Raw genomic sequence first — 56,185 nt, forward strand, 5'->3', positions numbered from 1 at the left:
CCGCTGTATAACATCCGGACGGCGGGAGGAGATAAACGCGTCGTCTCGTTCGTGCGCCCTGTGCGCAGCTTGAGCGGATACCGCCCGATCGGCCAGCTTGTCGTTAGCCTTGACGAGTCGGTCGTAGCCAGCATGCTGCACAGCTCCGGTTTGCCGGTTGACGGCTATGTGCTGCTGCTTGACAACGACAATAGCGTATTGTCGGGCTCGATTGACCCGCTTCCGCGCACGCTAAGCGAAGCACTGCCTACACTTGCCCAGATGACAGGTAAGTCAGGCTCGCTGCAAGGGAGTAACGGCAAGGATCAGATGTCCGTCTTATACTTAACGATGCCGAAGGTTGGGTGGAAGCTGCTCGAAGCGATTCCGTCCGTCACCTACAAAGCCCAGAATCGATACGTGCTGGCATTGACGGGGATTGCGGTTGGCGTCGCGCTGCTGCTCATCGTTGCGCTTGTTATTTTCTTTGTCCAACGATTAACGCGGCCGCTGCGCATGCTGACCGATTTCTTGAAAACCTCGGACCCGGAGCAGCCGATGAAAACCTATCCGGTGGAATCCATGGATGAGGTCGGCCAGCTTGTTCGCAGCTATAACCGGTTAGGCGGCCGCATTGAGCGGCTCACCGAGCAGGTGAAGCATGCGGAAGCAGAACGGACGCACACCGATATGATTGCGCTGCAGGCGCAAATTAATCCTCATTTTCTGTATAACACGCTGTCGTCCGTCCACTGGATGGCGCTGATGAATCAAGACCATAACACGGCCGAGATGGTTGGAAGCTTGACGGAGTTTCTTCGTTTCAGCTTGAACAAGGGGGCGCAGTATTGCACGGTGGAACAGGAGTTTGCGCATGCGCGGCATTATGCGAACATTCAGGCGATCCGATACCCGGACCAGTTCGAGATGATGTTTATGATGGACCCCGAGCTGCGCGGCACGATGATGGTCAAGCTGCTGCTTCAGCCTCTAATCGAGAATGCGCTGATCCATGGGATACAGAAGAAGAGCGGCAAAGGCGTGATTAGCGTGCTGGCAAGCCAGCAGGGAGCCGAGATGACGTTCGCTATCGAGGATTCAGGCATCGGGATTGAGCCGGAGCGGCTGGCTCGACTCGTGTCGCTGCTCAATGCGCCTGACGAGCCTCATCGCGATCGTTCTCCCGAAGAAAGCTACGGCCTTCGCAATGTGCATCGGCGGCTGCTGCTGCATTATGGCGCAGATGCGGGATTGAAAATCGAAAGTACGCCAGGCGTTGGTACGCGTATCAGCTTTACCTTGCCAATGACGGAGGAATGATAAGCATGAGGCTGTTAATTGTAGATGACGAGGTCATTATCCGGAACGGGCTGAGCACGGTTATTAACTGGAAAGAGCTTGGGTTCGAGCTGCTGTCTCCGGCCGCTTCTCGTTCTGGAAGCGCTGTCCCGCTTCCAGAACGAGAAGCCGCATATCGTGCTGACGGACATCCATATGACCGGCATGGACGGCATATCGCTGGCATCGGAGCTGAAGAAGCTGAAGCCCGATACGGAAGTCATTATTTTGACGGGGTATGACACGTTTACCTATGCCCAGCAAGCGATTCGCGAAGGGGTAAGCGACTATTTGCTGAAAATGAGCCGGCCGGAGGAAATCATTATGGCCGCGATGAAGGCGAAGCAGCGGATCGTCGATAAGCAGCAATCCAAGAAGCAGGACATTCGCTCGCGCATCGCGCTGCGCGATCAGCTGCTGGAGCGTTTGCTGACAGAAGGCGACGGGAACGGGCAGTATGAGGATGCCATTAGCGAGCTGCTGCCGCTGCTGTCGGAAGCCGACCAATCGTATCAGGTTCTTCTCTTGTCAGCCTCGGGGTGGGGAGACGACGCTTACCATGAGTCACTGGCGCAATTCGCCGTTTCGAATATGGTGCAGGAGCTGATCGAAAGCGAGACGCTGCTGCGCAAGGATCATCTCGTGCTGGTCATCCGGCAGGAGGCTTCGCGGACATTGCGCCTTGAGCTGGAACGCATTAGCCGCAAGCTCAAGTGTAAGATTTATTCGGCCGCTGGCACTGTCGGGGCCGGTCGGCAGCATTTGAAGCAATCCTATTCGGAGGCTGCATATGCGTTCACCTTTCAGTGGATTGCCGGCGATGAAGCGCAGCTTGCCTATGAGGACGTCCGCGCCCGCAAAGGCGGCAGAACGATGTGCTCGCAGGACGAGGAGGCGCTGCTTGTCGCTGCGCTCAAAAGCGTCAGCGCGATCGAGCTGCGGCGCTGGGTCGACGCGACGGTTGCCGAGCAGCTTGCCGATGACCAGCTGACGCCGGATTCGCTGCACGCTTATCTTCACTCTATCGTCATCTCCGGTCATCGCTGGCTGGAGCGAGCGCTGCAGGCAGTGGGGGAGAATGCCCCGCCAAGCGAGACGCGCGGGCAGCAAGAGCTTGCGGCTCGCTCGAAGCCGCCGCAGGAGGCGCTGTTTAATCAGCTTGCTGCTGTGATGGACATCTATAGAGAAAGCGTTTCGGGCGAACGCGTGCCGTATGTGAAGCGCGCCGTTGCTTTTATAGCCGACAATCTGGATAAAAACCTGACGCTGCAGCAGGTTGCCAAGCATGTCCATTTGAACCCGAATCACTTCAGTGAAGTGTTCAAGCGCGAGACGGGCTTGACGTATATTGAATTCGTCACGAAGGAGCGCATGCGGCGCGCCATGGAGCTGCTCACGCAATCGCCTGCCAAGATAAGCGAGATTGCGGGTAGGGTCGGCTACGAGGACGTCAAGTATTTTAGCCAATTGTTTAAGAAAACGACGGGGAAAACGCCTTCGGAATATCGCCTCAACACCTGATGGATGTCTACCCTCATGCTGAAGACTGTCCCCTGCCCATGGTCCTTGATCCCCTCTATACTGAGATTATTCCCACCGAGCACAAGCAGCGAAGACGAAGCAACAAGCAGCTCGGTAGGATGGAATAACTCAACTACAAGCATGAAATGGGAGGGTTTTACTTTGATGAACAAAAAGACAACCGTAATCCTGTCCGTCGTACTCGCAGCCTCGTTGGCGCTTACCGCATGCGGAAGCTCCGATGACAAATCCGATAAAACAACAACTGAGGGCGGTAAAGAGAAAGTAAAGCTGACCCTCTGGCATAACTACTCCGGTGACGATCAACGCGCGAAGACGATGCGTTCGCTCATCGAGCAATTCGAGAAGGATCATCCTGACATTACGCTCGACGTGCAGGCGATTCCGCCAGACGGCTATCGTACACGCCTGAAGACGGTAGCGGCAGCCAATGAGATGCCTGATCTGTTCGTCATGTGGCCGGGCGTTATGACCAAGGAGTTCCAAGCGGGCAATCTGATTCAACCGATCAACGGCTTGCTGGACAGCAAGAAGGAATGGAAGGACGGCTTCCTGCCGGGCTCCTTCGACGGTTTCACGATTGGCACGGACATCTACAGCGCGCCGATTGCTTTGTCGCCAACTTCGATTTTGTTCTATAACAAATCGCTGTTCGAGCAAAACAATCTGGAAGTGCCTAAAACATGGGACGACATGATGCATGCAGTCGAAGTGTTCAAAAGCAAAAAAATTACGCCGATTTCGCTCGGCAACAAAGCGGCTTGGCCGGCACAATCGAGCATCTTGAGCTCGCTTGCTGACCGCGTGACAGGTACGGAATGGTTCTTGAACGCTGCCACGCAGGGCGGTGCGAAATTCACAGATCCAGCGTTCATCCAATCGCTGCAATATTTGAAGGACCTCGGTGACGCTGGGGCGTTCCAATCCGGCTTCAACTCGCTGGACAACACGCAGGCAGAGCAATACTTTGCCCAAGGCAAAGCGGCGATGATGATTGACGGCGGCTGGGCGCTGACGAACATTGCGTCGACGGCTTCGACGGAAGCGATGGCTCAAATGGGCGCAACGGTGCTTCCATCCACGCCAGGCGGCAAAGGCGATCCGAACACGCTTGCCGGCGTAGTCGGCACTGGCCTTGGCATGAGCGCGAAAGTAACGGGCGCGAAGAAAGATGCAGCCTATGAAGTCATGTACGCACTGGCAGGACCAGACGCGCAGAAGCGAGTTCTGGAAAGCAATCAGCTCGTAAGCTACAAGGTCGACCTGGATAAATCCAAAGTAACGCCAATCTTCGCTGAAGTGTATGAGCTTGTGAACAACGTGAAGCGCACGCCTGTATACGATGGCGTATTGTCCTCCGCAGCAGCTGATGAAGTGAACAACGGCCTGCAGGAGCTGTTGATGGGCGGTAGCCCGGAGTCGATCGCGAAGAAAATCCAAAGCGCAGTGGAAAAGAAGTAACTATAAGGCATAAGACGCAACGACACAACTAGATTATGCGGCTTCGGTTCTCCTGGGGAAGGAGAGCCGGGCCGTTACTACCAACACGATTTGAAATAGAAAGGGAGGGGACATTATGACATCTGCCAGCCGCACGAAAGCGTTTATAGCGGTCGGGCTTCTCCCCGCGCTGCTCTTATTTGTACTCTTCGTTATTCTTCCGATTATCTGGTCCGCCTATTACGGCTTCTTCGATTGGAAAGGCATTGGAGCTGCCACGTTCATCGGATTCGACAACTATACGGAGGTCGTGAAGGATCCCATCTTCTGGACTTCGTTAAAAAATAATATGCTCATCGTCATCGCATCCGTCTTCGGACAAGTGCCAATCGCGTTAGTGCTTGCCTTGCTGCTCGTCAAAAATTCGCGCCTGCATACGTTTATCCGCAGCGCCGTGTTTATGCCGATGGTTCTCTCATCCGTCGTTGTCGGCATCATTTGGGGCTACATCTATCATCCTGAGATCGGTATCTTGAACTTCTTGCTCGATGGGATCGGCCTTGGCTCGTGGAAGAAGGAATGGCTGTCCGATCCGGATGTGTCCATGTATTCGCTAATGGTGCCGATCATCTGGAACTATATCGGCCCTTATCTGATCATGTTCATCGCGGCGCTCAACAACATTCCGAGCGAGATGGACGATGCCGCGAAGATCGATGGCGCCGAAGGCTCCCGCAAGCTGTTCTCGGTTACGCTTCCGCTCGTATGGGATACGATCAAGGTAGCCGTCGTGCTCTGCATTTCCGGCAGTTTGAAAGCATTCGACCTGATTTACGTCATGACAGGCGGCGGCCCGGCGCACTCGACGGAGCTGCTCGCATCCTACATGTACAACAATACATTCTCGATTTACAGATATGGTTACGGCAGCGCGGTATCGACGGTCATCATTATCATTAGCTTACTTCTTGTCGCTGGCAGCCAATATTTGATGAAACGGGGGGATCGTCTATGATGCAGCTTATTCAGCGCAAATGGAAGAGCGGCTTGGTTAAAACGCTCATGGTCCTCTATGCACTCATTACGCTTTATCCGCTGATCTGGCTATTCATGAGCTCGGTGAAATCGAACGAAGAATTTTACTCGCGGCCGTTTCTGCTGCCGACGAAGTGGCATTGGGATAGCTTCTCCCGCGCCTGGAACGTCTCGGATATGGGGACGGGGATGATCAATTCCATCATCGTAACGGGCATCTCGCTCGTGCTGACGCTGGTCATTGCCGCATTGGCCGCATACGTGCTGTCGCGGTTCCAATTCCGCTTCAAGCTGCTCGTGATGGGATTGTTCCTGCTCGGCATGCTCATTCCGATTCACAGCACGCTGGTGCCATTGTTTATTATGATGAACCAGACGCATCTGCTTAACACGTACGGCGCGCTCATTTTCCCGTATGTGGCATTCGAATTGCCGATTGCGATCTTCATTCTGCAAGCTTATATGAATACGTTCCCTCGCGAGATTGAGGAAGCTGCGTTCCTCGATGGCATGGGCTACTGGGGCATTTTCCGTAAAATGATGCTGCCGCTCTCGGCGCCTGCTTTATCGACCGTCGCCATTCTGGCGGTGCTTCGCTACTGGAACGACTTCTCGTTCGCGCTCGTCTTCATCAGCAAGCCGGCACTCAAAACGCTGCCGCTCAGCTTGTCGATGTTCGCAACTGGCTATATGACGGACTACCAGCTGACGATGGCGGCGCTAGCTATGGCTGTTATCCCGACGATCATTGTCTATCTCGTGTTCCAACGCTCGATTATGCAAGGGATGGTTGCAGGAGCGGTCAAAGGCTAAGAGGTTACGCGATTTCATTAGGTTAGACAAAGGTACAGCATGGCTCGCGGCGACAACATGGACCCGTGGGCCTTCCTGCTTTTATAAATCGATCACACTGGAGGGCTCTTACGATGAATATTCGATTTAACGGCGAACTGGAAACGCTGCTGCCAGGCATCGAGCGGTTGGCGCCTGCGCTTGGCTTGACGTTATCGGAGAGAGAGGATGCGATCGAGGTACAGGTTTCGCGATCGGCACGGGGCTTGAGCGCAAGCTGGGATGGCGCGGCGGGACGGATCGGCTATGCGGAGAAGCATCAGTTTTTCCGGTCGCTGAGCTTATTCGTGCAGCACTACAAGCAGGGCGAGCCGTTCCATGTGGAAGAAGAGCAGCATTTTCGCCAAGTCGGCCCGATGTTCGACCTGTCCCGCAACGCGGTGCTGACGATCGATAGCTTCAAGCAAATGCTCGATATGCTCGCTTTGATGGGCATGAATACGGTCATGCTGTATATGGAGGATACGTATACGATCGATGGCGAGCCATATTTCGGCTATATGAGAGGCCGGTATACCTTCTATGAGCTGAAGGAAATCGACGATTATGCCGATCAGTACGGCATCGAGGCGTTCCCGAGCATTCAGACGCTGGCGCATATGGAGGAGTTTCTGAAGTGGGAGCCGGTGTCTCATTACAAGGATACCAAAGGCGCGCTGCTCGTCGGCGACGAGCGGACGAATCAGCTGGTGGAGCGGATGATCAAGGCGGTCAGCGCGCCGTTCCGCAGCAAGAAAATTCATATCGGGATGGATGAAGCGGAAGAGCTCGGACGCGGTCGGTATCTCGATCGCAACGGCTTCGCGGAACGGTTCGACATCATGACCGCGCATCTGGACCGCGTGCTGGCTGTCGTGCGCAGCCAAGGCTTGAAGCCGATGATGTGGAGCGATATGTTCTTGAAGATCGCATCGGGAGCTGAAAGCCGGGATTACGATACGGAGACGACGATTCCGGAGGAAATGGCGAGCCGGATTCCAAGCGATGTGGACATGGTGTATTGGGACTATGTGCATACGGAGCGGGAGGATTACGAGAAGCTGATCGCGGCTCATCGCCCGATCGGCAGCCGACTTATTTTCGCAGGCGCCGTCTGGATTTTCAACACGTTCGGCGTCAATTACGGCTTGTCGCTGCATGCGTCGGATACAGCATTGCAGGTGTGCAAGGAGCAGGGGATCGACGAGGTGTACGCGACGATGTGGGGCGATGACGGCAATGAGGGCAACCCGTTCGCTGCGCTGCTAGGCCTGCAGCTGTATGCGGAGCATGCTTATACGGCGGGGCAGCCGACAGCTGCGCAGATTGCGGAGCGGGTGAGGCTGTGCACGGGCATGGACGCAGAGTCTTTCCTTCAGCTGAAGGATTTGGACGAGACGCCGGGTGCGGAGCCGAATAACAGCAAGCAGAGCAATCCGTCGAAGTTTTTGCTGTATCAGGACGTGCTGCTTGGCTTGTTCGATCATCAAATCGCAGGCTTGGAGCTGAACAGCCATTATGCGCAGCTGGAAGCGCGTATTCGGAGCAAGCGCACGCAAGGGAACAAGCTGGACCATGTACTGGATGTGCCGGAGAAGCTATGTGCAGTATTGAAGCTGAAGAGCGAACAAGGCATTGCGTTGAAAGCGGCCTATGATGCGGGCGACCATGAGGCGCTTCGCCATGCGGCTATGGTTGAGCTGCCTGCGATTGCCGAGGCGGTTCGCGCGCTTCGGATTGCGCATCGCACCGTATGGCTGCGCACCTTCAAGCCGTTCGGCTGGGAAGTGATCGATATTCGTTATGGCGGCGTGCTGAGCCGGTTGGATACGGCGATGTATCGTTTGCTGGAGTATGTCCACGGCAGAATAGAGCGGATCGAGGAGCTGGAGCAGGATCGGCTGGTTTACAGCACGGCTAACCGGTTCAACAACCGCGGCTTGGGCTGGTGCAGCTACTATTACCGGATGGCTTCCCCGAATGTGTTCTATCACGTAGTGAACCCGTTCTAATACCCTCCCGCTGGCCGCTGGCCGTGGAGGGCGCTTCTGCGAAGGGGAGCAAGCGAATTGTGGGGTGTCCAAACAGCCGTAACGGCTGGGGGCGCCCCTTTTTTTTGTGATGCAGCGGCTGGGGTATTGATTGAGATTGGATTGCGGCGCACGCCCCGAGTGAAGGTAGCATTGGTGCGTGCAGCAGTTGGCTCATTGCAGTTTGTACAATGGAATGAGCTTGAATGCGAATGTGAGGAGGCGCCATTGCAAATGATGCAAGGGGAAAGTCGGCTTGTATGTTCTGGGCACATTGTGGCGCTTCTCGACCGCATCTCATTGCATGAACTGCAATGGGAACCTTCGGGGTGGACTATTTCCTGCCTTTATCGTTGCACAAAATGCAATGGCAACGGCATAACAATCAGCCTAAAGGAAGCAGCTGAACCCACCGTGGACCGCATCATGCAGTGCATTTACATAGATTGAAACACCCCCGTCGCTTTCAGCCGCAATTTAAAGCTGTCCTAAAAGCCTGCTAGCAATGGCTTTTAGGGCAGCTTTTGTTGTTATTGGCGGGAAGCTTCGAAGCCGTCAAGCAGCACGCCGAGGCCAAAGGCGAATTCAGCATCCAAATCGGGAGCTGTCGTGATGGACGCCAGACGGATGACATGCGGATATTGGTCCTGCGGGAGGGATTGAAACCGATCGGCATAGTCTTCGCTCATCTCCTCCATCGTTTCGCCATTGTCAGAAGCGCGATCGAGCAGCCTGCGCTCCTCATCGGCAAACCCCATAATAAAGTTTTTCACCATAGCAGCCAGCCAGGGGATTCGGGCGTCCGGAAAATCGGCTTCGAATAAGACGCGGTACAGATATTCAATATGCGCGAGACGAGTCGGGCTTCCTGCAATCGTGGCGCCCATGATCGTAACGGCGTCCCGATATTGATTCAGCGTATGGCGGAAGCTGCTCGCCCACAGCGCTAATTGATCCCGCCACGCTAAGCTCGCATCGGGAAACGGAATTTGCTTGCTGATTTGTTCCGCTAATCCGTGGAGAAGCTGATCCTTGTCTTTGACATGATAATAGAGGGCGGCGGCTTTCACGCCGAGAGCATCGGCGATTCGCCGCATGCTGATGTTCGCCAGCTCCTCCGTACGAAGCAGTTCTAATGCCGTGTTAATAATCCGTTCACGATCAAGCGGCGTGTGCAGCGGCTCTTGTTGTTCGATGAGCGGTGTCGATGCAGGAGAGGGATAGATGCGTCGTCTGGCCATGCGCCAACCTCCGTTGATTTTGGTATTGACAATTATAGCATAAGGAATTAATCTAACGGTATTAAATTATAATTTACTATTGTTAAATTAAATGTATATTGGAGGCATTCAGATGCACGATGATGGAAACCCGAAGGTGATGAAGGCGATTGTTCGAGCCGCCCAGCAGGCGCTGTCGACCGCATGGAGAGAGGTCTACGAGGAGCAACGGGCGGAATGGGAGGAGATGTTCAAGCAATGGGGGGACCGCGCTTACGGCGTATGGATTCAGCGCTTTATGCCGCCGATCGTCGAGCAGCTGGCATTGCAAGGCTGGATGATCAAAGGCGGGTTTAACCGGCGCGATTCGATCGAGAACTGGGGTCCGCCCGAGGAACGGGAACGGTGCGCCTGGTACGTGATAGCTTCGGAGGAGGGAGAGCCGCTAGGAACGTTGATCTTGCAAATCTACCATTCCCATCGTTCGTTCAGGCTCCCGCGCGCGCCTCGTTTTCTCGCTCTGGACGTAACCGAGCGGGAGGAGATTATAGCAGCTTTGGCTAACGCCGCAACGCGCGAGCGTTGGGATATGCCGGAGGAGCGGTTGTCGGAAACGGAGCTCGCCGGACAGGGGAAGGATGTCCCTCGCTGGGAGTATGCGACTGATGTAGCGATTAGCGATTGCTTGCAGCTAGGAGACGATGGGCAAGTATCCAGCTGGACGCTTGATGCGGCGCTTGCCCACTGGGGGCGATACGGCTGGGAGCTTGTATCCGTCTTGCCTTCGGGTACGCGGACCGTTGCTTTTTTCAAGCGGCCGGCCCCGGCGTAGGAAGCAATAAGAGAGGAAGCAGCGTATTTTCGATGGTAGCGCTATCTTAATTATGATATATTGCTAAATTTATCCTAATGCGATAAACTCACATCGATGGTGAGAAAGAATGAGACCCGAACATGCGGGATCGCAGAAGGAGGCAGTATGGCAGCACAAGCTTCAGAGCAATCATTCGTCTTGTCAACGCGTCAATTAATTGGGCCGTTGATCGCAATTATCGTTGGAATGTTCATGGTTATCTTGGATACGACTGCCGTGAATGTCGCGCTTCCAGTCTTTGTGGACGATTTTCATCGTTCATTAACGGTTGTACAGTGGACCATTACGGGCTACGCGCTCGCGCAGGCAGCCGTTATTCCGCTCGCGGGCTGGATGTCCGATCAATTCGGAGCGAAGCGAATTTTTGTTATTTCGTTAGTGTTATTTACGCTCGGTTCGGTCTTGTGCGCAGTGGCGACAACAGCCGAGCAGCTCATTTTGTTCCGCGTGCTGCAAGGTTTAGGCGGCGGAATGGTTATGCCGATTGCTTTTGCGATGACGTTCCGCATGAGCCCGCCGGAGAAAGCCGGCAGCATCATGGGGATGATGGGCATTCCGATTTTGCTCGCGCCTGCGCTTGGACCGATGCTTGCAGGCTATCTGGTCGATTACGTGAGCTGGCATTGGATCTTCTATATTAACGTGCCAGTGGGCATTATCGGGCTTGTGCTTTGCGTATGGCAGCTGCCAAATCTGCCGAAGAACGCTTCAAGCGGGCTGGACAAATGGGGCATCGTGCTAGGGCCGCTCGCCTTTGCCGGTTTATCTTATGGCATTAGCGAGGGCGGAGCTGGCTGGACATCGGACAAAACGATCATCGGCCTTGCGATCGGCGCTGTTGCGCTGGGCGCCTTCATCGCAGTCGAGCTGACGCGCAAAGGCCAGCCGCTGCTGGAGCTGCGCGTTTTCCGATCGATGCTGTTTACGCGCGGCATTATCATTCAATGGGTATTGCAGTTTGCCATGTTCGGCGTGATCTTCCTAATCCCTTATTTCATGCAGCGAATTATGGGCATGAGCGCGTTTCATTCGGGCATGTGGTCATTGCCGCAGGCGCTTGCCGCTGCCTTATTCATGCCTTTCGGCGGACGCTTGTATGACCGGATCGGCGCACGACCGCTCGTCATTGTGGGGATGATTCTCGTAGCGACCGGCGCTTATTTGGTTTCGCGCATTACCCCGGATCAGAGCGCATGGGCGTTCTTCCTGCCGCGCGCGCTGCTCGGGATGGGCATGGGGCTGTCGTTCTTGCCGCTGAATACGTTTCTTATCCAATCGGCGCCAGCTAATCTGGTCAGCCGCGTCACTTCACTGACAAGTGCAACCCAGCAGGTTGTCACCTCCTTTGCCGTCGCCGGATTAACGACGATCATCGTCAGCCGGACAAATCATCATGTTGCGGAAGGGCTCAAGCCGATGCCGGATGCAATCGCGAAAGCCTTTCACGATACGTACCTTATGCTGGCGGGACTCGCAGTCGTTGGACTTTTGTTAGGTCTGACGATACGAAAGCCGAAGACGAGCACGAGTACGACCGAGCAAGAATTTGCAGCCAAAGAGTCGATGATGGGCTAAGCCCCATTGCAGCAAGAAGCTGTCTTTCCGATCGCAATCCGGTCGGGGAGACAGCTTTTCTCATTCAAAACGTTATGCAAATTTTCCCGAAATACGAGCCGGTAGCCAGGTGCCGAAGAGCCTCCACTGCTTGCGAGAAAGGGAAGACGCGGTCAACGACAGGATGCAAGCGGTGGTGCTGGAGTGCAACGTTCATATGTTCAAACATTGCGCGGCTTCCGACATTAATCCCTTGCAGCCGTGCCTTGCGAATGATGGCAGCGATGAGATCCAATCCTTCGACGCTGGAGCCCGATAGCAAGCCTACGATACTGATTTGCCCGCCAACCTTTAATGCCGATAGCGAGCGGTTTAAGGTCTCGCTCCCCCCGAGATCGACGATGTGATCAGCGCCGATACCATCGGTATAGGCCAGAACAGCTTCGTCCCACTGTGTATTTTTCTTGTAATTGATTCCAAAGTCTGCACCCAGCGCCTTGGCGCGCTCGAGCTTCTCATCGCTGCTGGAAGTGACGATGACCTTGGCCCCTTGAAGCTTGGCGAATTGCAGGGCAAACAAGGAAACGCCGCCCGTGCCTTGAACGACTACGGTATTGCCTGCTTTAATACTGCCTGCCTCGACAATTGCATGCCATGCCGTTACGCCCGCGCAGGGGAGGGTTGCTGCTTCGGCATCGGTCAGGTAGTCAGGAACGCGAACGAGTCCTTCCTCAGGCAGTACAGCATATTCCGCAAGCATGCCGTCGAGCGGACTTCCCAACGTAGAGCCCCAGTTCTCTTGCGTCGCTTCGCCCATTTTCCAGCTTTGCGTAAAGATCCCGCTCACGCGTTCCCCCAGCTGAAATTTCGTTGCGTCCTCGCCTAGCGCAACAACTTCACCAACCCCGTCGGATACGGGAATAAGCGGCGTGTTCAGATGGGGGTTGTAAAACCCCTCGATCACTCCAATATCCCGCGAATTAAGCGAAACGGCCTTCAATCGGATGAGCACTTCGCCGCGCTTTGGGCTTGGGATTTCTCGATTCACTTCGACGACGTGTTCAAGGCCGAAGCCCCCTTGAATGACATAGGCTTTCATTGTACATCTCTCCTTAACGATGGAATAGACTTATCATATGGCTTGATCTACAATCAGGTAAGACGGCACTTTTAGGTCGGTAACGAACAAAAAGGTGCGCAAGGAGGGGACGGGAATATGAGGGAACCGGATATTTCCTTGACGGTTTGCAGCTACTCCCATGTTCTTGAAATCATTTCGAACAAATGGACGGCGCTGGTTATTTATGCCCTTGAGGATGGCACGATTCGATACGGAGAGATCAAGAGGCGGATAGCGGGCATCTCGCAGAAAATGCTGACCCAGACCTTAAAGCAACTCGAACGGGACGGTTTAATCAGCCGAAAAGTGACGCCCTCGGTTCCGCCCGTTGTCGAATACAAGCTGACGCTGCTTGGGGAATCGTTGATTCCGTACATGAGGCAGTTAACAGAATGGGCTAACGTTCATTTCGCCGAGGTTCAGCACGCCAGGGAAGCGTACGACTCGGAGGCATTGGTTTAGCGGGCTTGATGGAGAGGAATAGAAGACACAAAAGGGCCGATGCATGCGCATCGGCCCTTTTGTCATGGAAGTGAAGCTATCGCGGCGTAAAGAGGCGTTACTCGCAAGCAACGCCATCGCCGTCTCGATCGAGCTTGCGGCTATAGCCGGGATCGCCCTCGTATAGCGGAGCTGCGCCCGCTGCGCGGACTGCCGTGCAGTTGCGGTAGCTGACTGACGGTTGCTCGCTAACCGCTGGCTTCGCAGGCTGCTGCTCAACGGAAGGCTTGGTGGCGAGGGGCTTGCTTTGCGTCTCCGTTTGCGGCTTGCTGGCCGATTTATCCGTTGCCTGCGCATTGGTGCTTCCAGCAGGCTGCGTGGTGGCAGGCTTGTCCGCGGGATCATGCTTGGCGGTGCCAGTATCCTGCGATGGAGCCGTCGTTGTTGCGGACTTCCCTTTGTCCACCAAGCTGGCTTGCGCAGGCTCGTTTACGCCTACTTTGCCGGCATCTTTCTTGACGGTCAGGCTATCGTTCACCGTTGAATGGATGTCCTTGCCTTTGCCGCCCTCCAACACGATGAGGACCCGCGTTCCGTCAGCGAGCTCGTCGAGCTGGTTGCCGATCCAAGAGCCTGCGCCGCGATTGTCGCTTGGCGTGACGTAGCGTATGTCGGCACCTGCGCCGCCTTCCGCGCACATCGCCATCGGCCATTCGTCGCGATCGTATCCTTTTTTGGTCGGAATGCCTGCCAGCGAAGCTTCTCGATGCGATTTTGCCTCATCTCGATCAATCGTACAGATGGCTGACTCGCCATTGGCGATCGCATCGTGGATGTGATCGGCTGTCTCGGGATAACGGTCAGCGGGAAATGCGAGCTTTACGTCATATTTCCCATCAAGGGCCGCGTTAGGCGCGGGCTGATCAGGATTCGCTAGCGAGCCAATGACAATGAGCAGCGCAATAATCGCCCACACGGTCCCGGCTACGCGCGCAAGCTTGTTCAGTCGCCGCCATCGAAGGATTAGCATGATGTACGGGAAGAAGAGCCAGCCAAGAATCGATAACATGAATGAAGTCAACCCCTTGTCCTAGCATGATGAGACCTCTATTTTACTACAGGGGAGACCGGTTGCCGAGTCATATATTGGGAGAAAATTGGCTGGCTAACGCGATTCAAACAAGTTCACGCGCTCGCGCTTTTCGTTCTTCTTGTACTGCGTCGGCGGTTCCCTCATCGTTTTGGTGAAGTGGATCGTAAAATAGTTCGCATTCTCGTAGCCCAGCAGCCGGGCGATCCCGCCGACCTTGAGATTCGTGTTGACGAGCAGCCGCTTCGCCTCGCCCATTCGTCGTTGAAGCATGTAGTTAATGGAGAGTCGTTATACTTGTCCTTGAAAACGTGAGAGAGATAATAGGCGTTCATGTGGAACGCTTGGGCGATATCTTTTAATTGCAGATGCTTCAAGAAGCTCCGGTCCAAAAAATCCTTGATCTGGACAGCCAGCGTATCGCGATCGCTTGCGTCAGTTACGTCAATCTGGACAATGCGCTGAATAATGGTGATAAGCGCGGTCAGTAGATGCTCGCAAATGATCTCATGCCCTTCGCGCTGGGCGGTCGACTCCTCATGCATCATCGAGAAGAGGGCGTCGATTTTGCTGGCGTATGCCTTCGTTCGGATAGGGGGCGTCGCGTCGGCGGGGATGATAGGATGCTCAGCCAATCCTTCGATCGAAACATGGGAGACACCGCAATAATAGGTGCGCAGCGGACAGAGCGGCGAGGAGCATTCCTCGCATTGAAGATGAGCAGCAGGCAGGCTTCCGCAAAGAGTTCGCGGTCGTTTTGCAGGTGTCGTTGCAAGTGGTGCAATGACAAATCGCCTTTTTGTGCAAACAGCGTGGAATCAGCGCTCTAACAGCATTTCTCGTTGCACAAAATGCAACGATAGCCCCTTCGCTGCATGGGACAAGCGGCTGCCGTTGCATCAGTGCAATGAGGCGCACGCTGCTCTATCCCCACTAACTCATATCCCTCAGCGAACGCCGACGCATCGCGCTCCCATTGCAGTTTGTGCAACGAAACAGCGAATGGGCGGCGCTGCTCCTAGGTGTCGTTGCAAGTGGTGCAATGACAAATCGCCTTTTTGTGCAAACAGCGTGGAATCAGCGCTCTAACAGCATTTCTCGTTGCACAAAATGCAACGATAGCCCCTTCGCTGCACGGGACAAGCGGCTGCCGTTGCATCAGATGCAATGAGGCGCACGCTGCTCTATCCCCACTAACTCATAGCCCCTAGCGAACGCCGACGCATCGCGCTCCCGTTGCAGTTTGTGCAACGAAACGGCGAATGGGCGGCGCTGCTCATGGGTGTCGTTGCAAGTGCTGCAATGACAAATCGCCTTTTTGTGCAAACAGCGCGTAATCAGCGCTTCACCCACATTTCTCGCTGCACAAAATGCAACGATAGCCCCTTCGCTGCACGGGACAAGCGGCTGCCGTTGCATCAGATGCAATGAGGCGCACGCTGCGCCACACCCGCCAGTCTTCCAACTATTTTCATGCTTGGCAATATCGCGGGAAAGCATTAAGATGATGTCAATTGGTTGGATTTACCTAACGACTGGGGGAATGACAGGCATGCGCCAATTGGCGATTGCTGCGCTATCGATTGGCTTCTTAATCTTGTTTTATTTTACGCTGCATGCGGCTTACAAGCTGTTTGCCTCCGACTTGCCCGTGCCGGGGCAGGAGCTGGCGGCAGAGGCCGACTCTCGCGCCTATCGGCTTGTCGTCATTACGCAGGAGCTCGACACGCCTTTCTGGCTGCAGGTGAAGAAGGGTGCCTTATCCGCCGCTGCCCAGCGGGGCGCAAGCCTCGAGATGTGGGGAACGTACAGCTCGGACCGGAAGGAGTTTCTGAAGCAGATTGAAATCGCGATCGCATCCAAGGTAGACGGCATTATCGTACAGGGCCTTAACACGCCGGAATTTACATATTTGACCAAAATCAAAGCAGCCGGCAGCGGCATTCCGATTTTGACCGTGGCTAATGATGTGCCGATGAACGACAGCCTGCGCCGCACCTATGTAGGCTCGGACCATCTGGCAGCCGGGCGAATGATCGCGCGCCAGCTGATCGAGGATATGGGCTCCTCCGGCAAAGTCGTGCTCATGGTGTCCGATCGTCAGGAGGATTACCAGCGCTCGCGCTTGAAAGGCATATTGGAAGTATTGAAAGCGTATCCGCAGGTGAAGACGGAGATCGTCGCTTCCGGTGATGAGAAGGATGCGGTCGTATCCGCAACGGACGATCTGTTGAACACGCAGCCCGACGCCAAGGCGTTCATCGCGGTTGCCGCCAATCACGCCAGCATCATCATTCAAGAAATCGAGAAGCGCTCGCGGGTCGAGCCCTATTATATTTACGCCTTCGATGATAGCCCCGAGACGATGACGCTGCTCAAGCAGAGCAAGATCGATGCTTTAGTCGCGCAATCGCCCGAGCTGATGGGCGAGCTAAGCGTGAAGCTGATGACCGAATGGCTGGACGGCAAGGTCGTACCGCTGAATCCGGACGGCTATTTTACGCAAGTTCGCGTACTGCGGGCGGGGGAGGCGGAATGAACAGCATCCAGCGCAAAATTATGTCGCTCTCCGTCATCGTTCTTTTTATTATGGCCATCATATGGGTCGTCCTGACCTACTATAATCAGAAGACGCAGGAGCAGTACAATGAAGTGCTGCAGCGTTACCTGCGCATGAATGAAATGACCAACCTCAGCCAGCAGACGATCGCCAGCCTGAATGTTTATCTGCTGCAGCCCACTGCCAATACCCTCGATGCGTTCCACGTCACCACAGAGCGAATTTTGCAAGCAAACAACGAAATTGCCAAGCTTCGCACAGCCGACAACGGCTTCACCCTCACGAATTACATGCACATGATCGAAAGTCTGGTCGAGGCGGAGAACCGATCCGTCATGTTCCATGACCAGAAAAACAATGAGTTCTCAGCTGCGCGATTCGAGGAAGCGACCCGCATTCACAACTATATTGTGGAGACGACGCTGTCGCTGATCGATAAGGATCTCAAAACCTATGACCATTTCTACCGCAGCATCATGGCGCAGAGTACGGAGCTCAAGCGGCTTGGCGTCTGGCTGCTCACCTTCATCACTGTTACGCTGCTTCTATTCGCCTACTGGTTCTCGCGCAGCATAACGATGCCGATCCACAAGCTGACCGTTGCGGCAAGAGAGCTGGCTCGCGGCAAGTTCGAGCAGCGCATCGAGGTGCATTCCAATGATGAAATCTCGTTCCTCGCCCGTACGTTCGACCGAATGCGAATCAATATTAATGATCTTATTTCGGAAATCCACCGTACCGCGCAGCTGGAGCTGGAGCTGAAGGAAAGCAAGCTGCTGCTGAAGGAAAGCCAGCTGCGGAGTCTGCAGAGCCAGATAAACCCGCATTTTTTATTCAATACGCTCGACACGCTCTCAAAGAAAGCTTATTTGGAGGGCTCGCTGGAGACGAGCGATTTGATTGCGAACGTTGCGGGACTTCTCCGGTATAACTTGCGGCGTCTAGACCGATCCGTCACGCTGCGAGAGGAGGTGAATGTTGTTTTAAAATATATCGAAATCCAGCAGGCGCGCTTCGCGGATCGTCTGCGGTTCGTTCAGCAGGTCGATGAGCGCTGGCTCCATGTTCACCTGCCTTGCTTAACGCTTCAGCCGATCATCGAGAATGCCGTCATCCATGCGGTTGAACCGCTTGAGGAAGGGGGGACCATCGTATTCCGCATTTTATCCGAGGACGGTGAACGGGTGCGAATTGAAATTGAGGATAGCGGCGCAGGCATGGCGCCGGAGCAAGTACAGCGGATGCTGGAGGAGCAGCCGCAGGAGCGGGGAAACGCGCAGGGACATTCGACGGGCATCGGCTTCAGCAATGTCGTCAAGCGCCTGCGGCTGTTTACCGGCGTGGAGGATGTGCTCGAGATCGATAGCGGATTGCAGCAAGGAACGAAGGTGACGTTGAAAATTCCAGTCGCTTAGGAGGGTTGCTGAGATGCTGAAGTTGTTAATCGTTGATGACGAGCCGTTGGAGCGCGAAGGGCTGCGGGCGGTTTTGCGCCATGGCATACCGGAGTCGCAGATCGAGCTTGCGCGTAACGGGGCGATTGCGGTCGAGCTCGCACAGTCATTCAGACCTGACATTATTCTTATGGATATTAAGATGCCGGGCATGAGCGGGCTGGAAGCCGTAGCGCTTATTAAGGAAGCCCAGCCAACGATGAAGTTCATCATGGTGACGGCCTATGAGGCGTTCGATTATGCGCGGCAAGCGATCAAGCTTGGCGTGAGCGATTATTTGCTTAAGCCGAGCAAGGCAAGCGAGATTGTAGCGGTCGTTCGCAAAGCGATCGATTCGCTGCTGCAGGAGCGGGCGCTTGATGACCAGATCAAGCAGGATCGGCAGACGCTGCACCGCGTCATGCCTTTGATCGAGTGTGACGTTGTAACGGGCTTGCTCTACGATCATGTGCAGGAGGTTCATATCGAGGAAATGCTGGCGATGCTCGGCAGCGATATGACCAAGGAAGCATTCGTTCTGCTGGTCGTGCTCGGAAATTGTTCGGCAGAGACAGCATACAGCGCGATCAAATGGAAGCTGCGCGAGCTCGGCTGCGGCTGGGTCGGTGCGATGACGGGGCGGCAGGTGCCGATCATTATTTTTCGCCAATGGGGCACGTCGTTTCGGGCGCAGGCTGCCTCGCTTGTGCAGCAGCTGCTTACGCTGCAGCAGCGAACGATTGGCGACGATGGCTTCATCGGCATCGGCAATCCATACGACTCGCTGAATGACATTCGCCACTCGTTCCGCGAAGCGCTGCTGGCGACGGCGGATGCATCGCTGCTCGCTCGCCATCGCTTCTACGAGGATATGGATTTGCGACAGCCGGCGAGCAGCATCGGGAGTCTTGATCGCATGCGCATGGATCGGGAGACGGTCGAACAGATTCGGCTCGGGCAGTGGGACGACATTCGCCACTCGATTCATCGCTTGGTCGACGGCTTCGAGCATAGCTGCGCGAGCTTGGTCGCTTGCGGGCAGGCGGTGCTGGAGCAGCTGTGGATCGTCTATCGCACGGCGATGGAGCTTGGCGTGGAGGCGGAACGGCCGTTGTTCTCGTTTCAGGCAAGGCAATATTATCAAATGCTCGCTGAGGCGCAGAGCGTGCTCGATCAGCTTATTCAATCGTTCACCCGGCATCGCAGCAAGCTGGAGCCGGATATCGTTGGGGAAATCAAGCAATACATTGCAGAGCATTCCCAGGAGGAAATTTCGCTGGAAACGATTGCAAAGCGGGTACAGCTTAGCCCGCACTATATTAGCAAAATGTTCAAAGAGCAGCTCGGCGTCAACTACATCGACTTCCTCACGGAATGCCGCATCGATAAGGCGAAGGCGCTCATGCTGAACCCCCAGCTCAGCATGAAGGAAATTACGTTCGAGGTGGGTTACAACGATCCGAATTATTTCAGCAAGGTGTTCAAAAAAATATGCGGGGCATCGCCAAGCGAATATCGCAAAATGGTGCTTCACTCGTAACGGCGGATTCCTTCTCCAAAAAGTGCAGATGATCATAAAAGATTGCAGATTGTTATCACGATCAGCTTCTCTCGAAGATGGTAAGATTTCAAATGTAAGCAGTTACATTTAGAGGAAGAAGGAGAGAAGAAAATGAAAACCAAATGGATGAAAAGCGGGGTAATGGCACTTGCGCTGACGATGATGTTTACGTTATCGGCATGCGGCAGCGACGACAAAAAAGAAAGCTCGGATGAGCCAGCTAAGACGACGACCGCAACGGAGGACAAGGGGGAAGTTAAAGGAGATAAGAAAATCGTAATCGGGCTGTCGCTCGATACGCTGCAAGAAGAGCGCTGGCAGAAGGACCGCGACTTCTTCAAGGCAGAGGTGGAGCGGCTTGGCGGCGAAGTAGAGGTTCAAGCGGCTAACGGCGATGATGCCAAACAAATCGCACAAGCCGAAAACCTGATCAGCCAAGGCGTTGACTTGCTCGTCGTCGTTCCGCATAACGCGGAAGCAACGGCTGCAATCGTCGAGAAGGCGCATGCTGCCGGCATTAAAGTGCTCGCATATGACCGCTTGATCAAAAACTCCGATGTTGACCTGTACGTTTCGTTCGACAACGAGAAGGTCGGCGAACTGCAAGCGCAGGCGATCCTGAAGCTGGCGCCAAAAGGCAAATTCGTTTACATCGGCGGCTCGGAAACGGACAACAACGCGCATCTGTTCAAGCAAGGCGCATTCAACGTGCTGCAGCCATTGATCGACAGCGGCGACATCCAAGTCGTATTCGACCAATGGACGAAGGAATGGAACCCGGCTAATGCATTGGCGAACATGGAAAATGCGCTGACTGCGAACAACAATGGCATCGACGCTGTCATTGCAGCGAATGACGGCACGGCGGGCGGCGTTATCCAAGCGCTGACGGCACAAGGCCTAGCAGGCAAAATTCCGGTATCCGGCCAAGACGCGGAGCTGGCTGCTGCGCAGCGTATCGTAGAGGGCACGCAGGCGATGACGGTTTACAAGCCGATCAAGAAGCAAGCGGAGATCGCTGCCCAGATGGCGGTCAAGATGGCGAAAGGCGAAGACCCAGGCGCAGACAAGAAGCTGAACAATGGCAAAATCGATGTGCCTTCCGTCCTGCTCGATCCAATTGCTGTCGATAAGAGCAACATCGACGCGACGATTATCGCAGACGGCTTCCACTCCAAGGAAGATGTATACAAAAACGTAAAATAAGCAAGAAGAACGAGCAAGAGGGGGAAGAAGCGGCTAATGAATTCCCGCATGCTTCCCCCTCTTCTTATAGATGAGGTGGCGAATCCGATGACAGCCGCATTAGAGATGCGTAATATTACGAAGCGATTTCCAGGCGTCACAGCGCTCGACAACGTCACGTTCACGGTTAAGAAGGGCGAGGTGCATGCGCTCTGCGGGGAGAACGGAGCGGGCAAGTCGACGCTGATGAAGGTGCTCAGCGGGCTGTACCCGCATGGCAGCTACGAGGGACAGATCGTCATCGATGGCGAAGAAAAGAAGTTTCATCAGATCAAGGATGCCGAGCAGGCAGGCGTCGCGATTATTTATCAAGAGCTTGCGCTGGCCAAGGATCTATCCGTTGGCGAGAACCTGTTTCTTGGCAAGGTGCCGGCGAAGTGGGGCATCATCAATTGGGAGCAGGTTTTCCACGAGAGCGGGCATTGGCTGCGGGAGGTCGGGCTGGTAGACGTTAATCCGGAGCAAGAAACCGGAACGCTCGGGATTGGCAAGCAGCAGCAGATCGAGATCGCCAAGGCTCTGTCCAAAAATGCAAATTTGCTCATTCTCGACGAACCGACTGCGGCATTGACGGAGCAGGAAGTTGAGATTTTGCTGAACATATTGCAGGACTTCAAAAAGCGCGGCGTGACGTGCATTTATATCTCGCACAAGCTGAATGAGGTGTTCGCAATCGCAGACACCGTCACGGTGCTGCGTGATGGACAGACGATCGGTACGTATCCGATCGGCGAGCTGACCGAGGATAAGGTCATTTCGCTGATGGTTGGACGCGAGCTGAAGGAGCGTTTTCCGCGTATGCCATCCAATCCGGGCGAGGTTGTCTTGCGCGTATCGGATTATTCCGTTATCAACCCGAACCAGCCGAGTAAGAAAGTGATCGACAGCTTCTCATTCGACGTTCGTCGAGGCGAGATTCTCGGCATCGCGGGGTTGATGGGCGCAGGGCGAACGGAGCTGGTGATGAGCTTGTTTGGCGCCTATGCGGGCAAGTCGCAAGGGAAGGTCGAGATCGACGGCAAGCCGGTCAAGCTGAGCGATACGCGGGCGGCGATACGCGAAGGGCTGGCGCTCGTTTCGGAGGATCGCAAGAAATACGGGCTCGTGCTCGGCATGGATATCAAGAGCAATGTGAGTATGGCGAGCCTCTCCAGCATTGCGCCAGGCGGCGTAATTAACCACTACAAGGAAGCCGTCAGCGGCAATCATTACCTCAGCTCGCTGCGGATTAAAGCCAACTCGGTCGAGACGGTAGTCGGAACGCTCAGCGGGGGGAATCAGCAGAAGGTCGTTTTGGGCAAATGGCTTATGACGAATCCGAAAGTGTTAATTCTCGACGAGCCGACGCGCGGGATAGACGTTGGAGCGAAATTCGAAATTTATAACATTATGAATGAGTTGGTCAGCCAAGGCGTCGCGATCATTATGATCTCGTCGGAGCTGCCGGAGCTGCTGGGCATGAGCCATCGCATTATGGTCATTGCCGAAGGCAAGCAGACAGGCATGTTCCAAGCGGAAGAGGCTACGCAAGAGCTGATAATGGCGGCCGCCACTGGAGGTAATCGGATATGAGCGTTAATCAAGAAACGGTATTAGAGCATGCCCGGCTGAAGCAGCGGCCGAATTGGTTCAAATTCGATATGCGCGCGTATACGATGATCGGCGCGTTAATGTCAATCTGGATTTTGTTCTCGCTGCTGCATGACCGGTTTCTATCGCCAACGAACTTATCGAATTTGTTCCTGCAAATGTCCGTCACCTCGATTCTCGCGATCGGGATGGTGCTCGTCATCGTCGCTGGCCAGATCGACCTGTCGATCGGCTCGATTGTCGGCTTTACGGGCGGCATCACCGCTATGCTGAACGTCTGGTATGAATGGAGCACCGTTCCCGTCATACTGGCTACGCTTGGCGCCGGAGCTGCAATCGGCTTTGTGCAGGGCTGGATTATCGCTTATCGGGCTGTACCCGCCTTTATCGTGACGCTGGGCGGCATGCTCATTTTCCGCGGAGCATTGTTCGGAACGACAGGAAGCGTGACGATTGCGCCGCTGACGCCATCATTGAAATCGATTGGGCAATCGTACATCGGCGATGTGATCGGCTGGGTTTTCGGCATCATCGGCTTGATCGTTGCGGGGCTTCTTATTATTCGCAAGCGGAGAGCTCGCGCCAAATTCGGCTTTGAGGTTGAGCCGTTTGCGGTCAGCATGCTGCGCCTCGGCGTGATTGGCGCGCTCATTATCGGCTTTGTTTATTTGATGAATAGTTACAAAGGCATTCCGGTTCCGTTCGTTATGGTTATCGTTCTGGCGCTGGTGTTTACCTTCATCTCGCGCAACACGACGTTCGGCCGGCATATTTATGCGATCGGCGGCAACCCTGAGGCGGCGCGGCTGTCGGGCATTAACATTAAACGCCGCATTTTGCTCGTCTTCGTCCTGTGCAACACGCTGGCGGCTGTCGCGGCGCTGGTGCTGACGGCTCGCCTGAACGCGGCTACGATGAGCGCGGGGCAAAACTATGAGCTGGACGCCATCGCGGCATGCGTCATCGGCGGCACGAGCTTGATGGGCGGCACCGGCACGATTGCGGGCGCGATCATCGGCTCGCTCGTTATGGCAAGCCTGGACAACGGCATGAGCCTGATGAACCTGGAGTCGTTCTGGCAGTATATCGTCAAGGGCGGCATTCTCGTGCTCGCGGTGTATTTGGATATTTATAGCCGGCAGAAGAAGAAGGCTTAGGGGTCGTCGTTCATTTGGCAAGATAGAAGCAAAAGCACTCGAAGCACCTGTTTCGTCAGGGGTTCGAGTGCTTCCTGTTGTTTCTGTCTAGTTTCAGCTCCAGTTTTAGTTCTAGACATGCTAACCGGGGATAGAATTAATCTGGGTTTTGAAGGAAAGTAGTGTTATAATAGAATTTAATTCCATATATTGAGGGGGGTATTTTGTTGGCTATTAATAGTACTTTTAGAAAAGATTTATTGGAAAGTATGAATGGGGATTTTCTATCAAGTGATGACTTTACTCTAAATGCATTTTTTACGGAAAGCGGTAAAAGACCTAAAATTGAGATTGTCTATAGTCACGACGATACAAAGTTTCTAACTGCAGAAGTGTACTCGAATTATGTAACAGTTGAAATGTCTCCCGGCAGAATGCTAGAGATAGAGAATGATAGACTCGGTAAAGCAGATGAGCTTTTTGATCATATACTTACTTGGGTAGAATACATTGAAGCTGAGTTAAAAGCATTACCTATTGTGAGAGCTTTCAATGAGCATAGAGATTACATAGATACGCAAATAGACGTAATTAATGAGCTAGTTAAAGGCTTCAGCAACGAAAAGTTTTCTGTCGATGAAGCAGCAGAACTTGAAGGTCGAATTTCGGCGTTAGAAGCTCGGTTTGCGAAGAAACTAAGCGAGGATATAGCTGATAAAGAGAAATTGGAAGATGAAATTAAGAAGCTTAATAAGGATATAAAATTCTTAAAGGTGCAAATAAATAACTTAACTAAAGGAGGCTGGTTCAAAAGTTTTACTGTACGAACAATTGGCTGGATGGCAAGAAATCCGAAGACAATGAAGGCATTAGGTGGGACTATTTTAGATGTATTACCAGGTGAAATGAAAAATTCGTTGCCATTTGAATTAATTGCTTCAGCAGATGAAGATCAATCAACTGAGCAATAATTTTCTTATTTAGGAGCCACGTGCTCCTCGAGTTGTAGAGAAACCTCTTGTTTTTTATGAAGGTCTAAACGTCCCGAAATTTCTCACCAATATGTTGATTTCAGATCGCGTTTCAATCGGTTTCTCTTCAACAAGACAAGAATCACCATATAAAATAAAAAAGTGCCGAAAAGTCCGTAGGACTTTCTCGACACTCTGGGCACCCTATCGGGTGCTGTGGCTCAGCATGTATTACTGGGAATAATAAGCTTCCTGAACGAAAGTATAGAGAGCGATTCCCAGAAGATCTGCATAAGTACACAGGATCAACTTCAGACCTGCCGGCGAAAATAGATATTACCTCATTTCCAGTGACCTTGGACTATACTTTGAATGAAACCACTGAATCGATAAAACAATTCAGTGGTTTTCTGTTAATGAGGTGGGTGAGGCTGAATTTCTGGCAGCTGTTGACCTAATAGACCGAATCGGACTCAATTGTGAAAAAATATCCCCTTGAGAGAAGAAGGAGGTAATTTGACTACCGAACTCCTTGACTGAACACGAATGGGATGAAGATATACGTCCCACGAGTCGCTATGCAGCTAAGATCGTGACAAGGCGCGGCCATGCTGCCGCATGGAAGGGCTCGTTCGCTTGAATCCGGCATTTCAACGACCTCAAGCGAGTCTTCGAGCTGATCGCATATTCGACTGGTTTGAGAAGTGATGTCAGAACGTTCGTGCCTGAACCCTCGGGCGGAGCGCTTTTTTGCAGTTGCTCGAACTAGATCCAACTACTATTACCGCTCGGGCTCCAAGCCTCAAGCCTCGATCCAGTTCATGCTAGCTGCGCTTCGTTATTTCATCCTTCAGCAGGGCCGCAAGCGCCGGTACAGCAAGCGGTCCCAGCTCCTCGCCGCTTCGTTTGCGGACCGAGACGCTGCCGCTGCCCCGTTCATTTTCGCCAAGGATGAGCATATACGGCGTTTTCTCAAGCTGCGCCTCGCGGATTTTGTAGCCTAGCTTTTCGTTGCGATCATCGACCTCGGCACGAATGCCAGCTTCCTCAAGCTGCTTCTTGACGGCGTAGGCATCGTCCAGATACTGATCGGATACGGGCAGCAGCTTTGCCTGAACGGGCGCGAGCCAGAGGGGGAAGGCGCCGGCATAATGCTCCGTCAGGATGCCGATGAACCGGTCGATGGAGCCGTATACGGCGCGATGGATGACGACCGGGCGATGCTTCAGGTTGTCTTCGCCGATGTAAGTGAGGTCGAATTTCTCCGGCATTTGAAAATCGAGCTGGATCGTTCCGCACTGCCAGCTTCGCTGCAGCGCATCGAGGATATGGAAGTCGATTTTCGGCCCATAGAAAGCGCCGTCGCCCTCGTTAATCGTATACGCGATGCCGCGAGCGTCGAGCACGCTTTGGAGCGACTGCTCCGCTTGGTCCCAGAGCGCTTCCGCTCCCATATAGTCGTCTGGACGCGTAGATAGCTCGATTTTGTATGCAAAGCCGAATACGTCATAGATATGCCCGATTAGCTCGATGACGAGGCCGATTTCTTCTTCAATCTGGCTGGGCAGCACGAACAGATGCGCATCGTCTTGGCAAAATGTGCGAACGCGCATCATGCCGCTTAGCGCACCGGAAAACTCATGGCGGTGCACTTGGCCGAATTCGGATAGCCGGATCGGGAGCTCGCGATAGGAATGCCGGCTGTTTTTGTAGATGAGCATATGCCCCGGACAATTCATTGGCTTGAGCGCAAATTTCGTCTCATCGACCTGCGTAAAGTACATGTTGTCCTTATAATGGTCCCAGTGCCCCGATTGCTCCCATATCCGATTGTTCATCATGAGCGGCGTGCGCACCTCCGCGTATGCCCGGAGCCGTTGAATCTCGCGGGCAAAGCTCTCGAGCTCGTTGCGAATGGCCATGCCCTTCGGCAGATAGAACGGCATGCCCGGCGCTTCCTCGGAGAACATGAACAGGCCGAGCTCCTTGCCGAGCTTGCGGTGATCGCGCTTCTTCGCTTCCTCGATCCGGTGCAAATGCTCATCCAGCTGCGCTTTCTTCGGGAAAGCCGTCCCGTAAATGCGCTGCAGCACCTTGTTATTGGAATCGCCCCGCCAGTAAGCGCCTGCCACATGAAGCAGCTTGAACGCTTTAATCCGCCCTGTGGAGGGAAGGTGGGGACCCCTGCATAGGTCGGAAAATTCGCCTTGCTCATAAATCGTGATGACCGCGTCGGCTGGCAAATCGCGAATGAGCTCCAACTTCAGCGGCTCCTCGCATTCCTCGAATGTTTGTACGGCTTCCTCGCGGCTAACGGCGCGGCGGACGATCGGAAGATTTTCTCCGATAATGTGATTCATCTCATATTCGATAGCAACAAGATCCTCGCTGGAAAGCGGCTTCGCGATATCGATATCATAATAAAAGCCGTCCTCGATAACAGGTCCGATGCCTAGCTTCACGCTCTGGTTGGGGAATAATCGCTTGATTGCCTGCGCCATAACATGCGCCGTGCTGTGCCGATGAATATCGCGTCCCAGTTGGCTGTCTAACGTCACGAGCTCAACGGCACTGTCTTGCTCGATGGGGCGATTCAGATCGACCAGCTCGTTGTCGAGCTTGCCGGCGACCGCATTTTTGTATAAGTTGGCATGCAGCGACAAAGCGACTTCTCCCACGGTTGTTCCTTGCGTATACCTCCTGATTGCGCCATCTGGCAACGTTACGTTGATCTCCATGCGTTTTCCTCCATTCTGAGCATTTTGTTTAGTGGGCTGAGCGGAACATTTTTGAACGCAAAAAAACGCATCTCGCCCGGAAAGGGACGAGTGCGTTCAGCTCGTGGTTCCACCCTAATTCGTCCTCTAGCGATATGCTTTCGGGCGAGAAACGCCGCGAATGCTGCTGCAAGGACCTTATTGGCATCCGCTAACGGGGATTAGCCGGTGCCGCTTACTGCCGCGATTTCACAATCGACGGGTTCAACGCCACAGCTGCAAAGGGGTAACGCCACAACCGGTTGCTGGAGAAGCTTTCAGCCGAGGCTTCTCTCTCTGGGCAGCGCGTATAGGGCATCCTGTCTTTGGTCATCGCTTGATTTGTTCATCATCTTACAGAAATCCCCTTCCCGATGTCAAGGGGCATTTTACCCAATGGGCTGAAAAGCGTATCGCACTGCGCTTCGTCACGTCGCGTCGCGTCGGCACGTCGGACTGCGACGTAACTATGATCAAGCCGCGCTACGCTACACCGAACTACGTCACACCACACCGTACACTACACCCTCATTGTATCATTGCATTCCATGCAGGCCTGTTGATTAACCTGAAAATGGTAAAAGGACCGCACTCTCGGGTAATGGGTAGTACCACCCACTCCACCCCCAAGAGGCGATCTTATGAATAAGTCTACTACGTTCAGCCAGCTAGTTCAAACTGCACTACCGAAAGAAATTGTGGATTCTTTTTCAAATTCGGTTGGTTATCGAGAAGTAGGGCGTAAATTCACTGTTTATGACTTATTTTTGTTTTTTGCTCAAGCGGCATCGGACCAGTGGAAAAGCTATCGCGAAGGGGCTTTGCGAGCCCCTGCCTGTCACTTGGTGAAAACCTGTTACTCTACCGTGTCCAAAAAAGCTGGAGATGTCCCCTTCGGGATTTTCAAGCAATTACTGCACTACTTGCTTGGTCATTGCAATCGGCAAGCTAAGCGCAAGTTATCTTTGCCAAAGGAACTATTGATCTTGGATTCAACTAAAATTACAGTGGGAGCCGGCCGCCTGCCCTGGGCACCGCTGAAAGGCGAACGTGCGGGGGTCAAGTTGCATGTTGCGTACAAACCAACACAAGGGCAACCTCACCGCATCGAAGAAACCACAGGCAATCGGCCGGATTTGCTTAGTAGCGATGCCTTGCGGGATACGGATTACATCATCGTTGCGGATCGTGCTTATGCCAAATTCATTCGATTTGATACCTATGTCCAGGAGCGGCAATCGTTTGTTATTCGCATTAGAGACAACGCTACATTCCATCAGCCTCGCCCCCGTAAGGGGAAGAAACCCGTGGGTTCTCCCATTTTGGAAGATTTCACATGCCAAATTGGAAGGGATGCGAAACGTTCGAAGCAGCGCCACCGAATTATCAAATTGCAGGATCCGAAAGGAAACCCTGTTATTTTGGCAACCAATTTAACACGTTCGGCCGAACAAATCGCCGAGCTCTACCGCGCTCGTTGGCAAATTGAGACTTTCTTTCGATGGGTGAAGCAGCATGTCAATGTACCCGTCCTTTTTGGCACGAGCTCTAATGCAGTCTACAGCCAGTTATATATTGCCATGACCGTTTATGTTTTGCTTAAAATGCTCTTTGATCATGTCGTTCCCCATGTACACGTATCTGCCTCATTATCCTTAACCCTATTCGTTCGTGCACTTCGACATCATCATTTGGCTCCCGAATGGAGAGTGGCACTCACTACTTTTCCATTCACTTTCCCATTCCCAGTTTCTTGATAATCAACAGGCCTGCATTCCATGCAATGGCGCCTGCCAATTAAGCGTCTAAACCTAGCTCTCGTTGCAGTTCATGCAACCGAAAACGATGAAAATAGATGGAATCTAGCACTTATTGATGCTTACGAGAGCATTCGTTGCACGGTTTGCAACGGCACGTCTCTATGAGACGTTCGGGGGTGTTTGTCATTGCACGAACTGCAATGACAAGGTGGGGCGGGCGAACGAGGCGAGGACGAGCAGGGGATGAGGGGGAGTGCGCATTGTGTTCATGTAAATAAAATGTCCTATGAATTCAGCTCTATTTTACGGATAACAGGGTTGCAAGAACTAGAATATTATGCTAGTTTCTCAGTTGATAGGTGCGAGAGGATGAGTATCTACAGTTCTAAAGAACTGGACGCGAAAAAAGCTGCAACGATTGCTCGTCGCAGCTTTCTCGTACATATTACTTAAATTTGCCTAGCGCAAATTCGGAATGTCCACGTCTGCGTTCGCTTCCGCTTCGTAGTTGATGCCGTCGGTTTCGAAGCCGAACAGCTGGAAAAACTCGCGGCGATAGCCTTCGAGATCGGACAGCTCGTACACGTTCTCGGTCGTCAGGTCCGCCCACAGTTGGGACACTTCCGCTTGAACGTCGTCGCGCATCTCCCAATCGTCGATACGGATGCGGCGGCGGTCGTCGACAGCGGTATGAGCGGAGCCGTACAGACGTTCGTTGAACAAGCGGTACATTTGCTCGATGCAGCCCTCATGCAGGCCTTTTTCCTTCATGACCTTGTACAACGCGGAGATGTACAGCGGCACGACTGGGATAGCGGAGCTGGATTGCGTAACAAGCGCTTTGTTGACGGAGATAAAGGAGCGCCCGCCCGTAGCGCTGAGCTTTTCGTTGATGCGCTGCGAGGTTGCTTCGAGATCATCCTTCGCGCGGCCGATCGTGCCTTCCTTGTAGACGGCATGCGTAATTTCAGGCCCGATGTACGAGTAGGCGACAGTCGTAGCGCCATCAGCCAACACGCCAGCCTGTTGCAGCTCGTCAATCCACATCGCCCAGTCTTCGCCGCCCATAACGCCGATCGTCTGGCGCAGCTCGTCTTCTGTAGCAGGCTCAATTGTAGCTGTCGTGACTTCTCCGCTATGGAAGTTAACCGTTTTGTTCGAATACGTTTCGCCAAGCGGTTTGATGACCGATGCGAACGTTTCGCCGGTTTTCGGGTGCGTGCGGCGCGGGGAAGCGACGCTGTATACAACCAGATCGATGCTGCCGATCTCTGTGCGAATCAGGTCGATCGTCTTTGCTTTGATTTCGTCGGAGAACGCGTCGCCAACGATGCTGTACGATTTGCGTCCAGCGGCTTGCGCGGCTTGCTCGAATGCGGCGGAGTTATACCAGCCAGCCGATGCGGTGCGAGCGCCTTCCGCAGCTTTGTCGAAGTATACGCCAACCGTGTTTGCGCCGGAAGCGAACGACGCAACGATGCGCGATGCCAGACCGTATCCCGTCGACGCGCCGATTACGAGCACGTTGCGAGGGCCATGGATAGCAGGTTGAGCTTGTACATATTCAATTTGACGCTGGACTTGACGGGCGCAGCCATCCGGATGCGCAGTCGTGCAAATGAAGCCTCTTGTTTTAGGTTGAATAATCATAAGTACGTCCTTTCTTTATCCAGCTTGTAGGTTGGATCACAATGCGTGTAGTTCTGCCTGTATGGATGGATCCAAGCGGCAGAACGAAAGTGCCGCTTTGTACAGATTAGCATGACTGGGAAATTTACGCTAGTTCGGGTCGTCCCTGCTAGATTGGCAGGTATGAAGCGCGTTAACCGCGCATAGGATGGGGCAGTTAGCTGCCGGAAATCAGGAGGCGAGGGGATCGAATGCAGAATAGAAGCGCAGGCAATGCCCAAGGGATCGATGTTTCGCATTATCAGGGGACGGTCAATTGGAACCGGGTTAAAAATGACGGAATCGCGTTTGCTTTCTTAAAGGCAAGCCAAGGGACCAGCTCGCGAGATTCGACGTTTATCACCAATGCGAAGGGAGCTCGAACGGCCGGCGTTCTTATTGGCGCCTACCACTTCGTCAATGCCAAGACGACAGATGCAGCAGTCAAGGAAGCGGCCAATTTCGCTGATGCGATCGCTTCGGCAGGAGGGGCGGCGGCGTTCCAGCTTCCTCCCGCTATGGATTATGAGCAAGCGGACTCGAGCATGAGCAAGGCCGACATCAATGCGGTGGCGCAAGCTTTTCTGACGGAGACGCAAAGGCTGACCGGCGTGAAGCCGATTATTTATTCCGGCAGCAGCTTCGCGAACAATTTCGACGCCTCGTTGGGCGTTTATGAGCTGTGGGCGGCGCGTTATAGCAGCTCGCCGCCTGCCGATACGACGGCATGGAGCCACTGGACGTTCTGGCAATATAGCGACGGATCCGCGGGCGGCGTTCGTCCGAATGGCGCGCGAGCGGTTGCAGGCATTGCCGGCCCAGTCGATTTGAACGAATATGCGGGAACGGAAGATGAGCTGCGCAAAGCCTACGCCCAAGATGGCGACAATGGGGAGGACGAAACGATGACGGACGCGGAAAAACAACAAATGCAGGATTTGGCAGATCGTGTGGCGGCGCTGGAGGAGCGGGTGAATATGTCCAACAACCAGACGCCTCCTGCTTGGGCCAATGATGCGATCATCGCTGCCAAAGGCGCCGGTCTTATTACGACCTCCAATGACAAGGGACATGCGGAGCTGGTCATGATTCAAATGCTGTATAATGCCGGCTTATGCAACGCGGAGCTGGTCGCGTTCTTCCGCGAATTCAGCGCCGAAACCAAGGCTGCGATCGACGCACTCGTTAAAGGCTAGCCTTGCTGACAGTATCGACAGCGCTTACCGGGCCGTTCGCGGCACAATGGTGAGCGCTGTTGATGCAATAGCGCCATAAAATTCAAGATTTCGATCTAAAAATATTCCGATAAGTATGCTATTATTATGGACGAGCCTATTTCTCCCTTATTGGATGAGGAATGCCAGAATCGAATATCGAAACATGAAGGAGCGAAAGTGAATCATGACTAAAGTTCTTGTTTTCGGACATAAAAATCCGGACACGGATACGATTTGCTCGGCTATCGCTTATGCCGAATTGAAAAAAGAAATTGGCGTTGACGCTGAAGCCATTCGCCTTGGCGAAGTAAACGGCGAGACGCAATACGCGCTCGACCAATTCGGCATCCAAGCGCCGCGCCTTGTAGAAGCGGTTGCTGCTGAAGCCAAAGAAGTTATTCTCGTCGACCACAACGAGCGCCAGCAAAGCGCGAACGATATCGCAGACGTACGCGTTATCGAGGTTATCGACCACCACCGGATCGCTAACTTCGAAACGAGCGACCCGCTGTACTACCGCGCTGAGCCAGTAGGCTGCACGGCGACGATTCTCAATAAAATCTACAAAGAAAAAGGCGTAGCGATCCGCAAGGAAATCGCAGGCCTGATGCTGTCGGCAATCATCTCCGACTCCCTGCTGTTCAAATCGCCTACGTGCACGCAAGAAGACGTAGACGCAGCGAAAGAGCTGGCTGCTATTGCTGGCGTTGACGCTGACAGCTATGGTCTAGCCATGCTCAAAGCTGGCGCTGACCTGAGCGACAAATCGATCGCGCAGCTGATCTCCCTCGACGCGAAAGAGTTCTCGATGGGCGGCGCTAAAGTTGAAATCGCACAAGTTAACGCGGTTGACACGAACGATGTGCTTTCCCGTCAAGGCGAGCTCGAAGCTGCGCTGAACACGATCATCGAAGAAAAAGGCCTCGACCTGTTCCTGTTCGTCGTAACGGACATCTTGACGAACGATTCGATCGGCCTTGCACTCGGCCGTTCCGCGAGCGTAGTCGAGCAAGCGTACAACGTGTCGCTGTCGAACAACACGGCAGTGCTCAAAGGCGTGGTTTCCCGTAAAAAACAAATCGTACCGGTGCTGACTGATACGTTCAACAAGCTGCAAGCGTAGGCTTGCATGCATTCGGCTTAGCTGTTCTCAAGGGCTGCCTGCACGTCATGGATCATGACGTCGGGCGGCCCTTGTTTATGATGAATGGTTATGACATACCCGTCCAAATCCTTGACCGAAAAGTCCTTCCACACGCCCCAATCATGCTCCGTCAGTTGCGGCTCTGAAACGATGAGTGCCCCATTCGCTTTGAACTCGTCATACAGCGCATCCAGCTCGTTATGGGTTTGCACCTATGTTCGGTTGTAAAGCTGTGATTGAAAAGAAATTCGCTGCATGCCGCAAAGCGTTGTTATTTGCTATCGTTTGGCTTCGAATTTCGTTATAATATGATTCATAACGATAGAAATCAGGAGGAGTTCATCATGTTCGCCCCTCATCGCCGAGAGCAGATCGTACAGCTGCTGCAGCAGCATAAGCAAGTGATCGTTAAGGACCTGGCACGTCAGCTGAATGTTTCGGAAGGCACGCTTCGCGCGGATTTGCGCCAAATGGAGGAGGAGGGGCTGCTGGAGCGAACGCATGGCGGAGCTGTCCCGGTTCGCGCGAAGAAGCCGTCATTCCAAGATTTGCGCATGACGTCGCGGAGCGAGCTGAACGCTGAGCTGAAGCAGGTGATCGGGAAGAAAGCAGCGGAGCTGGTGCATCAGGGCCAGTGCATATTATTGGATGCGAGCTCGACGGTGCTGGAGCTTGCGAAGGCGCTTGTCGACTGCGATTATTTGACCGTAGTAACGAACGGGGTGGAAGCTGCGCTCACGCTCAATCGCAATCCGCGCATTAATGTTATTCTTGTCGGCGGCGTGCTGCGTCCGGGCTCCGGCTCGGTTGAAGGCGTGCTCGGCCGGACGATATTGGAAGAAATTCATGCGGACCTTTTCTTCACCTCTTCGCTTGGGTTCACCGTGGAGGAAGGGATGACGGACTTCAGCTTATACGAGGCGGAGCTTAAGAAGCTAATGGCAGCAAACGCAAGCAAAATCGTCGCTCTTCTGGACCATACGAAGCTTGGGCGGCGGTCGATTGCGACAAGCGTGCAGACGCGCGCGGTCCATACGATCATTACGGATGAAGGCGCCGACCCCGCTTTCCTGCGTCGGATTACGGGGATTGAGCTGCTCGTTGCAGAGTCTGCCGAATAGCGGCGTTTAATAGGGTTAAGTGAAAACATTCAACGATATTCGTTGAATGTTTTTATTTTTTACGACAGTATCCGTTGATCCGATTGATAATGAATGAGAATGATAACAAAAATAAACAATCATTGACTTTCACGCCGCCGGAGACGGAAAATAAGAAAGGAAAGTAAGGATCGCCGCACGAATGCGCACGGCAAATGGTTCGCGAGAGGCAGGGCATCCGCGATGAAAGCAATGGATCTGGACGGGTTCGTTATTGATTTGGACGGTACGGTGTTTAGGGGAGAGCAGGTCGTAGAGGGCGCCCAGCAAGCGATCGCATCGCTCCGGGCTGCTGGCAAGCGGCTTGTCTTCCTTAGCAACCGAGGCAATATATCAAGAGAGATGTGTCTGGCAAAGCTTCGCAGGCTAGGCGTGGAAGCGTCATTGGACGAGATTATTTTGTCGTCCACCGTGACTGCCCGCTACTTACGGGAGCATCATCCCGGCTGCGAAGCATGGACGCTTGGGGATTGGGGCCTGCAAGACGAGCTCGCTGCCGGCGGCATCACACTGGCGGTTCGGCCAGAGCTGGCGGATTGGCTCGTTATTACGCTGCATGAGACGCTCACGTATCACGAGCTGAATGAAGCGTTTCGGGCCGTTCGGCATGGCGCGCGCATCATTGCAACGAATGAGGACCGGTCATTCCCCGGCGAGTTCGGTGACCATATCGACGTCGCTGGCATGATCGGCGCTATTGCCGCTTCAACAGGCGCGCAAGTGGAGCTCGTGGTCGGCAAGCCATCCTTGCTTATGGCGGAGGCGGCGCTAGCAGCACTGCAATTGCCGGCTGAACGTTGCTTGATGATCGGCGACAGCTTGGCGTCTGATATTGGCTTGGGCAAGCGGTCGGGCATGAAAACCGCGCTTGTATTGACGGGCTCGACCACGACAGAGGCAGCGGGCCTTTGGCCGGCACGGCCGGACTGGATTTGGTCTTCTATTGGGGAACTAACAACTAAAGCAGCTGTAAAAGGAGAGGGAATGACATGAATCAGGTGTTGGATAATCTTAAGGAGGCAGCGCCGTGGCTTGATGAAGAGGCGTTACAGGCGATTACGGTCAATCCGATCATCATCGAAGCCGGTGCGCTTCGGCATGTTGCTCCTTATCTTCAGGATCGGGGCTTTAAACGCGTGTTGATCGCTGCGGATGCGAATACGCACGCCGCAGCGGGGATGGCGTTATGGCCGCGCATTGCGGATGCAGGCATTTCGGTCCAGACAACCCTGATAAAACCGGACGCGCAGGGCGATGTCATCGCCGATGAAGCATCGCTGGTGCAGTTACTGACGGATATTCGCCAGACGGGCGCAGAACTCGTCATTGCGGTCGGCTCCGGGACGATTCATGATATCGTCAGGTATTCGGCTTGCTTGGCAGGCATTTCGTTCGTTTCCGTGCCGACGGCGCCTTCCGTTGACGGCTTCAACTCCAAAGGCGCGCCGCTCATCATCAGGGGCGAGAAGAAAACATTCGCGGCTATTGCGCCGGATGCGATTTTCGCCGATCTGGATGTATTGTGCGCTGCGCCTTCGGCTATGGCGGCAGCCGGCTTTGGCGATATGCTGGGCAAATACACGTCGCTGTTCGACTGGGTCTATGGCGCAGCCGCTGGCGACGAGCCCTATGACCGGACCGCCGCGGCGATTACCGCGTACGCGCTCGACAAATGCGTCAAGCACGCCGAATCGATCGGAAGCCGGGACCAAGACGGCATTCGCGTGCTGACGGAGGCGCTGATCGAGTCGGGCCTAGCGATGCTGCTGTTCGGGCAATCGCATCCTGCAGCAGGGGCCGAGCATCACTTGTCCCACTATTGGGAGATGGAGTACCTGCGCCTTGGCCGCCGCTCGCTGCTGCATGGGGCGAAGGTAGGCGTTGCAAGCGCGGCGATCGCCGGCGTCTATCGCCGAATTGCGGAGGAGCAGGGCGAAGCGCTATTCGCTGCTGATCGCGAGCGGCTAGAGCAGGCGCTTGCTGCGGTGCCATCCACGGCAGAACTGCAGCGGCTGCTTCGCGTCGTTGGCGGGCCAGCAACAGCTTCAGAGCTTGGCATCGATGATGAACTTCTCACACGAAGCTTGCGCGAGGCACATCGCGTTCGCGTCAACCGCCAAACGCTTTTGAAGGCGTACAACGAACTGCCTGCTGCAGTTGTCTAATTATATATTCGTTAAGCGGGTATTCGCTGTCATCTGGCAAGCTCAGACGGCAGGAGTACCCGCTTTTTAATTTCTTGTTTCACGCTAATAAAGCTGGTCTTGAAAAAATTGATTATGGTAAACATACCGGCTGGATGGGTAGCGGAAGCCGAGCGTAATGCCAGACTGCGCGATACCGATCGACTTCAGCCTGCGAGTAGGAATGAGGCTGCGCACGAGACGTTTCACGAGCGCTTGATTGTTGGCGTTGATGGCCTGAACCAGATAGTTTCGGAACGGTTTATTGGCAGTGATCTCGGCGTAAAGCGGGATAATGGCAATTGCAATTTGGCGATGAATGGCTGCGCTGAATGTGAACTGGGTTTGACCCGGACGGATTGAGGTAGCGTTCGTATAGGGAGGCTTCTTGCCGGCAACGGGAAAATCGACGAAGTAGCCAATGCCATTCGTTGCAAGGCTATCGATGGCTGAGAGAGGGACATAAGGCTGCAGCATCGCGATCATCGTATCCAAATTGCCTTGCCGAACCGCTTTGGCCCATCGCACCGAGTAGGGGCGGCTGGCGGCGACGCGGCGGTAGAAGGGCAGCATGGCTTTGGCTGTTTTGCCCAGTGTGTAAGGGGAAAGCTTTGTCTTCGCAATGCTTGCGTTTGGAATCTTGCGTTTGCTCATGGGGACCTCCTCCTTCATGAGTCAGCTATACGATACACTATTGCAACGGCTTGCGGTCGGTGAGGGCGGATGCCGGGATTGCGGATTAACAAAAGAGCGGCTTCAAGCCGCATGCAGCGCATGCCGGGCTTGAAGCCGCTTCTTCGTTTTATAGCAGTCGCTCAGAAGCTATTTCTTCAGCATGTGGAACACCTGCTCGACGTCTTTATCGCCACGCCCGGACAGATTGACGATCAGCAGCTTGTCGCGGCTGAGCGTTGGCGCCAGCTTCTTCGCATAGGCAACGGCATGCGCGCTTTCAAGCGCTGGAATGATGCCCTCGGCGCGAGACAGCTCTTGGAAGGCAGCGAGCACTTCCTCGTTCGTTACCGTCACGTACTGCGCGCGTCCGCTCTCCTGCAGATAGCTGTGCTCCGGCCCGATGCCCGGATAGTCGAGCCCTGCCGCAATCGAGTAGGTCGGCTTCGGGTTCCCCTGCTCGTCCAGAAGAACAAGGCATTTGAACCCATGAATGACGCCCGGAACGCCTTGTGTCATCGTCGGAGCCTGATCCGGCTCTACGCCGATGAGCTGCACCGATGGCTCATTCATATAATGGGCGAACGAGCCGATCGCGTTGCTGCCGCCGCCTGCGCATGCGATGACCGCATCGGGGAGCCTGCCTTCCTTCTCAAGGATTTGGCGTTTGGATTCCTCGCTAATAATCGATTGAAAATGTTTGACCATCGTTGGGTACGGATGCGGACCAACCGCGGACCCGAGCAGATAGAAGGTCGTTTTGTAGTTGGCGACAAGATCGTTTAACGCTTCATCGACCGCATCCTTCAAGCGGCCCTGACCTTTGTCTACCGCTACGACCTTGGCTCCGAGCAGCTCCATGCGGAACACGTTCAGCGCCTGACGACGCGTATCCTCGGCGCCCATGTAGATGATGCATTCCATATTGAACATCGCGCATGCTGTTGCAGTTGCGACGCCGTGCTGCCCGGCGCCAGTCTCGGCGATGACGCGCTTGGCGCCCATTCGTTTGGCCAGCAGGATTTGCCCGACAACATTGTTGATTTTATGAGAGCCGGTATGGTTAAGGTCCTCGCGCTTCAAATAAATTTTGGCGCCGCCCCATTGCTCGGTGAGCTGCTGCGCGTAGGTTAGCGGATTCTCGCGGCCGACGTATTCGCGAAGGTAGTAGCGAAGTTCCTCGTTGAATGCGGGATCGTCCTTGAATGTATGGAATTGCTCTGCCAGGTAATCGAGCACTTCTTGCAGCTCAGGGGGAACGAAGCTCCCGCCGAATTGTCCGAAGTATCCTTCAGCCGCTTGTTGTTCCGTTGCCAATGTAATCGCCTCCAATTTAGATCGTTAACATGCATCATTATCCGGTTTTGCTTATAAGCAAGCAATGCGTTCTTCCTTAATTATCCTACCACAAAGCGCAAGGAAGCGTGAGTGTAGCAATTGGTAGATTTCCTCATAAAATGGGCATCCGCATCGGACAACCTGTTCGGGCTTGCATATAGTAACTATATATTCCCACTGCTGCGGGCTTCTCGTCATAGCTGACGAGGAAAACGCAGGCAGAATTAAGGAGGGGAGGGGATATGCCACTAGCGTGGGTTTGCTCGATTGCAGGCATGTTTGGTTATTGGGCCGCTATTGCATTTGGCGTTTGGCCGCAATCGCTAACGGTACTGTTAGTCGCAATGGGCATTGATTATCTGACAGGGATTGCGGCATCGTTGAAGGAGAAGAAGGGCTTAAACAGCAATGTTGGCGCCTGGGGGCTGACTCGGAAGGGGCTGACGCTGCTCATTATCTTGCTCGCTCATCAGATCGACCAACTGCTTCAAACGAATGATACGACAATGGCAGCTGCAATTTATTTTTACTTGGCGAATGAATTGATTTCGATTACAGAGAACTATGGCCGCCTCGGCCTGCCGCTGCCCGACAAGGTGAGGCGTATTATCGAGGTGTTGAAAGATAAAGACAACACGAAAGGAAAGTAAAGCAGAACGATCATACGCGGCACAAAATGGCTGATGGCCCGCTTGCATAAGCGGGCCTATTGTCGTTATAATAAGAACAAATGTTCTTATTGGAGGGATCGCCGATGGCGGTTACGAACGATAAAGTGATGGCCTTGGTTCGTGAGGCATCCCATCCGCCGACGCAGAGCGGGGCGGAGCAGGAGCTGGTGAAGCGGTATGTGCTGCTCGGGATTGTCATGCGCATACTTGATCATGATATTCGCGTTGTCGGTAAAGCCGGGATGAAGCTGCCCCGGCTTTACGAGTCGATGCTGCGCGCGGTTCAGGACCGCGTGCTGTTGGATCTGGCGGCGCTGCGGCGCCAGTTTCGCGCTGCTGGCATCAAGATTTATGAGGAGAGCCAGCAGAAGGAAGCCATGCACGCGAAGTATGTGTGCCGAGGCTATCACCATCAGTTTTCAATGGTATGGGGGTTCGTGAAAGCGGAATCCGAACGATTGCTGAAGACCTATATGCATGAATAAATCGTTCAAACATTTGTCACATTCTGTACAAAAATTTTTCATCTCCTTCATTTTAAAGGTTGAGAACAATGGACGAAGTTGGGTATTATAAGGAGTAGACAAAAGCCTGCAAGGGGGAGCACAGATTATGCACAAATGGATCATGTTCGTCGTATTTACGGCGGCAACCTTACTGAGCGTATACTTGCTGACGTTCGGACTTCCAGACAAGCCGAAGGACGAGACAGCGGGATTGCCAGAAGGAATGCAGCTGTTGAAAGTGCAAGCATCGAATGATTACGTATTCAACGAGAAAGAATATCACGTGAAAGCGGGCACGAAAGTGCGTCTGCTTCTGCAAAACAAAAGCGGTGTCCACGGTCTGGCAATCAAAGATCTGAACATCGACCTGCAAGGCGACAAAACGCAGCAAGACATTACGCTCGACAAGCCGGGCACGTACGAGATGCATTGCTCCGTCATGTGCGGTTCTGGCCATGCGACGATGAAATCCGTACTAATCGTGGAATAAGACAAAAAGGAGCCCGATGGCTCCTTTTCCTTACTTTCAGGCCTATTATTAGTCCGTAGCATGACGGCGGGTGCGCTGGCGATGAATGATCAAGTCAGCAATGAAACCGAGCGCGGCCCAGGTCAGGACGGTCCACACATAGATGCTCATGACGCCAACGTTATGGATGTCGAACGCCAGATCGGCAATCCATGCTGGAATGCTTAACATGAAGAACACGAAGTTGTGCGGGTCATAACCCGTCGCATTGTACAAGCAGAGGGCTAACCCGATGAGGGTGGCCACAATTGTAACCGGATAGCGCATAGCGTTTGCCGATCCCCTTTGTTGGTCAATTTGGCTGATTCGGTACCGATATTATGCGACACCCGCGGTTATCTCATGCGAGTCGTACCTATAGAAGAATGGAGTGGATACTATGATTACCCATATCGTTATGTTCAAGTTGAAGGATCGCAGCCCAGAGGCGATTGAACGGACTGCGCAAGTGCTCCGTGACATGGAGGGCAAAATCGAGCAATTGAAGTTTCTCGAGGTAGGGCTGGACGTTCTGCATTCGGAACGTTCTTATGATATCGCGCTCGTAACCAAGTTCGAGTCGATGGAAGATTTGGAAGCGTATCAGGTCCATCCTGTTCATAAAAAAGTAATCGAGCATATGACGCAGGTGCGCGAAGCGTCCGCAAGCGTCGACTACGTAAGCTAAGGAGTCAAGAAGCGGATGGATAACGGCAATGAAGATTTATACCAATTGCTGACGTACCTTATCGTGGTTATCGTCAGCAGTATCATTATGGTCGCATGGCTCAAACGAAAAGGGCGTCGATCAGCCTCCAAGCGAGATGCGGAATAACGCATAACGCTGGTGGCGAAGAAAGGAGCTGCAACCAGCTATGTACTATGTGAACGTCGAACAGATTCGTCAACGGCTGGAGGCAATTCCGGAAATCGCAGACACGCTCACTTTGCTGGCAGAAGGCTGGAGCGGGTCCCTGCTTGAAGGAATGGCGCAGGAGCGGGCGCTGCATCTGGCGATTGAGACGGTTACGGATATCGGAAGCTTTCTCATCGATGGATTTATTATGCGCGATGCAAGCAGCTACGAGGATCTTGTAGATATTATTGCGGAAGAGCATGTATTCGCGAAGGAGCTTCACGAGCCGCTTATGGCGCTGGTGAAGCTGCGCAAGCCGCTCGTGCAATATTATTATGAATGGCCGCGCACCGAATGGCATGAGCTATCGTCGGTGCTTCCGGAGCTGCTTCAGCGTTTTAAAACAGCCGTGGAGCAATATTTGGAGCGTGAGCTGCCAGCATAGCCTGTGCACGTACGCATAGGAAGAGCCTGTTATCAGCAAGCTGATGGCAGGCTCTTTTTGGGATGTAAATTTACGAACGGTACAAAATCGGTTACAATGTCGTAAAAGCAGGCGAAAGGCGGTGTGAGGATGAAACGAAGCGATAGACAGAGTGGAGCAGACCATCCTCCACAGCGGGACGAACGATCAACGCGGCAGACAGTCGTCGGATTGCTGAAGACGAAGGGGACCCAGAGTGCGGGTGAACTAGCGAGCCAGCTCGGGTTAACGGAAATGGCGATACGCAGGCATCTGTATGCCCTTGAGAGCGACGGGTTTATTCAGCAAACCTCCGTGAAGCGAGGAGCGGGCAGGCCCAAGCATATGTACACGCTGACAGCGGAATCTGAGGAGCTTTTTCCTAAAAATTATCATGGCTTGACGCTCGATATTCTCGATGACTTGGCGAAGGAAGAGGCAACGGCGCCGATGGTCGACCATTTGTTCCAGAGTCGTAAGCGGAAGCTGCTGGAGCGCTATGCGCCTCGAATGGCAGGCAAAACGCTGCATGGCAGGGTCGAGGAGCTGGCCGCTATCCAGAATGCAGGCGGTTATATGGTGGAAATCGAGCAGTCGGAGGCAGGCGATTACCAGCTGCACGAATTTAACTGCCCGATCGCACAGGTAGCGAAGCCGTATCAGCAAGCCTGCACATGCGAGCTGCAATTGTTCGAAGAGCTGCTGCAGACGCAGGTGGAGCGAACGGAATGTCTCGCTAAGGGCGGCGCCAAATGCACCTATGTCATTACGAATCCGCCAGAGGCGCCGGATGCCGTCAAATAAGCGCATATCAAGCAAGCGAAGCATCGTGCTGTACCCATAGGTACAGGCGATGCTTTTTTTGTATGGCGCGTTGTGTCAATCCAAGCCTATGCTGCTTATACTGTCATTACAAATTAGGCATTCGTCTACTTCCACCAAGAGGCGAGCGGGAAAGGAGCGCGATGTCATGATGACGGCGGCATGGTGTGCGGTAGCAGCAACGATCGTATTCATCGTTTTGACGATAGGCTTGCTTATGAGCTTGCGGGCTGCGGTGTACCGGCTGACGCTGATGCAGCAATCTACGGAAAAGCTGGAGCGGGATATGCGAACGTTAATGCTTAAACTGCAAGGAACGACGGATCGTATGGATGATACGCTTGGGCTTGTGAGTACCCAACTGCGTGCGATGAGCGGATTATTCCAAGCGGCCTCCCTGATGGGCGAATCGGTCGAGAATGCTTCAGCAGCGATGAATGCAATGACTGCAGCTTTATCCAATAAAGCTAGACAGCAAGCGGAACGGATCGAGAACAAGCGGCTGAAGGGACTCGATGAGGCGCTTGATTGGGCCGAGGTCGGAATGACGGCATGGCAGCTGTGGCAATCGGTACGTGACAAAGTTGCGAATAAGCCCGCATGCTCTGGGGAGGACGATGGGCACGATAAAGATGGAGGGAGCGATTAATAATGGCAAAATCTACAGGTAGCAAAGGTTTTCTGTTCGGCGCATTGGCGGGGGTAGTCGTTGGCTCGGTTACTGCGCTGCTGTTCGCGCCAAAAGCGGGCAAAGAGCTTCGCCATGACATTGCGGAAGGCGCTCAAAAGGTAGGCGACACGACGGCAAGAATCGCATCGCAGGTCGGTCAAACGACGGGACGCATCGCGAAACAAGTCGGCAGCAGCGCGTCTGAGGTGGCCGACCGTGCGAAGTCCGCAGCGGCGGGCGTCGTCACGAGTGTCAGATCGTGGCGTGGAGGCGAAGAGCGAGTGGAGGCGGAGCTGGAGAAAGCGATTATTAGCTCGCTGACAGCAGGCATTGCTTCGTCGGAGAACGAACTGGTTTCGGATGCACTGGAAGCGCTGGAGCCGGAAACCGAGCAAGTGGAATCGATCGACAAAACGCTTCAAACGATTGGATAACTCGTTCGCATCGGTTGGTCGCCTGGATGACCGACATCAAAAGGCGGCAGTCCTTATAAGGGCAGCCGCCTTTTGGCGTCCATCGGGTTGTATTGGGCCGGGATGCTGATAGCGACAGGTATGGCCATACATAGCGGATGCTGCAGCCATCTTCTTTTCATACGACAGGGCTAACAAATAGGTACATTTCCATGATGGCATTCATATGCTATTGAAATCTGTCAAACTGTTGAAAAGAAAGCGGTGTGGATGTGCAGCAGCCGATTGCGATATTAGACTCTGGAGTTGGCGGATTAACGGTTGCCAAAGAAGTGATGCGACAGCTCCCGCGCGAGAAAATTGTCTATTTTGGCGATACCGCTCGCACGCCGTATGGTCCGCGTCCGGCAGGTGAAGTTGTTCGTTTTACGAAAGAGATTGTCGATTATTTGATTCAATACAACCCCAAAATGATTGTTGTTGCATGCAATACGGCGACTGCATTTGCCCTCGATGATTTGAAAGAAATGGTATCTGTCCCAGTCGTCGGCGTAATTGATCCAGGGGCCAGAGCGGCGCTCAGCCGGACGAATACGGGCGTAATCGGGGTGATCGGCACCGAGGGGACCGTTCGAAGCGGCGCATATGAGCATGCGCTGAAGCAGCTTTCACCGCACATTCATGTAATCAGCCAAGCGTGCCCAGCATTCGTGCCGTTAGTGGAGCAGGGCAATTTTCGATCGACAGAGACGTTTCATACCGTTCAACAGGCGCTTGGTTATTTACGGGAGTACCCGCTTGACTGCATGATTCTTGGATGCACCCATTATCCGTTTTTGTCGGAAAGCATAAGTGAAGTGATGGGTCCTGAGGTTGCATTGATTAGCTCGGCCGAGGAAACCGTGCGAGAAATTCGAGCGATTCTAGAAGGGCAAGGCAAGCTTGTAAGTATCGAAGCAGAGCCCATGCATCGTTTTTTTTGCAGTGGGGAGCAGCAGATGTTTAAGCAGATTGCGACACAATGGCTGGGCAAACAGATCGAACTGACGCCAGTCGTGTGGCAAGTTTCCCATACCTGGTAGTGATAGTTGAAAGGCGAATGAAACAGGACAGACATCGGGGGTTCCGGATATGGACCCGTGATGCGCTGTCCTTTTTGGCATTCGGGGAATGAGCGTTCCTGTAAGCGAATACGATGTAGGGATAAGCATCTTTCACCTCTCACGAATAATCGAAAGTTCCGGAGAAAAGGAGGAGGTCCATTGCTCTCCTATACCGTTCGTCCCGGTGACACGCTGCTGCGTATCGCACGGGATTTTGGCATATCAGCCGCTTCGCTGCTTGCCTGCAACCCTAGATTAACGGAAGGGGAACCGATCCCAACGGGTATTGTTTTGCAAGTTCCGCCGGCATCCGATGTATGGTACACCGTCCAAGAAGGCGACACGCTTCATCGGCTCTCCGAGCTGTTTGGGGTTGAAGCATCAGCAGTGGAGGCAGCTAATCGCAGCTGTCCGCCTGCGCTGTGGGCGCCGGGCACGCTGCTGCGCATTCCTGTTGGTCCGCCTAACCGCATTGTAGACGCGCGGGCGGAATATGGCCCCGGAGAGCTTAGCCGAGATTGCGCGCGACTGGCAGAGCGCTACAGGACGGCGGTTGAGGTGCGAAGCATCGGCGAGAGCGTGATGGGCAAGCCCATAATCGCGATCAGGTTGGGCAGCGGACCTCGCGTTATGCATGCGAACGGCGCCGTTCATGCGAATGAGTGGATTACTAGCATGCTGCTTATGACTTTTGCAGAGGATGTCGTGCGAGCGTCGGAGCTGAACATTCAATTGCGAGGCGTAGACATCCATTCCTTGCTGTCGAAGGTTACGTTATGGATCGTGCCGATGGTTAATCCTGACGGCGTGCAGCTTGTGCAGGAAGGGCTGCATAAGGATCATCCGCATTACGCTAAGCTGCTTGAGATGAACCGGGGCTCGGGGCGTTTTAGCCGCTGGAAGGCCAATGTCCGGGGGGTTGATCTGAACGATCAGTTTCCTGCGCATTGGGAAGAGGAATGCAGCCGGCGAGGGACGTCTGGACCGGGACCTCGCGATTACCCGGGCGCTAAGCCGCTCAGCGAGCCGGAAGCGGCTGCCCTGGCGGCATTTACGGAGGATCAGCAATTCGAGCTGGTATTGGCGCTGCATACGCAAGGGCAGGAAATCTATTGGAACTATCGCGGGTTTGAGCCGCCTGAATCCGAGCGAATCGCTTTTCGATTGGGGCAAGCCAGCGGGTACCGCCCTGTCCATCTGACAGGCAGCGATGCCGGCTACAAGGATTGGTTCATCCAGACCTATCGAAAGCCGGGGTTTACGATTGAGGCGGGGATCGGGGTAAACCCGCTGCCGCTGGAGCAATTCGACGATATGTACGACGATGTAGTCAAGCTGCTGCTGGAGGCTATGCTTTCGTGATGGTAGAGGCGACTATCGCCGGTTGGAGCAACGGGGCCGCTAAACGCAATGGTTTAGCGGCCTCGTGCTGCGTGGTATACTTGTACCAAAGGCAGAGACCGTGCGAAGCATGTGTAGCTTATACCTGCCGACGAGGAGGGATAAGGATGAACAAGCTGCTTTCGCTTCGACGCTGGAAGCATTTGTTGATGCGTGTTTATAAGCTGCTCTTGATGCCGCAGGTGAAGCTTGGAGACAAGCTGCTGTTTATCGTGCCGGTTGTCATATACTGGATTTTGCCCGATGTGCTCGTACCGATCCCGTTTATGCCGCTGGACGATATTGCGATAACGCTGCTCATTGCAGGATGGTTTGCAGGCCGGACGGAGCGCAAATACGGCATTACAAGCCGATGAAACTAGGAGTTGCGGGTTGAACTTCTGCGAGGCATTCTATACAATAACTAAGATAAGCCTAGGTATAGGATATGAATGATAGAGTAAAAGGAGCGATTAACCGATGAAGTGCAAAATATCGAAAAACGCAGCGAAGGTTCTCCGCGTTGAGCTGGACAAGCCAGAAAATGAAGGGAAGCTGCTGCGCATTTATGTGACGCACGCGCATGGCGATCACGCGCATTACGGCATGGGAATCGATACGCCGACAGAGAAAGACGAAGTCGTTAAGACGGATAAGGATATTGACGTTATTCTTGAGAAAGGCGTCGATTTCCTCGATGGCGTTCGCGTTGACTATTTCTACGTGCCGGAAGAAGGCTTTGCCGTTACGAATCCGTCCCGAGGCAATCACGGCGATCATTAATCGCAGAAGCAATTCATCATGCCTAACGACATACGCATTTGCGACAAATGCAAATATATTCGCGTCAAAACGATGCTTCCCAAGCTGGCGAAGCTGGTACCGGAATCGGAAATAAAAATAGGCTGCAAGTCATACTGCGGTCCCTGCGCCAAGTACCCGTTCATTTTTGTAAACGGACGATACTTGAAAGGGAAATCGGAAGATGACGTGATCGAAGCAGCGAAGAAGTATTTGAAATAAAGAGGATGCGCATGGGCAGAAGCCGCGGGGAACCGCGGTTTTTTTGTTGTTTCCTGGGGATTTTCCGCCGCTCATCGCAGACATCCGGCCCGCTAACGGACTCCACAGCCGTTATATCGCGCAAAAGTCCCTCGATTTGCATGTAACGGACCTCAAATGACGCTATTTCGCGTATTTGGCCTCAAATTAGCTGTTAAACTGCGAAATAACGGCTGGCTGGGTCCGTTACAATATCAAAATGCCACAGAAGCGGCAAATAGCGTCACCATGGTCCGCTAGAATGGTGCCTGCGCTGCGCGAATTGCTCCAAAGCGAGCAGAAAAAAGCCATTGCAGTATGATCTGCAATGGCTTTAAGCGCATAAAGTATATTGATATCGTCAAGGCGGCTGCGGTATCAGTAACAATGCCAGCGACTGGGCACGCTGCGCTGCGATTAGCCTGCAGTGCAGCTCCTCTTGCGGAGGCTCGCTATTTCCCCGCTGAAGCGCCCGCCGCTTCAGCCTGACGCTTGTTCAGTATGCCGATGATGTTATACTGGACGGTTTCGTCGGAGACGCGCAGCTCATCGCGTGCAGCTTGCGCGCCTGCGGTGCAGCCAGCTTTGTCTGTCGTTTCGCCCGTGTTGGCGTCGTAGCAAACGCCATTGGCGACGATGCCATCGGAGGATGGCATGTAGAACACATTGCCGTCCGTGAAGGCGCCGCTGCGGAAGACGACCTTCTTGCCCTCAAGCGGCTTGTCCAAAATAAGCGGCGTACCGACCTTGCGCTCGCCAGCTGTCGAAATGCCCAGCAGATGCAGGATCGTTGGCGATACATCGAGCTGACCGCCTACGTTATGGTAGGTGCCTGCATGCTTGCCGTCAGGCAAGTGGACGATGAACGGCACTTGACGCAAAATTTGCTGCCGCTGAATCTCGTTGAGCGGCTTGCCCAGCAGCTGTTCGAAAGGCGCCCAGTCCCGGATCGAATTGTCGTGGTCGCCGTAGAACAGGAAGATCGACCGGTCCCAAAGTCCTTCTTGCTTCAGCTTCGCAACGAAGTTGCCAAGCGATTCGTCGACATAATGCACGGCCTGCAAGTAGTCGCCGAACATCGTGCCTTTGAACGAGCCGACATCAAGCTTCTGATAGCTGGCCGGCAAGGCGTACGGATGATGGCTCGACAGCGTGATGAGGAACGAATAGAAGGGCTGCTTTTGCTCGCTCATGACGTCTGCCGATTGACGGAAGAACGAATTGTCGCCGATCGACCAGCCAAGCGGCTCCTCGGTCGTGAAATGCGTCCGGCTGTAGAACGTATCGTATTTCATCCGCGAATACATCGTATTCCGGTTCCAGAAGCCGCCGTCGTAGGCGTGGAACACGGATGTGGAATAATTGTTCGCTTTCAACGTAGCGGGCAGGCAGTCAAAATCATTTTGCGCATATTGAATAAAGACCGAGCCGCTAGGCTGAGGCTGCACGGAACATTGAACGGCGAAGTCGGCGTCCGATGTCCGACCTTGTGACGTCTGATGGTAGAAGCGGTCGAAATAGGCGCTTTCCTTGATCAGAGCGTTCAAATTCGGCGTAATTTCTTGCCCGCCGATCGATTGGCCAATCACATAGTTCATATAGGCTTCCGCCTGAACCATAATGACATTGCTGCCCTTATACTCGCCGAAGGTCGAATCGGATTCCAGCGTACGGCGAACGTCGCCGCGCTCCTTGAACCATTGCTCGGCCTCATTGACCTGATCATCCGTTGCGACAGCTTTATGAATCCAATGCTGGTTCGCGTAACGGTAAACGTCGTAGCCGTGGAAGCCAAGCACGCCTGTTACGTTATAGATCGACAGATTCCACCAGTTGCCTACGAATAGGCCCTGTGCCCATGTTTTCTTCGCAATGTTCACCGGTACGAAGACGAGCGTCAAGCCCGTTGCGAACACGATGAGCGCGAAGGAGATGCGAAACAGCACGCGGCGAAGCCTGGGCGAGCGGCGGAAGCTAAGTCCGCTATGCTGGACAGGCTTGCGGCGAAGGCCGAGAATCGACAAAATAATGACGAATGGCCAATCGACGAACAGCCATAGGTCTTTCCAGCTCAGAAGCGAATCGATGCTGTCACCGAGTGACTCGACTTGTCCGGCTTGCGTTAATACCGGGACGGAAATTAAATCTTGGAAGTAACGGAAGTAGATTAAGTCTGCGAATACAACAAAGGTCAGGATCAAGTTAAGAACAACAAGCGCAATTGTCCGTCCGCGCTTCGGCAGCAGAATCGTCCAGAAGGAGGCGAGTGCCAGCGAGCCGATCGCAACGAAGACGTCGTCGACGCTCATCGCCATATTCGGCACATGAATGTAACGATCGAATAAGACGAGCTTGAACATCATAAGCAGGAAAAAGCACAACAGATCTGCGGCAAGGATGCGTACGACAAACTGCAAGGAACCTTGAAGCCCGCGCCGCGCCGTACTTTGCAACGGTCTATCCATAGTGAAAAGTAGCCTTCTTTCTTTACCGATAGTTAATAAGCCATATTCCATTATAGTCTAGTAGAAATGTAATGCAAGGTTATGGGAAACGTTGGCTTATAGTGAACCCTTTGCTGCTTTACAAATGCGCGTCTATCTGCTCAAGAGCTGCCGCGAGGTGACGTTAAGCGCTTCGGCGAGCAGAAGAAGCTGCGAATGGCTGAAGCGGTCTAATTCGCCTCGCTCCAGTCGTGATATCGGGGAGGCGCTTTTATAGCCGATTTTTTCAGCCAACTGCTTTTGGGTCATGCCGATGCTGCGCCGCACGCGTTCCACGTTATGCCCGATTTGAAAAGTTTCATAAAGGTCGTAAAGATCTTTGGGCAAAATGGCTTGCGCGTCAGCTGCTACCTCTGGAAGCGTCTGCTCAACCTCTAAGCCAAAATTTAGGCATAACGCTCGCAGTCCGCCAAAAAATCCGCTCCCAATCGGATTAAACTTCCACTCTCCTTTATAAACATAAAGCTCGCCAATGACGATGGCTGTTTCCTCGGTCAAGTCCTCCCCAAAGCGGAAGGTTGCAAGCTCCTTGCCTGTTCGATGGTTCAATAAACGGATGCGGATCTCGGCGACTTGACTGAAGGAGTGAGATTGCTCTTCGCCTTCGTAAATCGTGAGGGAAACGGCTATTTTTTGCACTTGCAAGGCTAATCGATCGAACGCGACAATGAACTGTGCTTTGTTCGAATGGACTTTTTGGTAAGCGACAGAGCCATTGCGATGATCAGGGTTTCCATAAAAAATGCAATCCTCATCTTTCTCGCATACGCCATGTGCGTTTAGTAAAAAGGCAGATGCATCCAGGTCAATATCCGGATTAAGAAGATCCCACTCCACCTCGAACAACAGCTTGTCCATGCTTTCATTTTTAGTAATATCGATTTTTTGTCCTCGAAAACAAGCCCGACGGAGCAGGCGCTTGAACGATTTGAATTGGCAGTCTCGAAATCTATTGCGACAAAATCCACGATACGTACCCCCGAAAAAATGAAATGTCAAGGCTTACACATTCTAGCATTTACCGTATGTTCATAATCAATATAGCATTACATTTAATAGATTCCAAACATTCCCTGCTCGAGTGAAGCGCAAACATGAAAAGGGCGCCCTCGTTGGAGGACGCCTCAAGCTACAGCTTTATTGGTTGTTGCGCGGTGGAAGCGGACCTAAGTACTGGTACAACTGACATTCGATTCGTCCGTTGAACAGCTTGCGTTTCTTATCGGCATTCCGTGTAAAATGATGCTCGAACTGCTTTTCCGGGCTGATCGCGAACAGCGACCAGTTCTGCAGCATCAGGTAGGAGAAGCCGAGCTGGCGAATCAGCTTTTCCGCCTCCTTCTGATCGGCTAACCGTTCGCCGTACGGCGGATTCGTCACGATGACGCCATAGGAGCCTTGCGGCTGCGCTTTGGCAACGGACAGATTACGCAGCTTGATCTCTTTGGCGAAGCCGGCTTTTTTCACCGCGGCCTCGGCAACCTCGATCGCATTCGGATCGATGTCGGAGCCTGCGATGTCGAGCGGCACATCATCGCGAACGGCGTCGAACGCTTCTTCGCGCGCACGCGACCACATCTCCTCTGTCACGAGCGGCCAATGCTCGCTGTTGAACGAGCGGCGAAGCCCAGGCGCAATGTTCCAGCCGATCATCGCGGCTTCGACGAGGAACGTGCCCGAGCCGCAGAATGGATCATACAGCGGGCGGTGCGGCGCCCAGCGGCTGAGCTGGAGGATGGCTGCTGCCATCGTTTCCTTCAGCGGCGCTTCGGTGACGAGGCGGCGGTAGCCCCGCTTGTGCAGGCCCGGCCCTGTCGTGTCCAGCGTCAGCAGCGCGCGGTCATTGAGCATGATCACTTCGATAACGAAGCGTGCGCCGTCCTCCGGGAACCATTCGGTGCCGTAGCGCTCCTTCATTTTTTCGACGACCGCTTTCTTCACGATCTTCTGGCAAGCCGGCACGCTCGACAGCTGCGACTTGTGGGAGCGTCCTTCAACTGGGAACTCGCCGTTGTTCGGAATCCAGTCCGGCCAATCGAGCGCCTTCGTGCCTTCGAACAGCTCGTCGAAGGTGGTGGCCTCGAATTCGCCCATTTTGATCAGTACGCGGTCGGAGGTGCGCAGCCAAAGGTTGGTGCGGCAAATATCCTCAGGCCCGCCCGTGAACGTTACTCGACCGTTTTCCACGGTCATATCGGTGTAGCCAAGCTCCTTGAGCTCGCGCGCGACGATCGCCTCGAGCCCCATTGGAGCGGTAGCGATTAATTGCAATTTGCGCTCTGTCATAGTCATCCCCGTTTCGTATCATGGCGGCGGCTGCAATCGTATAGTTGTGCGCCACCGGTCAAAATCATACAATCAAGTATAGGATAAAAGAGCAAACTTGTACAAACATGAGTTGGAGGAATTGCAGATGAATGAAAACAAGGATGAGGAAAAGGACGGTATCCAGAGCGCGGAACGTTATGTGGACGGCTTATTCGAAGAGGATGAGCAGTGGGCGAAGGTAAGGGAGCAGCTGGCTGCCAATGACATGCCGGACATCTCGGTGGAGCCCGGCTACGGCCGATTGCTGACGCTGCTGGTACGCGCATCGGGCGTGCAGGATGCGCTTGAAATCGGGGCGCTCGGCGGCTACAGCGGCATTTGCCTGGCACGCGGCATTCGCGATGGCGGCTCGCTCGTATCGCTGGAGCTCAAGCCGGAATTCGCAGCAGTCGCGAAGAGCAATATGGAGGCGGCGGGATTCGGTGATGTCGTCGAATACCGCATCGGGGATGCGATGAAGTCGCTGGAGCAGCTTGCAGAAGAAGGCAGGAAATTCGATTTCTTCTTCATCGACGCGGATAAAGGCGGATACCCTGCCTATCTCGAATGGGCGATCAAGCTCGCAAGACCGGGAGCGGTCATTGCTGCGGATAATACGCTGCTTCGGGGCAAAACGGTCGATATGACGCGTACGGGCCCATCGGTGCTTGCGATTCGAGCGTTTAACGAAGCGATTGCGCGCGATGAGCGGCTGTTAGGCGCGATGCTGCCGTCGTATGACGGCTTGGCGTTAGCGGTCGTCAAATAAATGTTAAACCGCAGTTAAACAACGAGCATGCAAGCTAAAAAGGACACGCAGCGCTGAATCAGCGTTTGCATGTCCTTTTTTTACGTTCCTAAGCAGCAGCCCGCGGCTCTTTCCGACGCAGCAGCGTTCGGTATACCCAGAACGCATTCGCGAACATGAACACGGAGGAAATAAGGAACAGCCCCTCGATGCCTGTCCAGCCAGACAGAACGCCGCCGGTAATCGGTCCGACCATATTCCCGAGGCCAAGCGTGCTGCTGTTGAAGCTGAAGGCGCGCGTGGCCATGCCTTCCGGCGCGTATTTGCGAAGCAGCGCGTTGACGGAAGGGACGAGGCCGCCTAGAAAAATGCCGAGCGCGAAGCGGGATAACAGCAGCTGCCACACGGAATGCACGAAAGCTTGGGGAATGAACATGAGGGCGGCGCCGATGAGTGCAAAGCCGAGTATTTTCTCGCCGCCGACCCGATCGCTCAACCTGCCCAGCAAGGGAGACGAGATCATGTTGGACAAGCCGGTTACCGACCCGACGAAGCCGGCGTAGAAGGCTAAGTTTTCGGTTGTGCCGTGCAGCTTCTGCACATAAAGCGGAATGAGCGTCATCGGGCTCATCATCGCGAATTGAATGAGAAACGTCACGGCGTATAGCGCCGGAATTTGAGGGACGCGGCTTAGCCGGCGCAGCCCTTCGGTAACGGACATTTGCTCCTTGGCTGCCGCCGCCTCTCGGTTGAAGTTCTCTTTGACAACGAACATGGACAGCAGCGAAGCGAGAAACAGCAGGGAACCCGTAATATAAAAGATCGGGCGGAAGCCGACGACATCGGCGAGCAGTCCGCCTATGAAAGGTCCGAGAATCGTCCCGGCAATGGCGCCGGATTGGAGCGTGCCCATCGCGAAGCCAATCCGGTTCTTTGGCGTCGTCGTGGACACTAGCGAGACGGACGCGGGATTAAATCCGGAGATCGTGCCGTTCACCATTCGCAGCAGCAGCAGCTGCCACGGCCCTGTCGCGAACCCCATGAGCACCATAACGACGGCCATGCCGAAGCCGGAGCGGAGCAGCATTGGCTTGCGTCCAACCCGGTCGGAAAGCTTGCCCCAGAACGGTTGGAAGACGAACGACGTAATAAAGTTAGCAGCAAATATAACGCCGGACCACATCGCCACATTATGCTCGCCGTGCACGCCGAGGTCGCTCTGCAAGTAGAGGCTGAGGAAGGGGATAATCATCGTCATTCCCGCCATAACCATGAACTGGCCGATCCATAACACGGCCAGATTTTTTTTCCATTGCTCCATAGGATGCGCCTCCTGCCTCAAACACTGTTCGACTAGTATAGCATAACGTGGGAGGCAGCCGTTTATCCTTAATAGCCGAATATGAGCATCAGATGAGCATTTTGTCATACTATTGTCAACGATGAAGAGACGAGCAGGTTGTTAGCTTCTCTCGAAACGGGCATAATGGAAACGAAGGGAAATTTGCAGAAATGGGGAACGGGAATGAGCTACAACGACCGATTTATTCGGGCCATCCGGCAGGAGGCCGTCGATCAAGTGCCGGTATGGTACATGCGGCAGGCTGGACGTTACGACCCCGAATATCGGAAAATTAAAGAGAAATATTCGTTATTAGAAATATGCAGCCAGCCTGAGCTCGCAGCTGAGGTGACGATGATGCCAGTGCGCAAGCTGGGCGTGGATGCTGCTATTTTGTATTCTGATATTATGAATCCGGTTGCCTCTATCGGCATCGACTTTGATATTGTTGCGAACGTTGGACCTGTCATCGCGAACCCAATCCGTTCGGCAGCGGATGTCGACCGCCTTAAGCCGATTGATGTCGAAGGGGATTTGGGGCATGTCATCGAGACGATCCGCATTCTCGACCGGGAACTGGATGTTCCGCTGATCACGTTTGCAGGCGCGCCGTTTACGATCGCCAGCTACATCATCGAAGGTCGTCCTTCCAGAAACTATCTTCGCACCAAGGCGCTCATGTACAGCGAGCCTGACGTATGGCATCGATTGATGCATAAGCTCGGCGACATGGTAATCGCCTATTTGCGTGCGCATATGGCCGCAGGCGGCAAAGCGTTCCAGCTGTTCGACAGCTGGGTCGGAGCGCTTGCGCCGCATGATTTCCGCACGTTCGTGCTGCCGACGATTGAGCGGATTTTCTCCGAGCTTTCCGATCTGCCGCAGCCGAAAATCTATTTCCCAGGCGTTGCGTCTGGCGAGCTTCTGACGGAGCTGCATAGCCTCCAAGCTGATGCGATCGGATTGGATTGGCGCGTATCGATTCCGGAAGGGCGTCGCCGCTTGGGCGGCAAATTCGCCGTGCAAGGCAATCTGGATCCCGTCGTGCTGACGGCTCCGCAATCGGTTATCGAAGCGCATGCGAAGACGATTATTGATCAAGGCTTGGAGCAGCCTGGCTTTGTGTTCAATCTGGGACATGGCCTGTTCCCTGAAGCTTCGCTTGAAAAGCTGAAGGCGTTGACCGATTATGCTCACGATTACTCGTCGAAAGCAATCGCTGCGCGCACGCGGGAAGGAGAGAGCTCGCATGTCTAATTCGCGAATTGGCGTACTGGTTATGTCTTACGGCACGCCGCAAAGCATGGATGATGTGGAAGCGTACTACACGCATATTCGTCGCGGCCATCCGCCAACGGCGGAGCAGCTGGACGAGCTGCGCGGACGCTATGAGGCCATCGTAGGCGGCGTGTTCCCGCTGCGGGCCAATACGGACCAGCAGGTAGCTTCGCTGCAGGACAAGCTGGAGCAGGCAGCGCCGGGTCGATACGTTTGTTACCAAGGGCTCAAGCACGCAAAGCCCTATATTGAAGATGGGGTTGCCCAAATGGCAGCGGACGGCATCAAGCATGCGGTCGGCATCGTCTTGGCGCCGCATTATTCCATCATGAGCGTCGGCGGCTATAACAAGCGGGCGCAGGAGAAAGCCGCAGAGCTTGGGATTACGATGGTTTGCGTGGAATCGTATCACTTGCATCCGCAGCTGATCGCTGCGCTGACTGAGCGGGTGCAGGACGGTTTGAAGCGTTTGGCAGATACGGCTGCGCAGGAGCGAGGGGCATCGTTCAACAATCGGACCAAAGTGCTGTTCAGCGCGCACAGCTTGCCGGAGAAAATTCGCGAGATGAACGATCCTTATGAACGCCAGCTGCTGGAAACGTCTGCTGCCGTTGCCGAAGCGGCTGGCGTGACGGATTGGCAGTTTACTTGGCAGAGCGCAGGCCGAACGCGCGAGCCGTGGCTC

At 53.9% G+C, this 56,185-nt stretch carries 54 protein-coding genes and 1 pseudogene (2 of these 55 only partly in view); 40 read left to right on the top strand and 15 right to left on the bottom strand.

All coding sequences use genetic code 11. The features are described from left to right. The 7 genes from PAECUDRAFT_RS00470 to PAECUDRAFT_RS00495 all read left to right on the top strand — a co-directional run. On the top strand, positions 1–1,299 hold the 3' portion of the coding sequence (locus PAECUDRAFT_RS00470; RefSeq protein ID WP_006036112.1) for a cache domain-containing sensor histidine kinase. 465 nt of this gene lie to the left of the window's left edge; only the last 1,299 of its 1,764 coding nucleotides appear in the window; its start codon lies off the left edge, out of view; its stop codon occupies positions 1,297–1,299. 5 nt (positions 1,300–1,304) lie between these two features. Continuing rightward, positions 1,305–1,559, top strand: a complete 255-nt coding sequence (locus tag PAECUDRAFT_RS26235) for a response regulator (RefSeq protein ID WP_233516700.1) — start codon at positions 1,305–1,307, stop codon at positions 1,557–1,559. Continuing rightward, positions 1,456–2,838, top strand: a complete 1,383-nt coding sequence (locus tag PAECUDRAFT_RS00475; protein ID WP_233516701.1) for a response regulator transcription factor — start codon at positions 1,456–1,458, stop codon at positions 2,836–2,838. Before PAECUDRAFT_RS26235 ends, PAECUDRAFT_RS00475 begins: the two co-directional genes overlap by 104 nt. A gap of 165 nt (positions 2,839–3,003) precedes the next feature. Further along, positions 3,004–4,320 carry an extracellular solute-binding protein gene (locus PAECUDRAFT_RS00480; RefSeq protein ID WP_006036114.1) on the top strand — a complete coding sequence of 439 codons (1,317 nt, stop codon included), beginning with the start codon at positions 3,004–3,006 and terminating at the stop codon, positions 4,318–4,320. Positions 4,321–4,435: 115 nt separating this feature from the next. Then, positions 4,436–5,314, top strand: a complete 879-nt coding sequence (locus PAECUDRAFT_RS00485) for a carbohydrate ABC transporter permease (protein WP_006036115.1) — start codon at positions 4,436–4,438, stop codon at positions 5,312–5,314. After that, positions 5,311–6,147: a carbohydrate ABC transporter permease gene (locus PAECUDRAFT_RS00490; RefSeq protein ID WP_006036116.1), complete on the top strand. Its 837-nt coding sequence runs from the start codon at positions 5,311–5,313 to the stop codon at positions 6,145–6,147. Before PAECUDRAFT_RS00485 ends, PAECUDRAFT_RS00490 begins: the two co-directional genes overlap by 4 nt. Positions 6,148–6,260: 113 nt before the next feature. Further along, entirely contained in the window at positions 6,261–8,177 is a 1,917-nt protein-coding gene (locus PAECUDRAFT_RS00495; protein WP_006036117.1) for a beta-N-acetylhexosaminidase, read from the top strand. 548 nt (positions 8,178–8,725) lie between these two features. Here the strand turns inward: PAECUDRAFT_RS00495 and PAECUDRAFT_RS00505 are convergent. Continuing rightward, complete coding sequence (locus tag PAECUDRAFT_RS00505) at positions 8,726–9,436, bottom strand: TetR/AcrR family transcriptional regulator C-terminal domain-containing protein (protein ID WP_006036119.1); 711 nt, start codon at positions 9,434–9,436, stop codon at positions 8,726–8,728. A gap of 112 nt (positions 9,437–9,548) precedes the next feature. Here PAECUDRAFT_RS00505 and PAECUDRAFT_RS00510 point away from each other — a divergent pair, with 112 nt between their 5' ends. After that, positions 9,549–10,247 carry a DUF6022 family protein gene (locus PAECUDRAFT_RS00510; protein WP_006036120.1) on the top strand — a complete coding sequence of 233 codons (699 nt, stop codon included), beginning with the start codon at positions 9,549–9,551 and terminating at the stop codon, positions 10,245–10,247. 147 nt (positions 10,248–10,394) lie between these two features. Further along, complete coding sequence (locus PAECUDRAFT_RS00515) at positions 10,395–11,864, top strand: DHA2 family efflux MFS transporter permease subunit (RefSeq protein ID WP_006036121.1); 1,470 nt, start codon at positions 10,395–10,397, stop codon at positions 11,862–11,864. Between the two features lie 64 nt (positions 11,865–11,928). Here the strand turns inward: PAECUDRAFT_RS00515 and PAECUDRAFT_RS00520 are convergent, their stop codons facing one another. Beyond that, positions 11,929–12,942: a zinc-dependent alcohol dehydrogenase family protein gene (locus PAECUDRAFT_RS00520; RefSeq protein ID WP_006036122.1), complete on the bottom strand. Its 1,014-nt coding sequence runs from the start codon at positions 12,940–12,942 to the stop codon at positions 11,929–11,931. Between the two features lie 117 nt (positions 12,943–13,059). On the opposite strand from PAECUDRAFT_RS00520, the gene PAECUDRAFT_RS00525 reads away from it, so the two are divergent. Next, the gene (locus PAECUDRAFT_RS00525) at positions 13,060–13,425 is read left to right on the top strand and encodes a winged helix-turn-helix transcriptional regulator (RefSeq protein ID WP_006036123.1); all 366 of its coding nucleotides are present in this window, start codon (positions 13,060–13,062) and stop codon (positions 13,423–13,425) included. Positions 13,426–13,522: 97 nt separating this feature from the next. Here the strand turns inward: PAECUDRAFT_RS00525 and PAECUDRAFT_RS26050 are convergent, their stop codons facing one another. The 3 genes and pseudogenes from PAECUDRAFT_RS26050 to PAECUDRAFT_RS00535 form a co-directional block, all read right to left on the bottom strand. Then, positions 13,523–13,981: an excalibur calcium-binding domain-containing protein gene (locus PAECUDRAFT_RS26050; RefSeq protein WP_233516711.1), complete on the bottom strand. Its 459-nt coding sequence runs from the start codon at positions 13,979–13,981 to the stop codon at positions 13,523–13,525. Next, positions 13,973–14,434, bottom strand: a pseudogene (locus PAECUDRAFT_RS26055) (NucA/NucB deoxyribonuclease domain-containing protein); the annotation flags it as partial. The pseudogene PAECUDRAFT_RS26055 and the gene PAECUDRAFT_RS26050, both read right to left, overlap by 9 nt. Before the next feature lie 135 nt (positions 14,435–14,569). Next, positions 14,570–14,767: a helix-turn-helix domain-containing protein gene (locus tag PAECUDRAFT_RS00535; protein WP_006036125.1), complete on the bottom strand. Its 198-nt coding sequence runs from the start codon at positions 14,765–14,767 to the stop codon at positions 14,570–14,572. A 1,231-nt stretch (positions 14,768–15,998) separates the two neighbouring features. On the opposite strand from PAECUDRAFT_RS00535, the gene PAECUDRAFT_RS00540 reads away from it, so the two are divergent. The 7 genes from PAECUDRAFT_RS00540 to PAECUDRAFT_RS00570 all read left to right on the top strand — a co-directional run bounded on the left by PAECUDRAFT_RS00540 (position 15,999) and on the right by PAECUDRAFT_RS00570 (position 24,990). Then, positions 15,999–17,033 carry a substrate-binding domain-containing protein gene (locus PAECUDRAFT_RS00540; protein ID WP_233516702.1) on the top strand — a complete coding sequence of 345 codons (1,035 nt, stop codon included), beginning with the start codon at positions 15,999–16,001 and terminating at the stop codon, positions 17,031–17,033. Then, positions 17,030–18,469 (top strand): sensor histidine kinase, encoded by a 1,440-nt coding sequence (locus PAECUDRAFT_RS00545; RefSeq protein WP_006036127.1) that lies wholly within the window; start codon positions 17,030–17,032, stop codon positions 18,467–18,469. The genes PAECUDRAFT_RS00540 and PAECUDRAFT_RS00545 overlap by 4 nt, the downstream gene beginning before the upstream one ends. 13 nt (positions 18,470–18,482) lie before the next feature. Then, positions 18,483–20,027 (top strand): response regulator, encoded by a 1,545-nt coding sequence (locus PAECUDRAFT_RS00550; protein WP_006036128.1) that lies wholly within the window; start codon positions 18,483–18,485, stop codon positions 20,025–20,027. A gap of 132 nt (positions 20,028–20,159) precedes the next feature. Continuing rightward, entirely contained in the window at positions 20,160–21,254 is a 1,095-nt protein-coding gene (gene xylF / locus PAECUDRAFT_RS00555; RefSeq protein WP_006036129.1) for a D-xylose ABC transporter substrate-binding protein, read from the top strand. An 87-nt stretch (positions 21,255–21,341) separates the two neighbouring features. Next, positions 21,342–22,865, top strand: coding sequence for a xylose ABC transporter ATP-binding protein (locus tag PAECUDRAFT_RS00560; protein WP_040711182.1), 1,524 nt, complete (start codon positions 21,342–21,344; stop codon positions 22,863–22,865). After that, positions 22,862–24,040: a sugar ABC transporter permease gene (locus tag PAECUDRAFT_RS00565; RefSeq protein WP_006036131.1), complete on the top strand. Its 1,179-nt coding sequence runs from the start codon at positions 22,862–22,864 to the stop codon at positions 24,038–24,040. Before PAECUDRAFT_RS00560 ends, PAECUDRAFT_RS00565 begins: the two co-directional genes overlap by 4 nt. Positions 24,041–24,246: 206 nt before the next feature. Further along, positions 24,247–24,990, top strand: coding sequence for a hypothetical protein (locus PAECUDRAFT_RS00570; protein ID WP_040710514.1), 744 nt, complete (start codon positions 24,247–24,249; stop codon positions 24,988–24,990). 824 nt (positions 24,991–25,814) lie between these two features. On the opposite strand, the gene thrS is transcribed toward PAECUDRAFT_RS00570, so the two are convergent. Next, a complete protein-coding gene (thrS, locus tag PAECUDRAFT_RS00575) occupies positions 25,815–27,728 on the bottom strand; it encodes a threonine--tRNA ligase (protein ID WP_006036133.1) in 1,914 nt (637 codons plus the stop codon). 659 nt (positions 27,729–28,387) lie between these two features. Between thrS and PAECUDRAFT_RS00580 the strand changes: the two genes are divergently transcribed. Continuing rightward, positions 28,388–29,503 (top strand): IS4 family transposase, encoded by a 1,116-nt coding sequence (locus tag PAECUDRAFT_RS00580; RefSeq protein ID WP_006036135.1) that lies wholly within the window; start codon positions 28,388–28,390, stop codon positions 29,501–29,503. A 462-nt stretch (positions 29,504–29,965) separates the two neighbouring features. Here the strand turns inward: PAECUDRAFT_RS00580 and fabV are convergent, their stop codons facing one another. Then, a complete protein-coding gene (gene fabV / locus PAECUDRAFT_RS00585) occupies positions 29,966–31,156 on the bottom strand; it encodes an enoyl-ACP reductase FabV (protein ID WP_006036136.1) in 1,191 nt (396 codons plus the stop codon). Positions 31,157–31,386: 230 nt separating this feature from the next. Between fabV and PAECUDRAFT_RS00590 the strand changes: the two genes are divergently transcribed. Both PAECUDRAFT_RS00590 and PAECUDRAFT_RS00595 read left to right on the top strand, forming a co-directional pair. Further along, positions 31,387–32,370 (top strand): glycoside hydrolase family 25 protein, encoded by a 984-nt coding sequence (locus PAECUDRAFT_RS00590; RefSeq protein WP_006036137.1) that lies wholly within the window; start codon positions 31,387–31,389, stop codon positions 32,368–32,370. 205 nt (positions 32,371–32,575) lie between these two features. Further along, a complete protein-coding gene (locus PAECUDRAFT_RS00595) occupies positions 32,576–33,514 on the top strand; it encodes a manganese-dependent inorganic pyrophosphatase (protein WP_006036138.1) in 939 nt (312 codons plus the stop codon). 17 nt (positions 33,515–33,531) lie between these two features. Here PAECUDRAFT_RS00595 and PAECUDRAFT_RS00600 read toward each other — a convergent pair whose 3' ends face one another. Further along, positions 33,532–33,747 carry a VOC family protein gene (locus PAECUDRAFT_RS00600; protein WP_006036139.1) on the bottom strand — a complete coding sequence of 72 codons (216 nt, stop codon included), beginning with the start codon at positions 33,745–33,747 and terminating at the stop codon, positions 33,532–33,534. A 132-nt stretch (positions 33,748–33,879) separates the two neighbouring features. Here PAECUDRAFT_RS00600 and PAECUDRAFT_RS00605 point away from each other — a divergent pair, with 132 nt between their 5' ends. The 3 genes from PAECUDRAFT_RS00605 to PAECUDRAFT_RS00615 all read left to right on the top strand — a co-directional run bounded on the left by PAECUDRAFT_RS00605 (position 33,880) and on the right by PAECUDRAFT_RS00615 (position 36,860). Then, positions 33,880–34,656 (top strand): DeoR/GlpR family DNA-binding transcription regulator, encoded by a 777-nt coding sequence (locus PAECUDRAFT_RS00605; protein ID WP_006036140.1) that lies wholly within the window; start codon positions 33,880–33,882, stop codon positions 34,654–34,656. Between the two features lie 222 nt (positions 34,657–34,878). After that, positions 34,879–35,688, top strand: a complete 810-nt coding sequence (locus tag PAECUDRAFT_RS00610) for an HAD-IIA family hydrolase (RefSeq protein WP_006036141.1) — start codon at positions 34,879–34,881, stop codon at positions 35,686–35,688. Next, complete coding sequence (locus tag PAECUDRAFT_RS00615) at positions 35,685–36,860, top strand: sn-glycerol-1-phosphate dehydrogenase (protein WP_006036142.1); 1,176 nt, start codon at positions 35,685–35,687, stop codon at positions 36,858–36,860. The genes PAECUDRAFT_RS00610 and PAECUDRAFT_RS00615 overlap by 4 nt, the downstream gene beginning before the upstream one ends. An 84-nt stretch (positions 36,861–36,944) precedes the next feature. On the opposite strand, the gene PAECUDRAFT_RS00620 is transcribed toward PAECUDRAFT_RS00615, so the two are convergent. Further along, positions 36,945–37,532: a hypothetical protein gene (locus PAECUDRAFT_RS00620; RefSeq protein WP_006036143.1), complete on the bottom strand. Its 588-nt coding sequence runs from the start codon at positions 37,530–37,532 to the stop codon at positions 36,945–36,947. A 168-nt stretch (positions 37,533–37,700) separates the two neighbouring features. Next, positions 37,701–38,867: a tryptophan synthase subunit beta gene (trpB, locus tag PAECUDRAFT_RS00625; protein WP_006036144.1), complete on the bottom strand. Its 1,167-nt coding sequence runs from the start codon at positions 38,865–38,867 to the stop codon at positions 37,701–37,703. A gap of 263 nt (positions 38,868–39,130) precedes the next feature. Here trpB and PAECUDRAFT_RS00630 point away from each other — a divergent pair, with 263 nt between their 5' ends. The 3 genes from PAECUDRAFT_RS00630 (at position 39,131) to PAECUDRAFT_RS00640 (ending at position 40,555) form a co-directional block, all read left to right on the top strand. Beyond that, complete coding sequence (locus tag PAECUDRAFT_RS00630) at positions 39,131–39,538, top strand: phage holin family protein (protein WP_006036145.1); 408 nt, start codon at positions 39,131–39,133, stop codon at positions 39,536–39,538. A 104-nt stretch (positions 39,539–39,642) separates the two neighbouring features. Next, on the top strand, positions 39,643–40,044 hold the full coding sequence (locus tag PAECUDRAFT_RS00635) for a hypothetical protein (protein ID WP_006036146.1): 402 nt from the start codon (positions 39,643–39,645) through the stop codon (positions 40,042–40,044). A 127-nt stretch (positions 40,045–40,171) separates the two neighbouring features. Continuing rightward, positions 40,172–40,555 carry a cupredoxin domain-containing protein gene (locus tag PAECUDRAFT_RS00640; RefSeq protein ID WP_006036147.1) on the top strand — a complete coding sequence of 128 codons (384 nt, stop codon included), beginning with the start codon at positions 40,172–40,174 and terminating at the stop codon, positions 40,553–40,555. Positions 40,556–40,603: 48 nt separating this feature from the next. Here PAECUDRAFT_RS00640 and PAECUDRAFT_RS00645 read toward each other — a convergent pair whose 3' ends face one another. Next, positions 40,604–40,861: a hypothetical protein gene (locus PAECUDRAFT_RS00645; protein ID WP_006036148.1), complete on the bottom strand. Its 258-nt coding sequence runs from the start codon at positions 40,859–40,861 to the stop codon at positions 40,604–40,606. Positions 40,862–40,973: 112 nt separating this feature from the next. Here PAECUDRAFT_RS00645 and PAECUDRAFT_RS00650 point away from each other — a divergent pair, with 112 nt between their 5' ends. From PAECUDRAFT_RS00650 to PAECUDRAFT_RS00695, 11 genes are all read left to right on the top strand, one after another. Continuing rightward, positions 40,974–41,261, top strand: coding sequence for a Dabb family protein (locus PAECUDRAFT_RS00650; protein WP_006036149.1), 288 nt, complete (start codon positions 40,974–40,976; stop codon positions 41,259–41,261). Between the two features lie 15 nt (positions 41,262–41,276). After that, complete coding sequence (locus PAECUDRAFT_RS26555; protein WP_006036150.1) at positions 41,277–41,408, top strand: hypothetical protein; 132 nt, start codon at positions 41,277–41,279, stop codon at positions 41,406–41,408. 40 nt (positions 41,409–41,448) lie between these two features. Further along, positions 41,449–41,874 carry a DUF86 domain-containing protein gene (locus tag PAECUDRAFT_RS00655; RefSeq protein WP_006036151.1) on the top strand — a complete coding sequence of 142 codons (426 nt, stop codon included), beginning with the start codon at positions 41,449–41,451 and terminating at the stop codon, positions 41,872–41,874. Between the two features lie 129 nt (positions 41,875–42,003). After that, on the top strand, positions 42,004–42,696 hold the full coding sequence (locus PAECUDRAFT_RS00660) for a helix-turn-helix transcriptional regulator (protein ID WP_006036152.1): 693 nt from the start codon (positions 42,004–42,006) through the stop codon (positions 42,694–42,696). 166 nt (positions 42,697–42,862) lie between these two features. Beyond that, positions 42,863–43,363 (top strand): DUF948 domain-containing protein, encoded by a 501-nt coding sequence (locus PAECUDRAFT_RS00665; RefSeq protein WP_006036153.1) that lies wholly within the window; start codon positions 42,863–42,865, stop codon positions 43,361–43,363. 2 nt (positions 43,364–43,365) lie between these two features. Next, a complete protein-coding gene (locus PAECUDRAFT_RS24375; RefSeq protein WP_006036154.1) occupies positions 43,366–43,818 on the top strand; it encodes a YtxH domain-containing protein in 453 nt (150 codons plus the stop codon). Positions 43,819–44,069: 251 nt separating this feature from the next. Next, complete coding sequence (racE, locus tag PAECUDRAFT_RS00675) at positions 44,070–44,879, top strand: glutamate racemase (protein WP_006036155.1); 810 nt, start codon at positions 44,070–44,072, stop codon at positions 44,877–44,879. A 180-nt stretch (positions 44,880–45,059) separates the two neighbouring features. Beyond that, on the top strand, positions 45,060–46,262 hold the full coding sequence (locus PAECUDRAFT_RS00680; RefSeq protein ID WP_006036156.1) for a M14 family metallopeptidase: 1,203 nt from the start codon (positions 45,060–45,062) through the stop codon (positions 46,260–46,262). 146 nt (positions 46,263–46,408) lie between these two features. Beyond that, positions 46,409–46,657, top strand: coding sequence for a hypothetical protein (locus PAECUDRAFT_RS00685; RefSeq protein ID WP_006036157.1), 249 nt, complete (start codon positions 46,409–46,411; stop codon positions 46,655–46,657). A 103-nt stretch (positions 46,658–46,760) separates the two neighbouring features. Beyond that, a complete protein-coding gene (locus PAECUDRAFT_RS00690; RefSeq protein WP_006036158.1) occupies positions 46,761–47,063 on the top strand; it encodes a hypothetical protein in 303 nt (100 codons plus the stop codon). Between the two features lie 18 nt (positions 47,064–47,081). After that, on the top strand, positions 47,082–47,303 hold the full coding sequence (locus PAECUDRAFT_RS00695) for a DUF1450 domain-containing protein (protein ID WP_006036159.1): 222 nt from the start codon (positions 47,082–47,084) through the stop codon (positions 47,301–47,303). A 470-nt stretch (positions 47,304–47,773) separates the two neighbouring features. Here the strand turns inward: PAECUDRAFT_RS00695 and PAECUDRAFT_RS00700 are convergent, their stop codons facing one another. From PAECUDRAFT_RS00700 to PAECUDRAFT_RS00710, 3 genes are all read right to left on the bottom strand, one after another. Continuing rightward, on the bottom strand, positions 47,774–49,786 hold the full coding sequence (locus PAECUDRAFT_RS00700; RefSeq protein WP_006036160.1) for an LTA synthase family protein: 2,013 nt from the start codon (positions 49,784–49,786) through the stop codon (positions 47,774–47,776). A 132-nt stretch (positions 49,787–49,918) separates the two neighbouring features. Next, the gene (locus tag PAECUDRAFT_RS24380; RefSeq protein ID WP_050794240.1) at positions 49,919–50,683 is read right to left on the bottom strand and encodes a TerD family protein; all 765 of its coding nucleotides are present in this window, start codon (positions 50,681–50,683) and stop codon (positions 49,919–49,921) included. Positions 50,684–50,962: 279 nt separating this feature from the next. Then, positions 50,963–52,111 carry a THUMP domain-containing class I SAM-dependent RNA methyltransferase gene (locus PAECUDRAFT_RS00710; protein ID WP_006036162.1) on the bottom strand — a complete coding sequence of 383 codons (1,149 nt, stop codon included), beginning with the start codon at positions 52,109–52,111 and terminating at the stop codon, positions 50,963–50,965. A gap of 127 nt (positions 52,112–52,238) precedes the next feature. On the opposite strand from PAECUDRAFT_RS00710, the gene PAECUDRAFT_RS00715 reads away from it, so the two are divergent. Next, entirely contained in the window at positions 52,239–52,901 is a 663-nt protein-coding gene (locus tag PAECUDRAFT_RS00715) for an O-methyltransferase (protein WP_006036163.1), read from the top strand. 88 nt (positions 52,902–52,989) lie between these two features. Here the strand turns inward: PAECUDRAFT_RS00715 and PAECUDRAFT_RS00720 are convergent, their stop codons facing one another. Continuing rightward, the gene (locus PAECUDRAFT_RS00720) at positions 52,990–54,201 is read right to left on the bottom strand and encodes an MFS transporter (protein ID WP_006036164.1); all 1,212 of its coding nucleotides are present in this window, start codon (positions 54,199–54,201) and stop codon (positions 52,990–52,992) included. A gap of 204 nt (positions 54,202–54,405) precedes the next feature. Here PAECUDRAFT_RS00720 and hemE point away from each other — a divergent pair, with 204 nt between their 5' ends. Then, positions 54,406–55,479 carry a uroporphyrinogen decarboxylase gene (hemE, locus tag PAECUDRAFT_RS00725; protein WP_040711205.1) on the top strand — a complete coding sequence of 358 codons (1,074 nt, stop codon included), beginning with the start codon at positions 54,406–54,408 and terminating at the stop codon, positions 55,477–55,479. Continuing rightward, on the top strand, positions 55,472–56,185 hold the 5' portion of the coding sequence (hemH, locus tag PAECUDRAFT_RS00730; RefSeq protein ID WP_006036166.1) for a ferrochelatase. It continues 246 nt past the right edge of the window; only the first 714 of its 960 coding nucleotides appear in the window; its start codon is at positions 55,472–55,474; its stop codon lies off the right edge, out of view. Before hemE ends, hemH begins: the two co-directional genes overlap by 8 nt.

Origin of the sequence: Paenibacillus curdlanolyticus YK9 (genome assembly GCF_000179615.1) — a bacterium.
Taxonomy (GTDB): domain Bacteria; phylum Bacillota; class Bacilli; order Paenibacillales; family Paenibacillaceae; genus Paenibacillus_T; species Paenibacillus_T curdlanolyticus.

What these genes read in the sequence shown, in the direction of transcription:
- PAECUDRAFT_RS26235 (WP_233516700.1), top strand. Translation starts at nt 1,305, where the DNA reads ATGAGGCTGTTAATTGTAGATGACGAGGTCATTATCCGGAACGGGCTG.
- PAECUDRAFT_RS00480 (WP_006036114.1), top strand. Translation starts at nt 3,004, where the DNA reads ATGAACAAAAAGACAACCGTAATCCTGTCCGTCGTACTCGCAGCCTCG.
- PAECUDRAFT_RS00485 (WP_006036115.1), top strand. Translation starts at nt 4,436, where the DNA reads ATGACATCTGCCAGCCGCACGAAAGCGTTTATAGCGGTCGGGCTTCTC.
- PAECUDRAFT_RS00490 (WP_006036116.1), top strand. Translation starts at nt 5,311, where the DNA reads ATGATGCAGCTTATTCAGCGCAAATGGAAGAGCGGCTTGGTTAAAACG.
- PAECUDRAFT_RS00495 (WP_006036117.1), top strand. Translation starts at nt 6,261, where the DNA reads ATGAATATTCGATTTAACGGCGAACTGGAAACGCTGCTGCCAGGCATC.
- PAECUDRAFT_RS00505 (WP_006036119.1), bottom strand. Translation starts at nt 9,436, where the DNA reads ATGGCCAGACGACGCATCTATCCCTCTCCTGCATCGACACCGCTCATC.
- PAECUDRAFT_RS00510 (WP_006036120.1), top strand. Translation starts at nt 9,549, where the DNA reads ATGCACGATGATGGAAACCCGAAGGTGATGAAGGCGATTGTTCGAGCC.
- PAECUDRAFT_RS00515 (WP_006036121.1), top strand. Translation starts at nt 10,395, where the DNA reads ATGGCAGCACAAGCTTCAGAGCAATCATTCGTCTTGTCAACGCGTCAA.
- PAECUDRAFT_RS00520 (WP_006036122.1), bottom strand. Translation starts at nt 12,942, where the DNA reads ATGAAAGCCTATGTCATTCAAGGGGGCTTCGGCCTTGAACACGTCGTC.
- PAECUDRAFT_RS00525 (WP_006036123.1), top strand. Translation starts at nt 13,060, where the DNA reads ATGAGGGAACCGGATATTTCCTTGACGGTTTGCAGCTACTCCCATGTT.
- PAECUDRAFT_RS00535 (WP_006036125.1), bottom strand. Translation starts at nt 14,767, where the DNA reads ATGCTTCAACGACGAATGGGCGAGGCGAAGCGGCTGCTCGTCAACACG.
- PAECUDRAFT_RS00540 (WP_233516702.1), top strand. Translation starts at nt 15,999, where the DNA reads ATGATGTCAATTGGTTGGATTTACCTAACGACTGGGGGAATGACAGGC.
- PAECUDRAFT_RS00545 (WP_006036127.1), top strand. Translation starts at nt 17,030, where the DNA reads ATGAACAGCATCCAGCGCAAAATTATGTCGCTCTCCGTCATCGTTCTT.
- PAECUDRAFT_RS00550 (WP_006036128.1), top strand. Translation starts at nt 18,483, where the DNA reads ATGCTGAAGTTGTTAATCGTTGATGACGAGCCGTTGGAGCGCGAAGGG.
- xylF (WP_006036129.1), top strand. Translation starts at nt 20,160, where the DNA reads ATGAAAACCAAATGGATGAAAAGCGGGGTAATGGCACTTGCGCTGACG.
- PAECUDRAFT_RS00560 (WP_040711182.1), top strand. Translation starts at nt 21,342, where the DNA reads ATGACAGCCGCATTAGAGATGCGTAATATTACGAAGCGATTTCCAGGC.
- PAECUDRAFT_RS00565 (WP_006036131.1), top strand. Translation starts at nt 22,862, where the DNA reads ATGAGCGTTAATCAAGAAACGGTATTAGAGCATGCCCGGCTGAAGCAG.
- thrS (WP_006036133.1), bottom strand. Translation starts at nt 27,728, where the DNA reads ATGGAGATCAACGTAACGTTGCCAGATGGCGCAATCAGGAGGTATACG.
- PAECUDRAFT_RS00580 (WP_006036135.1), top strand. Translation starts at nt 28,388, where the DNA reads ATGAATAAGTCTACTACGTTCAGCCAGCTAGTTCAAACTGCACTACCG.
- fabV (WP_006036136.1), bottom strand. Translation starts at nt 31,156, where the DNA reads ATGATTATTCAACCTAAAACAAGAGGCTTCATTTGCACGACTGCGCAT.
- PAECUDRAFT_RS00590 (WP_006036137.1), top strand. Translation starts at nt 31,387, where the DNA reads ATGCAGAATAGAAGCGCAGGCAATGCCCAAGGGATCGATGTTTCGCAT.
- PAECUDRAFT_RS00595 (WP_006036138.1), top strand. Translation starts at nt 32,576, where the DNA reads ATGACTAAAGTTCTTGTTTTCGGACATAAAAATCCGGACACGGATACG.
- PAECUDRAFT_RS00605 (WP_006036140.1), top strand. Translation starts at nt 33,880, where the DNA reads ATGTTCGCCCCTCATCGCCGAGAGCAGATCGTACAGCTGCTGCAGCAG.
- PAECUDRAFT_RS00610 (WP_006036141.1), top strand. Translation starts at nt 34,879, where the DNA reads ATGAAAGCAATGGATCTGGACGGGTTCGTTATTGATTTGGACGGTACG.
- PAECUDRAFT_RS00615 (WP_006036142.1), top strand. Translation starts at nt 35,685, where the DNA reads ATGAATCAGGTGTTGGATAATCTTAAGGAGGCAGCGCCGTGGCTTGAT.
- PAECUDRAFT_RS00620 (WP_006036143.1), bottom strand. Translation starts at nt 37,532, where the DNA reads ATGAGCAAACGCAAGATTCCAAACGCAAGCATTGCGAAGACAAAGCTT.
- PAECUDRAFT_RS00630 (WP_006036145.1), top strand. Translation starts at nt 39,131, where the DNA reads ATGCCACTAGCGTGGGTTTGCTCGATTGCAGGCATGTTTGGTTATTGG.
- PAECUDRAFT_RS00635 (WP_006036146.1), top strand. Translation starts at nt 39,643, where the DNA reads ATGGCGGTTACGAACGATAAAGTGATGGCCTTGGTTCGTGAGGCATCC.
- PAECUDRAFT_RS00640 (WP_006036147.1), top strand. Translation starts at nt 40,172, where the DNA reads ATGCACAAATGGATCATGTTCGTCGTATTTACGGCGGCAACCTTACTG.
- PAECUDRAFT_RS00645 (WP_006036148.1), bottom strand. Translation starts at nt 40,861, where the DNA reads ATGCGCTATCCGGTTACAATTGTGGCCACCCTCATCGGGTTAGCCCTC.
- PAECUDRAFT_RS00650 (WP_006036149.1), top strand. Translation starts at nt 40,974, where the DNA reads ATGATTACCCATATCGTTATGTTCAAGTTGAAGGATCGCAGCCCAGAG.
- PAECUDRAFT_RS26555 (WP_006036150.1), top strand. Translation starts at nt 41,277, where the DNA reads ATGGATAACGGCAATGAAGATTTATACCAATTGCTGACGTACCTTATC.
- PAECUDRAFT_RS00655 (WP_006036151.1), top strand. Translation starts at nt 41,449, where the DNA reads ATGTACTATGTGAACGTCGAACAGATTCGTCAACGGCTGGAGGCAATT.
- PAECUDRAFT_RS00660 (WP_006036152.1), top strand. Translation starts at nt 42,004, where the DNA reads ATGAAACGAAGCGATAGACAGAGTGGAGCAGACCATCCTCCACAGCGG.
- PAECUDRAFT_RS00665 (WP_006036153.1), top strand. Translation starts at nt 42,863, where the DNA reads ATGATGACGGCGGCATGGTGTGCGGTAGCAGCAACGATCGTATTCATC.
- PAECUDRAFT_RS24375 (WP_006036154.1), top strand. Translation starts at nt 43,366, where the DNA reads ATGGCAAAATCTACAGGTAGCAAAGGTTTTCTGTTCGGCGCATTGGCG.
- PAECUDRAFT_RS00685 (WP_006036157.1), top strand. Translation starts at nt 46,409, where the DNA reads ATGAACAAGCTGCTTTCGCTTCGACGCTGGAAGCATTTGTTGATGCGT.
- PAECUDRAFT_RS00690 (WP_006036158.1), top strand. Translation starts at nt 46,761, where the DNA reads ATGAAGTGCAAAATATCGAAAAACGCAGCGAAGGTTCTCCGCGTTGAG.
- PAECUDRAFT_RS00695 (WP_006036159.1), top strand. Translation starts at nt 47,082, where the DNA reads ATGCCTAACGACATACGCATTTGCGACAAATGCAAATATATTCGCGTC.
- PAECUDRAFT_RS00700 (WP_006036160.1), bottom strand. Translation starts at nt 49,786, where the DNA reads ATGGATAGACCGTTGCAAAGTACGGCGCGGCGCGGGCTTCAAGGTTCC.
- PAECUDRAFT_RS24380 (WP_050794240.1), bottom strand. Translation starts at nt 50,683, where the DNA reads ATGGACAAGCTGTTGTTCGAGGTGGAGTGGGATCTTCTTAATCCGGAT.
- PAECUDRAFT_RS00710 (WP_006036162.1), bottom strand. Translation starts at nt 52,111, where the DNA reads ATGACAGAGCGCAAATTGCAATTAATCGCTACCGCTCCAATGGGGCTC.
- PAECUDRAFT_RS00715 (WP_006036163.1), top strand. Translation starts at nt 52,239, where the DNA reads ATGAATGAAAACAAGGATGAGGAAAAGGACGGTATCCAGAGCGCGGAA.
- PAECUDRAFT_RS00720 (WP_006036164.1), bottom strand. Translation starts at nt 54,201, where the DNA reads ATGGAGCAATGGAAAAAAAATCTGGCCGTGTTATGGATCGGCCAGTTC.
- hemE (WP_040711205.1), top strand. Translation starts at nt 54,406, where the DNA reads ATGAGCTACAACGACCGATTTATTCGGGCCATCCGGCAGGAGGCCGTC.